At 46.8% G+C, this 57,671-nt stretch carries 42 protein-coding genes and 1 pseudogene (1 of these 43 running past the window's edge); 20 read left to right on the top strand and 23 right to left on the bottom strand.

Going from position 1 to position 57,671, the window contains the following annotated elements:
- The 3 genes from JNN12_13465 to nadC form a co-directional block, all read left to right on the top strand.
- Window positions 1-1,013: the 3' portion of an amidohydrolase family protein gene (locus JNN12_13465; GenBank protein ID MBL7979342.1), read on the top strand. It extends 286 nt beyond the left edge of the window; the window shows 1,013 of its 1,299 coding nt (coding positions 287-1,299); its start codon lies off the left edge, out of view; it ends in the stop codon at window positions 1,011-1,013.
- Window positions 1,014-1,054: 41 nt separating this feature from the next.
- The gene (locus JNN12_13460) at window positions 1,055-2,269 is read left to right on the top strand and encodes an amidohydrolase family protein (GenBank protein ID MBL7979341.1); all 1,215 of its coding nucleotides are present in this window, start codon (window positions 1,055-1,057) and stop codon (window positions 2,267-2,269) included.
- A gap of 200 nt (window positions 2,270-2,469) precedes the next feature.
- Window positions 2,470-3,360 carry a carboxylating nicotinate-nucleotide diphosphorylase gene (gene nadC / locus JNN12_13455; protein ID MBL7979340.1) on the top strand — a complete coding sequence of 297 codons (891 nt, stop codon included), beginning with the start codon at window positions 2,470-2,472 and terminating at the stop codon, window positions 3,358-3,360.
- A 212-nt stretch (window positions 3,361-3,572) separates the two neighbouring features.
- Here the strand turns inward: nadC and JNN12_13450 are convergent, their stop codons facing one another.
- From JNN12_13450 to JNN12_13425, 6 genes are all read right to left on the bottom strand, one after another.
- Entirely contained in the window at window positions 3,573-4,169 is a 597-nt protein-coding gene (locus JNN12_13450; GenBank protein ID MBL7979339.1) for a hypothetical protein, read from the bottom strand.
- 105 nt (window positions 4,170-4,274) lie between these two features.
- Complete coding sequence (locus JNN12_13445; protein MBL7979338.1) at window positions 4,275-4,751, bottom strand: DUF420 domain-containing protein; 477 nt, start codon at window positions 4,749-4,751, stop codon at window positions 4,275-4,277.
- Window positions 4,752-4,783: 32 nt separating this feature from the next.
- On the bottom strand, window positions 4,784-5,554 hold the full coding sequence (locus JNN12_13440) for an ABC transporter permease (GenBank protein MBL7979337.1): 771 nt from the start codon (window positions 5,552-5,554) through the stop codon (window positions 4,784-4,786).
- The gene (locus tag JNN12_13435) at window positions 5,551-6,489 is read right to left on the bottom strand and encodes an ABC transporter ATP-binding protein (GenBank protein MBL7979336.1); all 939 of its coding nucleotides are present in this window, start codon (window positions 6,487-6,489) and stop codon (window positions 5,551-5,553) included. Before JNN12_13435 ends, JNN12_13440 begins: the two co-directional genes overlap by 4 nt.
- Before the next feature lie 9 nt (window positions 6,490-6,498).
- On the bottom strand, window positions 6,499-7,383 hold the full coding sequence (gene cyoE, locus JNN12_13430; GenBank protein ID MBL7979335.1) for a protoheme IX farnesyltransferase: 885 nt from the start codon (window positions 7,381-7,383) through the stop codon (window positions 6,499-6,501).
- A 79-nt stretch (window positions 7,384-7,462) separates the two neighbouring features.
- Window positions 7,463-8,461: a COX15/CtaA family protein gene (locus JNN12_13425; protein MBL7979334.1), complete on the bottom strand. Its 999-nt coding sequence runs from the start codon at window positions 8,459-8,461 to the stop codon at window positions 7,463-7,465.
- A gap of 233 nt (window positions 8,462-8,694) precedes the next feature.
- Between JNN12_13425 and glmM the strand changes: the two genes are divergently transcribed.
- The 10 genes and pseudogenes from glmM (at window position 8,695) to JNN12_13375 (ending at window position 23,757) form a co-directional block, all read left to right on the top strand.
- Entirely contained in the window at window positions 8,695-10,083 is a 1,389-nt protein-coding gene (gene glmM / locus JNN12_13420) for a phosphoglucosamine mutase (protein ID MBL7979333.1), read from the top strand.
- Between the two features lie 246 nt (window positions 10,084-10,329).
- A complete protein-coding gene (locus JNN12_13415) occupies window positions 10,330-11,217 on the top strand; it encodes a hypothetical protein (GenBank protein MBL7979332.1) in 888 nt (295 codons plus the stop codon).
- A 15-nt stretch (window positions 11,218-11,232) separates the two neighbouring features.
- Window positions 11,233-12,027 carry an alpha/beta fold hydrolase gene (locus tag JNN12_13410; protein MBL7979331.1) on the top strand — a complete coding sequence of 265 codons (795 nt, stop codon included), beginning with the start codon at window positions 11,233-11,235 and terminating at the stop codon, window positions 12,025-12,027.
- A gap of 288 nt (window positions 12,028-12,315) precedes the next feature.
- The gene (locus tag JNN12_13405) at window positions 12,316-12,765 is read left to right on the top strand and encodes a hypothetical protein (GenBank protein ID MBL7979330.1); all 450 of its coding nucleotides are present in this window, start codon (window positions 12,316-12,318) and stop codon (window positions 12,763-12,765) included.
- A 199-nt stretch (window positions 12,766-12,964) separates the two neighbouring features.
- Window positions 12,965-14,596 (top strand): ATP-binding cassette domain-containing protein, encoded by a 1,632-nt coding sequence (locus tag JNN12_13400; GenBank protein ID MBL7979329.1) that lies wholly within the window; start codon window positions 12,965-12,967, stop codon window positions 14,594-14,596.
- Window positions 14,597-14,792: 196 nt separating this feature from the next.
- Window positions 14,793-17,126, top strand: a pseudogene (locus tag JNN12_13395) (UvrD-helicase domain-containing protein).
- Window positions 17,127-17,145: 19 nt separating this feature from the next.
- Window positions 17,146-19,170 carry a GWxTD domain-containing protein gene (locus JNN12_13390; protein ID MBL7979328.1) on the top strand — a complete coding sequence of 675 codons (2,025 nt, stop codon included), beginning with the start codon at window positions 17,146-17,148 and terminating at the stop codon, window positions 19,168-19,170.
- On the top strand, window positions 19,167-22,040 hold the full coding sequence (locus JNN12_13385; GenBank protein MBL7979327.1) for an FAD-binding oxidoreductase: 2,874 nt from the start codon (window positions 19,167-19,169) through the stop codon (window positions 22,038-22,040). The genes JNN12_13390 and JNN12_13385 overlap by 4 nt, the downstream gene beginning before the upstream one ends.
- A gap of 47 nt (window positions 22,041-22,087) precedes the next feature.
- On the top strand, window positions 22,088-22,489 hold the full coding sequence (locus JNN12_13380) for a hypothetical protein (protein ID MBL7979326.1): 402 nt from the start codon (window positions 22,088-22,090) through the stop codon (window positions 22,487-22,489).
- Window positions 22,486-23,757 carry a T9SS type A sorting domain-containing protein gene (locus tag JNN12_13375; protein ID MBL7979325.1) on the top strand — a complete coding sequence of 424 codons (1,272 nt, stop codon included), beginning with the start codon at window positions 22,486-22,488 and terminating at the stop codon, window positions 23,755-23,757. Before JNN12_13380 ends, JNN12_13375 begins: the two co-directional genes overlap by 4 nt.
- 46 nt (window positions 23,758-23,803) lie before the next feature.
- On the opposite strand, the gene JNN12_13370 is transcribed toward JNN12_13375, so the two are convergent.
- The 15 genes from JNN12_13370 to JNN12_13300 all read right to left on the bottom strand — a co-directional run bounded on the left by JNN12_13370 (window position 23,804) and on the right by JNN12_13300 (window position 46,244).
- A complete protein-coding gene (locus JNN12_13370; protein ID MBL7979324.1) occupies window positions 23,804-24,850 on the bottom strand; it encodes a response regulator in 1,047 nt (348 codons plus the stop codon).
- Window positions 24,847-25,221 (bottom strand): response regulator, encoded by a 375-nt coding sequence (locus tag JNN12_13365; GenBank protein ID MBL7979323.1) that lies wholly within the window; start codon window positions 25,219-25,221, stop codon window positions 24,847-24,849. The genes JNN12_13370 and JNN12_13365 overlap by 4 nt, the downstream gene beginning before the upstream one ends.
- 165 nt (window positions 25,222-25,386) lie before the next feature.
- Window positions 25,387-27,582: a GHKL domain-containing protein gene (locus JNN12_13360; protein MBL7979322.1), complete on the bottom strand. Its 2,196-nt coding sequence runs from the start codon at window positions 27,580-27,582 to the stop codon at window positions 25,387-25,389.
- Between the two features lie 127 nt (window positions 27,583-27,709).
- Complete coding sequence (locus JNN12_13355) at window positions 27,710-29,917, bottom strand: hypothetical protein (GenBank protein MBL7979321.1); 2,208 nt, start codon at window positions 29,915-29,917, stop codon at window positions 27,710-27,712.
- Window positions 29,914-31,731, bottom strand: a complete 1,818-nt coding sequence (locus JNN12_13350; GenBank protein MBL7979320.1) for a patatin-like phospholipase family protein — start codon at window positions 31,729-31,731, stop codon at window positions 29,914-29,916. The genes JNN12_13355 and JNN12_13350 overlap by 4 nt, the downstream gene beginning before the upstream one ends.
- Window positions 31,732-32,565: 834 nt before the next feature.
- A complete protein-coding gene (locus JNN12_13345) occupies window positions 32,566-32,967 on the bottom strand; it encodes a GNAT family N-acetyltransferase (GenBank protein ID MBL7979319.1) in 402 nt (133 codons plus the stop codon).
- A 50-nt stretch (window positions 32,968-33,017) separates the two neighbouring features.
- Window positions 33,018-35,051, bottom strand: coding sequence for an ATP-dependent helicase (locus JNN12_13340; protein ID MBL7979318.1), 2,034 nt, complete (start codon window positions 35,049-35,051; stop codon window positions 33,018-33,020).
- Between the two features lie 65 nt (window positions 35,052-35,116).
- Window positions 35,117-37,045 (bottom strand): type IIA DNA topoisomerase subunit B, encoded by a 1,929-nt coding sequence (locus JNN12_13335; protein MBL7979317.1) that lies wholly within the window; start codon window positions 37,043-37,045, stop codon window positions 35,117-35,119.
- Between the two features lie 38 nt (window positions 37,046-37,083).
- The gene (locus JNN12_13330) at window positions 37,084-37,845 is read right to left on the bottom strand and encodes a hypothetical protein (GenBank protein MBL7979316.1); all 762 of its coding nucleotides are present in this window, start codon (window positions 37,843-37,845) and stop codon (window positions 37,084-37,086) included.
- Window positions 37,846-37,872: 27 nt separating this feature from the next.
- Window positions 37,873-40,212 carry a DNA topoisomerase IV subunit A gene (locus JNN12_13325; protein MBL7979315.1) on the bottom strand — a complete coding sequence of 780 codons (2,340 nt, stop codon included), beginning with the start codon at window positions 40,210-40,212 and terminating at the stop codon, window positions 37,873-37,875.
- A gap of 194 nt (window positions 40,213-40,406) precedes the next feature.
- Entirely contained in the window at window positions 40,407-41,528 is a 1,122-nt protein-coding gene (locus JNN12_13320) for a DUF5009 domain-containing protein (GenBank protein ID MBL7979314.1), read from the bottom strand.
- A 146-nt stretch (window positions 41,529-41,674) separates the two neighbouring features.
- Entirely contained in the window at window positions 41,675-42,541 is an 867-nt protein-coding gene (locus tag JNN12_13315; GenBank protein ID MBL7979313.1) for a hypothetical protein, read from the bottom strand.
- A gap of 7 nt (window positions 42,542-42,548) precedes the next feature.
- Window positions 42,549-43,439, bottom strand: coding sequence for an ABC transporter permease (locus tag JNN12_13310; protein ID MBL7979312.1), 891 nt, complete (start codon window positions 43,437-43,439; stop codon window positions 42,549-42,551).
- A gap of 91 nt (window positions 43,440-43,530) precedes the next feature.
- Complete coding sequence (gene pheA / locus JNN12_13305; protein ID MBL7979311.1) at window positions 43,531-44,385, bottom strand: prephenate dehydratase; 855 nt, start codon at window positions 44,383-44,385, stop codon at window positions 43,531-43,533.
- Between the two features lie 146 nt (window positions 44,386-44,531).
- Window positions 44,532-46,244 (bottom strand): arginine--tRNA ligase, encoded by a 1,713-nt coding sequence (locus JNN12_13300; GenBank protein ID MBL7979310.1) that lies wholly within the window; start codon window positions 46,242-46,244, stop codon window positions 44,532-44,534.
- Window positions 46,245-46,377: 133 nt separating this feature from the next.
- On the opposite strand from JNN12_13300, the gene JNN12_13295 reads away from it, so the two are divergent.
- Entirely contained in the window at window positions 46,378-46,968 is a 591-nt protein-coding gene (locus JNN12_13295) for a class I SAM-dependent methyltransferase (protein ID MBL7979309.1), read from the top strand.
- A gap of 5 nt (window positions 46,969-46,973) precedes the next feature.
- On the opposite strand, the gene JNN12_13290 is transcribed toward JNN12_13295, so the two are convergent.
- Both JNN12_13290 and JNN12_13285 read right to left on the bottom strand, forming a co-directional pair.
- Entirely contained in the window at window positions 46,974-47,372 is a 399-nt protein-coding gene (locus JNN12_13290; protein ID MBL7979308.1) for a DUF3224 domain-containing protein, read from the bottom strand.
- 158 nt (window positions 47,373-47,530) lie between these two features.
- Window positions 47,531-49,039, bottom strand: a complete 1,509-nt coding sequence (locus JNN12_13285; protein MBL7979307.1) for a DUF4384 domain-containing protein — start codon at window positions 49,037-49,039, stop codon at window positions 47,531-47,533.
- Window positions 49,040-49,342: 303 nt separating this feature from the next.
- Here JNN12_13285 and JNN12_13280 point away from each other — a divergent pair, with 303 nt between their 5' ends.
- The 6 genes from JNN12_13280 (at window position 49,343) to JNN12_13255 (ending at window position 57,143) form a co-directional block, all read left to right on the top strand.
- Window positions 49,343-52,735: a hypothetical protein gene (locus JNN12_13280; protein MBL7979306.1), complete on the top strand. Its 3,393-nt coding sequence runs from the start codon at window positions 49,343-49,345 to the stop codon at window positions 52,733-52,735.
- Window positions 52,736-52,741: 6 nt separating this feature from the next.
- Window positions 52,742-54,046: an FHA domain-containing protein gene (locus JNN12_13275; GenBank protein MBL7979305.1), complete on the top strand. Its 1,305-nt coding sequence runs from the start codon at window positions 52,742-52,744 to the stop codon at window positions 54,044-54,046.
- A gap of 94 nt (window positions 54,047-54,140) precedes the next feature.
- Window positions 54,141-54,671 (top strand): hypothetical protein, encoded by a 531-nt coding sequence (locus JNN12_13270; protein ID MBL7979304.1) that lies wholly within the window; start codon window positions 54,141-54,143, stop codon window positions 54,669-54,671.
- A gap of 56 nt (window positions 54,672-54,727) precedes the next feature.
- Entirely contained in the window at window positions 54,728-55,474 is a 747-nt protein-coding gene (locus JNN12_13265) for a methyltransferase domain-containing protein (GenBank protein ID MBL7979303.1), read from the top strand.
- A 46-nt stretch (window positions 55,475-55,520) separates the two neighbouring features.
- Window positions 55,521-55,703, top strand: coding sequence for a hypothetical protein (locus JNN12_13260; protein ID MBL7979302.1), 183 nt, complete (start codon window positions 55,521-55,523; stop codon window positions 55,701-55,703).
- Window positions 55,704-55,961: 258 nt separating this feature from the next.
- Window positions 55,962-57,143 (top strand): hypothetical protein, encoded by a 1,182-nt coding sequence (locus JNN12_13255; GenBank protein MBL7979301.1) that lies wholly within the window; start codon window positions 55,962-55,964, stop codon window positions 57,141-57,143.
- Window positions 57,144-57,671 lie beyond the last annotated feature (528 nt).

The following is a 57,671-nucleotide window of genomic DNA, read 5'->3' as shown; positions in this document are numbered from 1 at the left end:
CAGATGTACGAGTACTGGATGCGTTAAACGTCCTCAGCCCATCTTTAGGACGTGCCAGAGCGGGCGGTATCACCACCGTAAACGTGATGCCAGGATCGGGGCATTTGCTCTCTGGCCAAACGGCTTATCTAAAATTGCGAAAAGGAAAGGCCATTCAGGATCTCTTATTATGCAAAGACTTGCTCAGTGAAGTTTGCGGTGGCATGAAAATGGCCAATGGGACCAATCCGATGCGCGATAATGGCACCTTCCCCGGAACCAGGTCTCGGTCTGCTGCAATGGCACGTCAGTGGTTCCTGAAAGCACAACACTATCAACGGAAGGTGCAAGAAGCGGCTGGCGACCCCAGTAAAATGCCCGAACGCGACTTGCAGATGGAGGCGCTTGTACAAGTCCTTGAGGGCAAACGTACAGTCCACTTCCATACCCATCGGGCAGACGACATCCTCACCGCCATCCGAATTGGGCAGGAATTCGGCTTTAAACCTGTTCTACAACACGTGAGTGAAGGCTGGAAGGTGGCCAAAGAAATTGCGGCATCGGGATTTCCGGCATCGGTCATTGTAATAGATTCGCCCGGTGGAAAATTAGAGGCCCTGGAATTGCGCTTCGACACTGGTGCGGCTTTGGTTAAAGAAGGTGTGCTTATGGGCTATCATACGGATGATTACATCACCGATTCACGCCTCTTTTTGCGCTCGGCGGCCTTAGGAATACGGGCTGGACTGAATCGGGAGAAAGCCCTTGAGAGCCTGACCCTCGCTGGCGCCAAAATGTTGGGGCTTGATCATCGGGTTGGAACACTCGAAGTGGGTAAAGATGCAGATTTTATTGTCCTTAGTGGCGACCCGATGAGTGTTTACACCCGAATTGAACAAACTTGGATTGAAGGTCAAATAGTGTTTGACCTAAGCAATCCGGAAGACCGAAAATTTGCTAACGGAGCCTATGGCGTATTGGTCGGAGATGTGGTTCACACCCATCATGATGGGGAAGACGATGGCCACCGATAAGACCGTCTATTATTTCTATCTTCTTTATAAAACAATCCCTTATGAACAAATTTTTTACGTTGTGTCTGGCCTTGTTGTCTTTTCCAGCAAGCCTTATGGCACAAACCTATGCCCTTAAAGCCGAGATGCTGCATACCGCTGCTGGACCCTCTATTTCCAATGGGCTGGTCTTGGTGAAAGAGGGTAAGATCGAGTGGGTGGGCCCGGCGAAAGAAAAAGCCATCCCCAAAGGGTATCAAATATATAGTGCCAAGGTCATTACCCCCGGTTTAATAGACGGGCATTCGGTGGTGGGTTTGGCTGGTGCGCTCAATCAACCACATGACCAAGACCAATTAGAAACTTCGGGATCTCCTCTGGCACCAGAACTCAGTGCTTTAGATGCCTACAACCCAAGAGAAGTTCTGGTGGAATACCTTCGGACGATGGGGGTTACGACGATCCATACAGGCCATGGTCCGGGCGCCCTCATTTCTGGTCAAACCTTGGTGGCCAAAACGGTTGGCAACAACGTCCAAGAAGCGGTAATAGACGCTTCTGCCATGCTTGCCATCACATTGGGTGCAGGGATCAACAGTGGCTTCAAGACCCCAGGTACGCGGTCCAAAGCGTTGGCTTTATTGCGTCAAGAATTGCTTAAGGCACAAACATACCTTCGTAAAATGGAGCAGGCCGAGCTATCAAAACGTCCAGAGCGTGATCTAAAAATGGAGACCCTGGTTCAATTGCTCCGTGGGGAAATAAAAGCACTTATCACCGTAGATCGCGCCCACGACATTCAGGCAGCCATACGTATAGCGAAGGAATTTAACCTTAAGTTAGTCTTAGACAGTGTTTCCGAAGCATATCTGGTCATAGACGAGATCAAGGCCAGTGGAGCCGAGGTAATCCTTCATCCAACCATGAAACGTGCCGCCGGAGAAAGCGAAAACCTAACGTTCGAGACTGCTAAAATCCTGAATGAAGCGGGGATTCCCTTTTCACTCCAAAGTGGTTTCGAGGGCTATGTCCCCAAAACCCGTGTGGTACTCTTTGAGGCTGGCGTGGCTGCTGCATATGGCTTACCTTTCGAGAAAGCCTTGGCCGCCATCACGATATATCCAGCCAAAATCTTGGGATTAGACCAACGCATCGGATCGCTTGAAGTTGGAAAAGACGCAGATGTGGTCTTGTTTGATGGAGACCCATTTGAATACACCACCCATGTTTGCACCGTTTTTGTGAATGGAAAAGTGGTTAGCGAAACTTGTCGCTAAGTAGCACAAAATGAAACATCTAAGGTGAAGACGGTTTGCGTGGTTCTTGGCTTTTTGCGTCAACATAACTATAAGAACCGTCTTCTCATTCATTCCACAAAGATGAGCGATAAATGGATTTCCCCTTTCCGAAGACGATCTCAATTTAGGTTGCCTATATTCTCCTAACAGATTCACACCAAGAAATAAGTATCTACCCTATGTTACCTTCCTATCTCTCGGTTGCCCGTATAGACCAAGCCATCCAACTTGCCCTCTCGGAAGATGTGGGCACGGGCGATATCGCTACCCTAGCAACCATTGATCCCCATAAGCAGGCAACTGCGCAATTTTTAGCAAAGGCAGATGGTGTTCTCGCTGGCATTTGGGTTGCCGAACGGGTGTTTGAGCAGGTGGATTCTGCAATAAATGTATCGTGGGCAGCACGCGAGGGCGACTGGATAGAAAAAGGGGTCTGGTTTGGAACAGTGGAAGGCCCGGCACGCTCAGTTCTGGTAGCAGAACGCTTGGTACTCAATTTCATGCAACGAATGTCTGGTATTGCAACCGCCACCCGGCGTATGGTTGACGCCGCCAAGCCTCATCCTGCGCAGATTTTAGATACGCGCAAAACCGTCCCCGGTCTTCGGGAATTAGACAAATGGGCGGTATTGATTGGAGGCGGGAAAAATCATCGAATCGGACTTTATGATATGATGATGATTAAGGACAATCATATTACTGCTGCCGGAGGGATCCGAAAGGCATTAGATGCCGCACGGGCGTATCTTAGAAGTAAAGCGCTTGCTGTGGAGATCGAAATTGAAACCAGAACACTGGATGAAGTCCGCGAGGTGCTGGCAGCAGGTGGTGCAGACCGCATTATGCTGGATAACATGACCCAGAAAAGACCAGATGGTTCATTAGAGGTGACTTTATTGAGCGAGGCGGTTAAACTTATTGCGGGGAAGTTCAAAACGGAAGCTTCTGGTAATGTGACCCTCGAAACCATTCCGCAAATTGCCGCAACAGGGGTAGATTTTATTTCTTCTGGATCCCTAACCCATTCGGTTACGGCAATGGATATTTCACTCAAGATCCGCTTGGATTAAGTCGTTCACGGAACGTCCAAACCATTGAACAAAAAACGAGTACCTTTCAACATTAGACAAGTTTTCCAAATTCTTGTGCATGAGGGGATCTCTCCCCGATACACCCAAGTCCGTTTTGTACACTGGTGGGCAAAACACATGGTGAGAGCGACCCTCTTTTTTATGGCATAAAGCTTCGCAAGAAAGCAGTTCCTATACGGTTCGCAAAACGTCTATAACAACGGCTTCATCCAGAATTCCAACACTTTTGGAGATTCGGTTTCTTCATCCAAGTCTTGCCAATTGATGGTACAAGTCATACCAATGGCTTTTTGGAAACCACGATTCTGCCAAAAAGGGTCTAATGGTAAATAGTCCGCAGGCCGTCGGGGATGGTCGCCAGGGCGCACGACCCCACAAAAAGCCAGCCAAGAGAAACCACCCAGCGCCAAGGCCCACTTTTCCCGTTCGGCCATAAAATGTACACCCGCACCTAAACCACGGTAAGAAGCATGTAAGACCGATTCACTCAAATAATACACCGTTTCCAAAGGAATGTCGCGGTCCACAAAAGGTTTCTGAATGTTCTCGGTTTCTTTGGCTAATGGCATTCCAGTAGAAGCCCCAACAACATTCACCCCATCGAAGGCCAATACCAACACAGCCTTGTCCGCCTCGGCAAACGTGGTCAGATAACGCTTTTCATATGCCAAGTCGCCATCATACAAATAAGGAAATTCCCTAAAAACGGCGATGCGCAAGGCGGCCAAATCGTCTAAATAGGGTAGTATCTCGCTTCCTGTACAGGTTTTAAAAGTCAGAGACGTCATAAGGCATCGGGGGTTAAATCACATAAAGGCTTCCGTCATTTATTTTTCTAACGCTGAGACAGGAGTTGCCCATCAGTATGCTTTTTCCGCGTGTCCAGAAAGAAGTTAGCCCTTAAAAAGAGGCGCAACTTGATAGAGCAATAGATACACCACCACACCGGTCACCGAAACAAAGAGCCATACCGGAAAGGTAAAACGTGCTATTCGTCGGTGACGGGCAACATAGGGGCTTCCACCTTTTTGTTGGGTTTTTAGTCCCCGATAAAAGGTCATCAACACCAAAGGTAGCACCAAGGCCGCCAAAACCACATGGGGAACCAAAATCCCATAGTAGATATACCGCAGTACGTCCGGCGCATATTCTGGAAAAACTGTATGCCCGATCCCACTATCCATTTGCCGCAACGTGTGGTAGGTTAGATAAGACGTTAAAAAAACCGCAGAAGAGGCCATCGCCGCAATCATTGTCTGACGGTGACGGGCAATATCTTTTTGGCGGATCAATAGGAACCCCCTCAATAATAGCAACGTCGAAAGCAAGTTTAGAATGGCGTTGAGTGCTGGTAGGTCTTGGTAGGTCATCGGTCTTTCCTTTGGTATCCTATTGGTTAAATTTAATCTGTAAAGGGTTTATGGATGGCGTATTGTGCCCAAAATAGGGCGAGCAGCGTGAAACTTAAAAAAATACCCACCGAGGGCAAAAACCCCAAGGTTGTGTGTACAGGAAGATTTTCAAAGCCATAGAGCGCGATACGCAAGGCATCCAAACCATACGTGACCGGATTGAGCCATGCCATCCATTGTACGCTTTTGGGAATGCCAGAAATCGGGAAAAATGCCCCAGAAAGCATCCAAAGTGGCATTAGAAAAAAATTCATAAGGGCCAGAAAACCACGGGTGGATTTTACTTTCCATGCCATAATAAAGCCCAGACTACCAAACGTCATGCCCATCAAACCACAAATAAGCCATGCAGATACCATGCCCAAAAGGGTTGTTGGAATGCCCATGACAGGCGTTAGGAGTAAAAAAAGTGCCGCTTGTAGCATTCCAAGCGTCGTACCTCCAGCCACATTCCCAAAAACCAACCACCAACGCGAAACAGGGGCAATCAGGGCCGCCTGAAAAAAACCACTACGTTTTTCCTCCACAATCGAAACGGTCGAAAAGATGGCCGTAAATACCACCACCAATAACACCATTCCAGGAAAAAGGAATGTCAGAAACGAAACACCTGCGTCTTCTCTCAGCCTGAAACTTCCTTGAAAACCCAACCCCAAGAGTAGCCAAAAAAGAAGAGGTTGCGCCAAAGCACCACCCATCCGACCACGATCGAAAAGAAACTTCACCACTTCTCGTTTCCAAAGTGCCCAAAAAGCAGTCATACGCCCACAGAAGGATTAGGGTCAAAAGGATGCCCGGTATGCGTCAAAAAGACATCTTCCAAGGTTGGTTTACGGATAGATACCGCAGTAATACTTCCGCCAAAATCACGATACAAAGGGGTTAACAATGTGTCGGGGGCATGATGCCAGACACACAACGCCTTTCCGAATTGCTTCACCGTCCACCCCATTTTTTCGTGTAATAACGTACCGAGTATTTCCGGGTTGGGAGTCGAAATCCAAAGCGTATCACTCCCAAGAGTGGATTTAAGTTCTTCAGGCGTACCCCGACACACCACTTTTCCTTGGTTGAGGATCACCAATTCATCACATTTCTCGGCTTCTTCCATTAAATGGGTGGCCACCAAAACGGTCATTGGGTATTGTTGCCGCATTTCGTGAATAAACCCCCAGAAGGCGTGGCGTGCAACGGGGTCTAATCCATTCGTTGGCTCATCCAATAGCAATAACTTGGGTCGGTGCAAGATGCTTCTTGCTAAATCTACACGCCGTAGCAAGCCACCACTCAGGCTTTTGCACCGATCAGCTGCACGTTCCCGAATACCAAATTGCTGAAGGCTCTGAGCGATCCGGTCGTCTATGAGATGGCCTTTTAGCCCATAGAGGGCACCATGAAGCCGTAAGTTCTCGCGTACCGAAAGGGCCAGATCTAAAGCCGGTTGTTGAAAAACCACGCCCAATTGTTGCCGTACCCGCGCCGGATTTTCCGAAACCTCTGTACCTGCAACGCGACACATCCCTGAACTTGGCCGTAGGAGCGTAGATATTATGTTAAAAAATGTGGTCTTTCCAGAACCATTGGGGCCCAAGAGGCCAAACAAAGAGCGATCGGGGACTTTAACCTCTAACCCATCCAATGCCATTTGGCTTCCATAACGAAAATTAAGGCCTTTCGCAACCAGAATATCCAACATAGGCACAAATCAAAGAAGGCGATCCAACACGAGACAAAGCAACAAGGCCGGAATATATAAGACCGACGCCAAGAGTACCTTTCGGGCATGTTGATGGGTCATTTCCATATAGAACCGGATAGATGTTACCAGAAAATAACTCCCCAACAAAACCGCACCAGAGATGTACAGCCCGCCAACGAGTCCGGTTTGAAGTAATGAGAGGCTTAATCCAACCGTAAGTGCGGTAAACAAGACAGTTTGAACGATTGTCGCGCGGCCAGTAGGCTCTGTTACGCTCAACATTTTAAATCCACCCCGTTCGTAGTCTTTACGGTACATCCATGAAACCGCTAAAAAATGTGGCATTTGCCATGTTAGCAGTATTCCAAACATCAACCATCCCCCTAAATCAAAACTCCCCGTAGCCGCCGTCCAACCACCCAATGCAGGTAAAGCTCCTGGAATGGTTCCAACGAGGGTATTGTAATGGGTAATGCGTTTAAGTGGGGTATAAACCGCCACATACAAAACAACGGTAATGGCGGCCAATAGCGTTGTGACCAGATTCACCCATACAAAGGTATAACCTATCCCCACAAGGGCCAAAGTACATCCTAATACCAAAATAGGCAGGGGGGATAGCCTTCCGGCAGGCAATGGCCGACGGGCAGTCCGGTGCATAAGTGCGTCATAATCCCGTTCTATATAATGGTTCAGGATTGCCCCACCCGCCGATGTGAGGCAAACACCCAAAACCGTATGAAGAAGTTTGAGCCAGTCTAACCCATTTGTGCTCCCCAATAAGAAACCGGCCACCGCCGAGATGGCAACCAAAAATGAAATCTCTGGCTTGGTTAATTCCCAGAGGTCGGTCCAAAGCGTTGGTTCTTTTTGCTTATCCCGCCGGATCATGACACGACTTTCTTCCTCATCGGGGCGGCCTGCTAGATGGGGTTGGGATCGTTTAGGGTTTTCAGGATACGGCATGGTCTTAACGCGCACCGTCTTTTCGAGGGGTAAGTTTGAACGCATAAAGTAAAAGGGTAAACTGTCCTCCAAACATGATACAAGCCAATAATAAATGTATTGGTTGTGCAAATGCAGGCAGGTCATTGCCAGCCAATACCAAGCCAGAAGCCACCGAAGCAAGAATACTCCCCATCACCACCAACATCCATCGTTTCATGAGGCTCGGAGAAGCTTTCTCCGTGAAAATCAGGTGCATCAACCAGCCATTTACAAAGAATGTAACCAAAGCCAAGACACGATGAATCCCAAAAGAAATGCCCAGCCCTGCTATAATTTCAGTACGCGCCACCTGATCCAACAACACATCTACTTCTTCACGTACCTGTGTACCTATCAAAACTTGGATTATGGTGAGCAATAATGCGATCCCTACGGTTGTTCGGACGGCCGTTGGGTAGCCTGGAAAGACGCTTAAATGTCGGTTTTGTATCCGGAAAAGCAAGGCCGCCCCAATCGCTAAGATCACCAAAGCCATCACCATATGGATGGTAATTTTGACGGGCGAAAGCGCCGAACTCACGACCACAGCCCCCAGCCATGCCTGGAATCCAATCCCAATCAGGTTCAAAAACGAAAGTACAAGAAACCATTTATCGGTTTTGTATAGCGGCAAGGCAAACAATAACTGTAATAAAATGGACAGGCCCAACGCAGCGCCAATCAGACGATTAATGTACTCGGTCCAAGTTTTGGTGGCATTAAATTCTTCAACGGCGTTGTGTTCTTCGGCATAGACCTCTCGGTAATTCGCTGGTAACTCCGAGACATCGGTAGGCGGAATGAGTTTTCCAAAACACTTTGGCCAATCGGGACATCCCATCCCGGCTCCACTGGCACGCACCACAGATCCCGCCAGAATCACCAAATAAACGAGCGCCAAGGTAATGGTTCCGATGAACGCCAAACGTTGATAAACTTTTTGGGGGACTTCCAGCGTGCTCATCCGGCGTACCAACTCCAAGAGGGTTTAAAAGGTAATTAAAATGGAGAACTTGAAGATACGCCACGAAGCAGGTTTGAAGATTTGAGCGCAAGGTTAATTCTTGTAGAATGGTCTAAGAATCCAACTAAACACCTATAACTTTCGTCTTTGTTCGTCCTATTTTCAAACAAAACAGGTAAACGCCCGTGGCCGATCGGCATCTCTCGGCACATAAATTTCTTTTTGCTAATCACCTTAAATTAACATTTATCATGCCTTTAATGGTCTCAATCTCCGGAATTCGAGGCGTCTTTGGGGACGGCTTGGATGCAATGGTTTTGGTTAAATACGCTGCTGCATTTGGTGTTTGGGTGCGCAACCGCGCAAGCGAAACCGGTGGCAAGCCTTTGGTGGCCGTAGGACGCGATGCCCGTGTTACCGGAGAACTCTGTCAAACCTTGGTCATGGAAACCCTGCGCTCGGTGGGCTGCAATGTATTGGATGTAGGTTTAGCCACCACGCCCACGGTAGAAATGGCCGTGCTTGGCGCACAAGCAACGGGTGGCATTATTTTATCTGCCTCACACAATCCTGCCGAATGGAATGCGCTTAAACTGCTGAACGAAAACGGAGAATTCCTTACCCCCGAACAAGGAAAAGCAGTCATAGACCTTGCAGCGTCGGGTACGGTTACGGCTGTGCCTTATACCCAAATCGGTGGTTATTCGGCACAAGACTACTTACCCTATCACATACAAAAAATTTTGGAACTCCCTTATATCTATCCTAAGCAAATTGCCGCTCAAGATTTTAAGGTGGTGGTGGATGGGGTGAATTCGGTGGGCGGCGTGGCCATTCCTGCTTTGTTGAAGGCATTGGGCATTCGTGAAGAAAACATCATCCGTCTTCACTGCAACCCTACGGGCCTCTTTGCGCACAACCCAGAACCCTTGCCAGAGCATCTTTCCGAAATCATGGATATGGTCACCGCTACCAACGCGGATTTAGGCATTGTGGTGGATCCAGACGCCGATCGGCTTGCATTTGTGGCAGAAGATGGCCATTTTTATGGAGAAGAACTTACACAAGTAACCGCAGCAGATTTTATGCTTGGCCATAAACCAGGTCCCTTTGCAACCAATTTATCTTCGAGCCGAGCCGCAGATGACGTAGTGGCGGCCTATGGCCAAACGTCTTACCGTGCTGCCGTTGGTGAAATCAATGTAGTGATGTTGATGAAGGAAGTGGGGGCTGTAGTGGGTGGTGAAGGGAATGGCGGGGTAATCCTACCCGACCTTCACCACGGACGGGATGCACTGGTGGGCACGGCCATCGTATTACAACATATGGTGAATACCGGAAAGTCCCTCTCCCAGCTTAAAGCCGGATACCCTGCGTATAGCATCTCCAAAAACAAAATTACCTTAGACAAAGTGGATGCCGATACGGTCTTGCGCCAAATAGCACAACGCTATCAAAAGGAGCGTATCTCAACCATTGATGGTGTAAAAATTGACTTTCCGAACGAATGGGTCCACCTACGCAAGTCCAATACCGAACCAATTATCCGGATTTATGCCGAGGCCCGCACCCCCGATCAGGCCCAAGCCCTTGCACAGCGTTTTATGGATGAACTGGCTGCCGTTGAAAGTACTCCCTAAGGAAGAAGGACAGAAAACAGTCTTTTTCCTCTTTCCATTGCTGGACAGGCTATATTTTTTACGGCTGAAAACCATTTGGCGGAGAAGCCCATTCGACGATGAAGTGGGGTTTATCCCACCTGCTCGTTGTATCAGTGAAGGACTTTCAATAAGATTTTTTTCAACCAACTTATTTGAATGCCATAACAAACGCCTACGCATTATTTTAACCGACCAACATTTTCCAAAACACAAAGAACCTTAACCATGCCCCGATGTGCTTTTCTCTCCATTGAAGACCTCTCGAAGTATGTATGTGACGACGAGTTGGTAATCAAGTACCTACAAGAAAATGGGTGGGACATCGAGACCATTCCTTGGAGAAAAAAGGAGGTGGATTGGCTGGCGTTCGATTTGGTTGTCGTGCGCTCAACATGGGATTATCAGTCTGCCCCCAAGGCATTTTTTGAGGCCCTGCAACAGATCAAAAAAACAGGTGTCCCTTTGCTAAACAGCCTTGCCCTCGTGGCGTGGAATCTTGAAAAAACCTATTTGCGGGATATCGAAAAGGCTGGTTTTGACATCGTTCCCACCCTTTGGAGCAAATCTCCCTTGCAAAAAGCACAACTATTACAAGCCTTTAGCACGTTTAGCACGGCAGAATTAATCCTAAAACCCATTGTCTCGGCCAATGCCGATCATACCTACCGATTGGTTCCGGAAGACGTAAACTCTTTGTGGCCGGTATTGGCAGAAGCCTACCGAAGCCGTCCGTTTATGATCCAGCCATTTATCTCACAAATCATAACGGAAGGGGAATTCTCCCTCTTTTTCTTTGGGGGTGAATACAGCCATTCCATGTTAAAAAGACCACGATCGGGAGACTTTAGGGTGCAGGAAGAACACGGCGGTCATATTTCGGCGTGCGACCCACCTCCGGAATTGCTACAAGAAAGCATCTGCCTTGTGTCTCAATTGCCCGATATTCCGTTTCAAGCACGGGTGGATTGGGTGCGGCAAAGCCCTGAGAAAAATCAATTTATGGTCATGGAATTGGAACTGATAGAGCCTTCCTTATATTTTCGGTTTGCCCCACACGCCGTTGTCAACTTTAAGACAGCACTAGAACGGCATCTTACCCAAACCCGATTGTAACAAACCAACCTTATTATGTCCACCTATTCTTTCCCTTTTAAGCAAAAAGACACCTTTACCTACTGGGACGAAGGAGCAGCCAATGGCCCTGCCCTGTTGTATTTGCATGGCATCTTGGGCGATGTGGAAAACTGGAAAAACAATATTACGCCGTTTACCGAAGTAGGTTATCGGGTAATTGTGCCGCTTTTGCCATGCTACAAAATGCCCTTGCGCGAGACCCACGTACCCGGTTTGGCAAAATATGTGGCACAATTCGTAGCTGCGATCGGCAAACCCGAAAAAATGATTGTCATTGGCAATTCTCTCGGTGGCCAAGTGGGGCTTCATTACATCCGTGATCACCAAGAGGACGTTTTTGCGCAAGTATTGGCAGGTTCTTCCGGTATCCGCGAACTGGCCATGCGGGGCGAGTTTTTCCGCCGGAAAGACTTGGAATTTATCCGCTCCCGCGCCAGACTCACCTTCCACGATGCCGACAAGCACTTCAACAACCACTTTTTAGAAGAAGTGAGCAAGATTGTGAACAACCGCGAATACGCCCTAAAACTCATCGCTATGGCCCGATCCTCGGCGCATGATGTGGTCGGGGATTTTCTGCACGAGTTGGATATGCCCAACCTCATTATTTGGGGCGCAAACGACCAACTTACACCGCCCGATGTGGCCCAAGAATTCAAAAATGGGTTACCAAACGCCGAGTTACACTTCTTGCAAGAATGTGGCCATGCCCCGATGATGGAACACCCAGAAGCATTTAATGCCTTGCTGATGGATTGGCTAAAGCGCGTTTGCCCTATTACCGCCTGAACGTGTGCCTTTTCGTACACCAACGTCTAATAAAACAGACAACCCGTGCCGTCTAAACCCAAAAAAACACGTCAAAATAGCGGTTTGAGTGTTTGGCATGATTTTGACACTTCTTTTATTCGAGCGGATGACTAAACCTCCTGTCAAACGCTCAAAAGAGGGTGCAATGCAGGCGCAAAGACAACCGAGCGCCGAACGGGTGGTTCCAATGGGTGAGTGGACCACCCGTTTTTTTTTTGTAACGGACCACCCGTATCTTGCGGCTTTTACCAAAAAGCGATACATAAAATGAAACCACTCGCCCAACTTCTTGTCTTCCTTTTACCCATTTTGTTGTTCAGCGCTTGTACGCCAAGCCTCACTCCCGCCTACCGCGATTATCGTGCTACGCCCAGAGAATCGGTGTTGGAGAAGACCAAAACAGCCTTTAGGCAAGCCGGCTGGGAGGTGAAAAACGGTGCCACAACGGGTGTCATTGCAACGCAGGAGCGGCAAATCCGAGATTTTAAAGCCTACAAAATTCTGGTACAACTCGAAGCCACAACGTTCCAATCCCGTTTTGTGCGGGTGTATGTACATGCCTATCGTAAGTATTTGATTTCCGGTCACAAAGGAAAAATCCCATATATGGAACGGCACGTCATCCGCGAAGTCCTTCGCCCATTAGAGGCCGCGCTGAAAAATCAAGGGATGGAACTAGAAAAACGCCTCTCTGGGGACGACAAAACCCGATATTAGGCTTAATTAGCCAGAGGGGTGACGAATAAGCTACCAAAGCGTAGGGATCCAGATACTATAAGGCCCCCCATGATTTAACCGGAACTTGGCGGGAAGAGGGGTGGGAAAACCTTATTTTTCCTCGTTACGGTTCCAATTAATCTCCAGTTTTAACAATCGGAGGGATTCTTAGATGAATGCTCCGATGTTTTTTATCGTTATGATCAGCACCAATAATCTTTCATTGCGTTTTGGCAAGCGCATTTTGTTCGAGGATGTCAACCTCAAATTTGTCGAAGGCAATTGCTACGGCATCATCGGCGCAAACGGCTCTGGTAAATCCACTTTCTTAAAGATTTTGTCTGGCGAGATTACCCCCACGACAGGATCGGTGGACATTACGAAAGGGCAGAGGATGGCCGTTTTGAAGCAAAATCACTTCGAATTTAATGAGTTCCAAGTATTGGAAACGGTGATTATGGGGCATAAGCCGCTCTACGACATCATGAAGGAAAAGGACGCGCTTTATGCCAAGCCAGACTTCAACGACGAGGATGGGATGCGGGCGGGGGAATTGGAAGCCCTCTTTGCCGAAATGGATGGTTGGAATGCCGAAAGCGATGCGGCCACTCTCCTCTCGAACTTGGGTGTGCCCGTAGAAAATCATGACCGCCGCATGGAAGAACTGGATGGCAACCAAAAAGTACGGGTTCTTCTGGCACAAGCGATTTTTGGGAATCCGGATATTCTGCTTTTAGACGAGCCAACCAACGAAATTGACCTTGAGGCCACCATGTGGTTAGAAGATTTCCTTGCCGATTACCCAAATGTGGTGCTGGTGGTGAGCCACGACCGACACTTCTTAGACTCGGTTTGTACCCACGTGGTGGACATTGATTATGGCAAAATGACGCCATATACCGGAAACTATACCTTTTGGTATGAGTCTTCGCAATTGGCTTCAAAACTCCGGACGGAACAGAACAAACGTGCAGAAGAAAAAGTCAAGGAATTACAAGAGTTTATCCGACGTTTTTCGGCCAATGCCTCCAAATCCAAACAGGCTACCAGCCGCAAGAAATTGCTGGACAAGATCAAGGTGGAAGACATTCGTCCGTCTTCACGCAAATACCCCGCCATTCTGCTCAACAACATGGTTCGCGAACTGGGAGACCGTGTGCTCAAAACCGAGCACTTGGGCGCGATTCAAAATGGCGAAGTATTGTTTAATGAGGTGACAATCGAGGTACAAAAGGGTGATAAAATTGCCCTCTTGTCACGTAACAGTTTGGCCACAACCGCCTTCTACGAAATTCTAACGGGCCGCAATACCGACTTTACCGGAGAATTTCAGTTTGGTGTCACAGTTACCACGTCTTATGTACCAATAGACAATGCCCCCTACTTTGAAGGCGTAAACCTGAGTTTGGTGGATTGGCTTCGGCAGTACTCCGAGGACAAAGACGAAACATTTGTACGTGGTTTTTTGGGGCGGATGTTGTTTTCTGGTGACGAAGCCCTAAAACAAGCCAAAGTCCTCTCCGGAGGTGAAAAAATGCGGTGTATGTTCTCGCGTATGCAGCTACAGCGTGGCAATGTCTTGCTGTTCGATGAACCAACAAACCACTTGGATTTGGAGTCCATTACCTCCTTAAACAATGCCCTCCAAGAATTTCCCAGTACCATCCTCCTGACCTCGAAAGACCACACGCTGGTACAAACGGTGGCCAATAGAATTATTGAACTTACGCCAAGCGGCGTGATTGATAAATGGATGCCATTCGATGAATATATCGCTGATCCGGCCATAAAAGCCCTCCGCGACGAAATGTATGCAACGGCAACGGTCTAATCCGCCTATACTTTGTGAAAGAAAAGGCCGGTGTAGGTTTCCGGCTTTTTTTATTGATCCTCTTTTTCGAACGAAATACAAGCACACATATCCCACTAGACAGGGTTAATGCCTATCTTGTAGGTTTATCTATGACCTTTAGCAGCCGATTTCTGTGAAGCCCTATACCCTTTTCTCCGATACACCCTCTGTTCAGGAACCAAGCCATGAGGCGGCCCAAGTTATTCTGGACAGCTTAAATGCCAGTCAAAGACAAGCGGTCGAAGCCTCCGATGGCCCCGTGATGATTATTGCCGGAGCGGGATCTGGCAAAACCAGAACCCTGATGCACCGCATTGCCTATCTGTTGGCCCTTCGAAAAGCATGGCCGAGCCAGATTTTGGCGCTTACGTTTACCAACAAAGCAGCCCGTGAAATGTGCGAACGGATTGGCAAATTGGTGGGTGAGGACCAAGCGAAGGAACTGTGGATGGGTACTTTTCACTCGGTTTTCTCCAGAATTTTGCGCCGCGAAGCCGATAAAATTGGACATAGCCAAGACTTCTCGATTTATGACACCGACGACGCCCAAGGTGTGATCAAAGGGTTAATGACGACAATGGCCATTGATGCCAAAACCGTTTCGCCACGGGCAGTTTTGCACAAAATATCGTCCGCAAAAAACCAACTTATCCGTCCAGCAGATTATGGCCGATACGTAAATGGTGTGGTGGATGAAGCCGCTGCCCGTCTGTATCAGCCCTATCAAGATCAGTTGCGCCGTAACAATGCGATGGACTTCGACGATTTACTGATTAAGCCAATTGAGTTGTTTCAGAAGCATCCAGACATTTTGGCACGCTATCAGGAACGGTGGAAATATTTACACATTGATGAATACCAAGACACCAACCATGCGCAATATGTGATTACCCGCATGTTAGCCGCAACCCATAAAAATATCTGTGTGGTAGGAGACGATGCGCAATCCATCTATGCCTTTAGGGGGGCCGACATTACCAATATCCTCGACTTTCAAAAAGATTACCCACAAGCCGTCATTGTCCGTTTGGAACAAAATTACCGTTCCACCAAAAAAATTCTACAATTGGCGGATTCCATCATCAAGAAAAACAAAGACCAAATAGACAAAACCCTTTGGACAGACAACAATTCGGGCGATGACATTACGCTATTAGAAGCCCTTTCGGAGAAAGATGAAGCGACGAAAGTAGAACAAAACATTCGTCATATCCACCTCAACTACGGCCTACCATATCGTTCATTTGCGATTTTATATCGAACCAATGCACAGTCTCGGTCACTGGAAGATGCCTTGCGGCGGGGTGGGCTTCCTTACAAAATTTATGGCGGAATCAATTTCTACCAGCGCAAGGAAATCAAGGATGCGGTTGCCTACCTACGTCTGGTGATCAATCCGACGGATAACGAGAGTTTAAAGCGGGTGATTAATTACCCCACTCGTGGTATTGGCGCCAAGTCCATCGAACGGGTCGCGGAGGTGGCACATAAAGAGGGGTTGGCGTATTGGCAAGTGCTTGAGAAACTAAGTCTGTTAGGGTTCCCGCCAGCAGCCCACCAGGCATTAGATAAATTCCGGTTTATGATTGGTAAATATGCGGCCAAGCTTAACAGCACTCCCGCTGCCGAACTTGCAAGGGAGTTATTGGCTGAAGCCGGATTGATGCAAGAATTACGGCAGGAAAACACCGTAGAAGCCTTGGCACGGTGGGAGAACGTGCAAGAACTCTTGAATGCGATTGCAGAATATGAGCAGGAATTCACCGATGACGGCAATGGAACCATTGTGCTGAGCCGTTTCTTGCAAGAAGTTTCCCTCTTGACCGATGCAGACAATGACGAGGGCAACGACAACAAAGTGACGCTCATGACGCTCCATGCCTCCAAAGGATTGGAGTTCCCAATTGTTTTCTTAACCGGACTGGAAGAAAACCTCTTTCCTTTACCACAGGCCGCCGCCGATCCCAAACAGTTAGAAGAAGAACGGCGGTTATTTTATGTAGGCATTACACGGGCCCAAGAAAAATTATTTCTGGCTTTTGCCCGAACACGGTTTAAATATGGCAAATGGGAAGACAGTCTTCGGAGCCGCTTTTTGGACGAATTGGATGCGTCTGTCCTCAAGACGGAAGGCGGAGGCCGCTGGAGTACACAAAAAGCTACGGGCGTTCGTGCAACCGCAACCGAAGCCGGACGGTGGCGGAGTGGCCCCACACAAGGAAATAGCTACCGTGCTCCGGCCACACATCCACCGCCTTCAAAGACCGCTCCCCCCCCTAAAGCAACGCCCAAACCTCCCGAAGGGCGCCGTGTGGTTTACGATGAAGAATATACCGCCGCCTCACGCCCCATCGTACCTGGGCAAAAGGTTTATCACGAGTCGTTTGGAACGGGAAAAGTAATCGCCATAGAAGGCGTGGGCGACCAAGCAAAAGCAACCGTCTTTTTTCGGGAGGTCGGGCAGAAAAAATTGGTTCTTCGATTTGCTAAATTGCAAGTGGTAGAATAATCCCAAACCCAAATGATGTATGAATCCCGTCTTATTGGTCATATCGCAACTATTTGGCCGTAGGATGGGATTTTTTTATGGGCTTGTTTGGTTATGGATGGCAAGTGGTTGCCAAACAATACACATCGCTCAGCAAACAGAAGCCATTTACTCGGCCATAGAACAAGAAGATTGGCAGACGGCACATCAACTATTGAAACGGGTCGAGCGTGGAGAAAATACTTCGCCGGACATTTGGTTGGCACGGGCAATTTATGAACGCACCAAACCACCCAAGCCGGACTGGTTTCGGGCAAGTCGTGCGGTCTTGCAAGGCTTGGAAAAAGCGCCGCATCACTTGGGTTTACGAAGGGAACGGTTGCAGCAGCTACGATCCGGCGATCCATTTTTTGGAGCTGGTTTTTCCAATAATTTTGCGCTCACCGAGGCCGCCGATGTGGTTTTACGGCTGGCACCAGCGGAACTTTTTGCCCTCGAAAGCCGCGCCATTGGACTTTGGCGACAATTTCGCGATGTCGGACACACGCTGTTCCCGACACAACAGGTAGAAGAACAGGCCCATCTAACCCGTATGGCCCTCGAAAAGGCTTTTCAGGCTGGATCCCGACAGCAAGAACTAACGCTTGCTTTGGCCCATTTTTACGCCCAACGTGCGCAAAAAACCCCGTTCTTACACCAATTGTTTGCTGTATTAATGGACCAAAAACAAGCCCAAACCGCATATGCCGTCCGGCTGATTGTGGCCGTACGACAAGGCCAATTTGAGCAGGCCGATACATTGATGCAGCAGTTTGAAGCCATTGCCCCGCCAGTTGTTTACACCGCACTACATGAATTAGACCCCTTATTGAATGCGGAAGAAAAAGCCGCCTTTCAGGCAGATCGCACAGGCTTTACCCAACGGTTTTGGCAGGAAAGAGACCCACGAAACCTGACGGAATTCTCTGAGAGGAAGATCGAACACACGATGCGGGTGGCTTATGCCGACCTCTTTGGATGGCTCGGTACGGAAAAAGGCGATGTGCTAATTCGGTACGGCTTTCCGCTCACCACACGTCGGATGGAAGAGCCGGATAAAGAAGGTTGGGACATTGGCCGAACAGCTGGCTTTGAAAGGTGGCAATATGAGGCGTTTTCGTTTGGCTTTTTGGCACTCGTCCGGCAGATGCAAAACCTCACAACCCTTTCCGAAGACCATCGCCCATCAAAAGGAGAACAGGAAGTGCTACGCGAGCAAACGCAGGCTGGTGGTCAGTTTATGATGCCAAGCGACCTCCGGTATTTCCGAACTCCATCCGGAGAAACAGAAGCCATCTTCAGTTTGGGCCTGCCCATCATACAGGCAGGGAAACCTTCTCCCTCCTTAAAGTCGGGCCTTTTCTGGCGACAAAACAACCAAGTGGTCTTTTCCACTAGCTTGCCCATTCCAGCAGACACCACCTTCAACCCATTGATTCGTCTTAATCAGCAAACCATTTTTGTGGTTGCAGACACCTTTCAGCCACCTAAAGGCCGTTTTACGGTGCAAGCCGAGGTCCTACAACAGGGTGTATTTGGGCAGTCTTCCGACAAAACCGAAGTACCTCATTTTAAACCGAATAAATTTGGCCTGAGCGATATCCTTTTGGCTTATCAACTTCAGGAAGTTGAGGTGGGTCGTTTATTGGTACATCGGGGTGGGTATGCATTTCAACCCGCGCCCCTTCCTATTTTCCGAAAAGCCTTGCCCGTTTATTTCTATCTTGAAGCATATGATTTACCCCAAAACGAAACGGGTGAACGTCCTTACACCGTTGAAGCCCTATTGATTCCTAAAAAACGGATGGATACCAAGGAAGACCTTTTGGGCCTTCTCCAAACAGCTTTCTCCAAACAGCAATCGGGCAGTTCTGTACAGTTTTCTGGGGTGGCTTCTCATTCCAGCGAGGCCATTGGCTTGGGTATAGAGACCCAAAAACTACCAAACGGACCGTATCTTCTGACCGTTCGGGTGCGTGCCAACGGACAAGAACGCATCCAATCCTGCAACTTGACTTTAGAATGATGCGAAACAATGAGCAAGAGCGCTTGGCGGCCTTTATAATGGCTTGTGCCACATTGCCAAAGGGCATTTTGTTTGCGGATGCACTCACCTGCACACTCTATGCCTCGGATGCAAGCATGTACCAAATTCAGCCATTGGCGGTTTTGGTTCCACAAACATCAGAACAAGTTCAGTTAGCCGTTCGAGCCGCAATTCAGACAGGCATACCAATCATTGGTCGGGGGAGTGGAACTTCGCTGGCTGGCCAAGCCATAGGACGAGGGCTGGTCATAGATTTCACCAAACACCTAAACCGTATCCTGCATTTTAATGCCGAAAAACGCCAGATTACCGTGGAACCGGGCTTGATCTTGGACGACTTAAATCGTTTTTTGGCACCACATGGCCTGTTATTCGGGCCAGATCCGGCTTCTGCCAGTCGGGCTACATTGGGTGGGATGACGGCAACGAATGCCACAGGTACGCACTCTATTGCATATGGTTCGATGGTGGATCATATCGTAGCGGCAACGTTGATTTTACACGATGGTAGCCTTGCTTCCCTTCAAACCTGTTCATCTGAACAGCTTCAAGTAAAACAAAAACAAGAAGATGCAACGGGTAAACTATACCAGAAAATACACCAGATTTTGCAGGAGAAGGAGGCCATTATCCGACGCGATACCCCAAGACATTGGCGGCGACAAGGTGGTTATCGGATAGAACGCCTCTTGGAAGAGCCTTTCAATCTGGCGAAATTACTATGTGGTTCAGAAGGAACCTTGGGTATTCTCACCAACATCACCCTTTCCTTGGTAGAAAAGCCACACTTCACGGCTATGGCCATTGCCCACTTTGACGACCGGATGGCAGCCCTCCGAGCTACGCCCGCCTTGCTCACAACCGATCCTTATGCCATTGAACTGCTGGATCATCACGCCTTAGACCGCTGCCGCGAAGTGCCCGATTATGCCCCGCGCCTTACGTTTGTGGAAGGAAATCCCGTTGCTTTGCTCATGACGGAAGTGATCGGTGAAACACTTGAAATCTGTATTAAAAGATTAACCGAAGCAGTTAATATCTGTCAAAGACAAACAGGATGTATAGCGGTCACAGTTGCCCAAAGTGCGGCTGAATTATCGAATGTCCGCGAAGTACGCAAAGCAGGATTGGGCTTGGTAATGGGCACAAGAGGCGATTTAAAGCCGTTGCCTTTTATCGAAGATGCAGCGGTTCCTGTGGAATATTTGGCCGATTACGTAACGGAACTCGAAGCGGCTTTAGCAGAGACCCAAACCCAAGCCACCATTTACGGACATGCTTCAGCAGGATGTTTGCACATCCGGCCGTACGTGAATCCGCAGACCGAATTGGGCTTGGCGCGTATGAAACACCTTGCGATGGCCTCTGCGGAACTCGCCAAGAAATATGGCGGTGTAATTTCCTCCGAGCATGGTGACGGATTGGTGCGTGGCTGGCTTGCAGAGTCGTTTTTTGGCCCCGATTTATATGGGGTTTATCGGGAAATTAAACAGGCATTTGACCCCCAGAACTTGTTCAATCCGGGTAAAAAAACCGACTCCCCTCCTTTTACGGAAAATTTAAGAGCGATTCCCGTCAAAAAAAACACCTATGAATCCTTAGATTTTTCGGAAGTCCGGGGCTTGGAGGCCGCTACCGAACTGTGTAATGGTGCTGGCGTCTGTCGAAAATTACAAGCAGGAACCATGTGTCCGCCCTTTCGCGCCACCCACGACGAGATGCATAGCACACGAGGACGGGCCAATGTGTTACGGGCTGCCCTTGCGGGTTCGCTGGCCTTGGATGGACCCGAAATGAAGGCAGCTATGGCGTTGTGCATCTCTTGTAAGGCATGCAAAGCCGAGTGCCCTTCTTCGGTGGACATGGCCAAGCTCAAATTGGCGTGGCAAACGGTTTATTTTCGTGCCCATAAAGCCCCGCTTCGGGATCGGATGATGGCTGCATTGCCGCGTATTTTACCGCTTCTAAGTGGCAAAATGGCACCAATTGCCAATGGCGTAAGCCAGATAGCGTTTTTTCGGAAAGGATTACGGGCCTTAGCCAAGATTGATAACAGCCTGCCACTCCCCACGTTTTCTAAACAGCCTTTTGGTGCAAGAAACCTCCCACCATTACCCGACTCGCCGGATTTGGTGCTTTTTGTGGATACGTTTAACACATACTTGACTCCAGATGTGACGCGGGATGCACTTTGGCTACTTGAACAGATGGACGTTCGCCCTTTGGTTGTTACCCGTCAATGCTGTGGGCGGACGTATATATCAAAGGGATTAATACAGCCTGTGCTAAAATCTGGCAAACGACTATTAGACCAATTGGCCCCGTATGCGGAAAAAAACATTCCGCTCGTAGGCTTAGAACCCAGTTGCATACTCACCCTAAAGGACGAATATCCTGCATTTTTCCCGACGCACCCCGCAATAAAATCTATTGCCCGATACACCATGACCTTTGATTTTTTCTTGGCACAACCCCATATTTTGAATAAACTTAAAAGCCTTAAATGGCCAACTAAAATGCCTGCTATTTCCATTCATAGCCATTGCCACCAAAAAGCCATAGAAGGTACTTCGGCCATCAAACAGGTGCTGAATGCCATCCCCAATCTTACGGGCAACCTTCCCGAAACGGGCTGTTGTGGCATGGCCGGATCCTTCGGCTACGAGGCCGAACACACGGAATACTCCCTAAAAATGGCCGAGGACTCGCTCCTTCCTGCCATACGCAATAACCTCGAAGCACAGTGGGTGGCTTGTGGCAGCTCCTGCCAACACCAAATCCATCGAACGATGGGCAAAACAGCACGTCATACGGCACAAGTTCTAACCCATTTATTACGGAAGAGTTAGCCTAAAAACCAAATCATATTCTTACTCATCACACAACCTTCATTACAATGAAATACACTTTTTACTGCTTCTTGTTCGGCATGATGCTCTCGACAATGGCGTTGAATGCCCAACCGCAATCCGTCACGCTGACCGGTAAACTCCAGAAAAGAGCTTGGGCCAAGACCCTAGAAAGTTATTGTGCACAAGGTAGCGACTATTATGTTTTGACACGCCCAAGGAAAAAAAGTGTTGTTCTGTCTTTAGATACAGAAGCAGACGCTGACAAATTTGATGGCTGGATCAACCGAAAAGTGCAGGTTCAAGGCGAATGGATGAGTCGCACCATCTCCCCGAATCCGCAAAGCCAGTATCCCGTAACCCCAACTTTTCCAGATGACCGCAACAACAACGAAACGACCTGTAAGATTTTTCAGGTGACCACCATCCGCTTAATGGCCTCCAAATGAAAAACCTACTCCAATTCTTCTTCGCCGCATGGTCGTTGGTATCTATATCCTTTGCGCAAGTACGGACATTGGAAGGACAATTGGTGGAATTTATCACTGCTTATGCCGATGCCCAACCCCGGAAAGGAAGTGAGGGCTTTCTCCTCCCCACACCATCCGAAAAATCTGCATGGCAACGGATGATGAAGGCCTTTCTTGGTATGAATTGGGAAGAAGCGGACAACCAACGGATCACGCATTTTCCATTTTTAGAACGGATTTTATTCTTGGAAACAGGGAGGCCAGACCGGGTGTTTATGATTTTGTTGGAACAAAGCCCAATACGGCGTGGCTGGGGCGTGTATGTTCGGAATCTCTCTTACAGCGCTATGCCTTGGACGATTGAGATACCCCATCCCAAATTTGATACATTGACCGAAACACAAGGGGCCTCTTTGTTTATGCAGATAAACGGCTATTTTTTGATGATGGCTGGGGCTAATCGGTGCGCAAACGCAGCTTATTCGGGTTGTAGCGGAACCACAACGGCTTGCTTAGGTACGTCTGCTCCTTATCCCGTAAGTGATGTCGCGCATACAGTAGAGTCCCCCTTTCACTGGACACACGAGGCCTTGCATGATCCCCTTTTAGTGCCCCATAATATGGGATTTATCAACCTTCATGGTCACTCAAGTGAGGCATGTGAAGATGTTTTTTTGAGTAGTACGGTTTCAAATGTTGCCGACGGCTTGATCAGGGCCTTGCACACAGCGCTAATACACCCCGACTGGACAGTTGGGTTTGCTGGCGATGGAATAACAACCTGCTCCCTTACGGGCACCACCAATGTTCAAGGACGATTTACCAATGAAAGCCCGAACCCCTGCACAAAAGCCGCCACCAAAAGTAATGGCCGCTTCATCCATATCGAGCAAAGTTTACGTGTCCGGCAATCGGCACCATTGACCAACCGCATAGGAGAAGCCCTACAAAAACTGGTTGTACCCCTCGAAAAAGAAACGCTCCCCAAACCCAACACTGGCTTCAACCTTGCTCCAAACCCCGTACAAAACAAGGTCTTTCTCCATCTACAAACGAATCAGGTATCAGAAGGGCAAATACGGGTTTATGACCTCATGGGACACAATATCTACCAAGCGAATGTTTTAATGGGCGAAGGATCGCTGCTACCTGTACTGGATGTGCGACAATGGCCGAATGGTAGGTATATAGTGGAAGTTTCCGGGCAAAAATTCGTATTTCGAACGATGATGATGGTTGTACACTAAAGTAATGCCCGATGATCTCTAAAAGCAATGGCCAACCTACAATGCCTTAGTCAATAACTTCATAAATGGTAATCGGAATTGTTTTATTTTTAACGCTAATATCACCAATAATTTTGCAATTAAAAGAGTCTTTAACGGTTTCATAAATAGACTTACTGATCACAATTTGGCCCGCTTGTGCAGCCGTTTGTAAACGTTGAGCAGTATTGACCACGTCCCCAATTACGGTAAAATCCAATCTTTTAAGGGTAACTGAACCGATATTTCCTGAAATCATCTCCCCTGAATTGATGCCAATGGAGACTTTTGGGAAGTAAGTCGCTTGGTCGGGAAGAAACGCTTCTTGGTCTTCAATCGCATTCAGAACGGCTAAGGATGCCTCGATGGCTTTATCCAGATGATGGTCGCCTCTAAAAATGGCCATCACAGCATCGCCCAAAAACTTGTCTATCAGCCCGCCATGCGAGATGATTTCTTTGGTCATCAGATCAAAATAATGATTAATTAGATTAACAACAAAATTGGGAGATTCTTTTTCGGATATAGCTGTAAAGCCACAGATATCCATAAAAACAACAGTTGCTTCTATGGTCTCATTAGCCAAAAGGGTTGCTTCATATTCTGGCCGGGTCATAAATTGAAGCACGCTGTCGTCCACATACATTTTTAGGATGTTGTTCTCTTTAATGGCCTGAAGCGTTTCTTTGATTTGCTCAACGTGCTTCAGGGTTTTCGTCAGCGTCAACTCCAAATCTTCAAACTGGATTGGCTTGCAGATAAAGTCGAATGCACCTCTATTCATGGCACAGCGGATATTGTCCATATCGCCATAAGCAGAAACAATAACGGTTTTGAGTAAAGGGTTTTTATCGCTAAGTTTTAGAAGCAAGGTTAGCCCATCCATAATGGGCATATTGATGTCACTAAAAACGGCATCAATATCGGGGTTTGCTTCTAATTTTTCTAACGCATCTTTACCGTTTTGGGCAAAGACAAACTGATACAATTTCTCCCGAATCTGACGACGAAATTTTTGACGAATAAGCTGTTCAAAATCATTTTCGTCATCCACAACCATGATTTTGTAACTCATACCAGGGCTACCAGTTTTTGTTTAAGAGAATTAAAATCCAAAGGTTTGTTCAGGAAATCATTTGCTCCCAGACGCATCGCTTGCTCGTAGCTTTCCTTGTCGCCATAAGCGGTGATCATCATGACGATGGGGGGCGGCTCGCTATTTTTGGAGCGAATTTGGCGCAGGAGTTCTAACCCACTCATACCCGGCATATTAATGTCGGAAAGGATCAAGACAGCCTCTTGCGCATGTTGGGATAAGAATGTAAGGGCTTCTTCGCCAGAATATGCGAAAGACAAGGTAAATAATCCATTACGGATTTCACGTCGAAAACGCTGCAAGAAGAGTGTTTTGACATCAGCTTCATCATCTACAATTAGCAAGTTCATATTGTGAAGTTCTTAAACAAGTTGTATGAATACGTAGATACGGTTTGGGTGAATACAGTCGTTGCTGTACTGATCTCGGAAATGCCAGTTTGACAAATGCTTAATAAGAGAATTTAGATGCTTTTTTTCCCGGAAAGATTAAATTTTTTATTGTCAGTTTGTTTTTTATAAAGTTGGTATCTGAATAATAAATTCAGTGAATTCACCCTCTTTTGTATCTATTTCAAAAGTACCGCTATGTCCTTTGGTAATAATATCATAGCTAATAGACAAGCCTAGGCCCGTACCCATCCCTGTTGGTTTGGTGGTGAAGAATGGTTGAAAGACTTTGGCCCTTACACTTTCGGGCATTCCTATGCCATTGTCTCTTACCGTGATGACTGCCTGTTGATTAAGCAGGCGGGCCGACACCTCAACCATCGGTTGGTAATCCTTGTTAGGATTTTTTTGCCTTTTTTCGTTAACAGCATAAAAGGCGTTATTAAACAAGTTCAGAAATACACGCCCCATGTCTTGCGGCACAACCATAATTTGGGGGAGCTGCGTATCAAAGTCAGTTTTGAAGTTGGCATTAAACCCCTTGTCTTTTGCACGCAAACCATGATAGGAGAGCCGCAAGTACTCATCAGCCAATGCACTGAGATCGGTGGGAGTCTTTACATCTGAACGCTCACGCGAATGTTCAAGCATCCCTTTAACAATATTGCTGGCTCTTTTTCCGTGGTGGTGTATTTTTTCCTGATTTTCACTAAGGTCTGTTAAGAGTTCTTCTACATAAACCCTATCCATATCTGGTTTATGGATTTCTTCACTAATTTCTTTAGCCAAGTCCACACTAAGTTCCGAGAAGTTATTCACAAAGTTCAAAGGGTTTTGAATTTCGTGGGCGATACCTGCCGTAAGTTCGCCTAAACTTGCTAGCTTCTCGGAAAGCACAAGCTGGTCTTGGGTAGCCTTGAGTGTTTCGAGGGAATCGTTCAAGGCAGCAGTCCGTTCCGCCACTTGCTTTTCAAGTGTTTCGTTTTGGGTAGCCAAGATGTGTTGTTTTTCCTGCTCCTGTTCAATGGCTTTATTCTTAAGTTGCTCATTCTCCGCCAATTGTTGGCTGAGTGCTTTATTGACTTCATTGCCTTCAATGCCCATAAATAGGGATAAGCCTATGGGTATTGCAATGCCGCCAAAGGCAAACACAGCCTCGATAAAGTAGGGCGACATCCCGTTATTCATTTCTTTATAGCCAAGCGTTGAAAAGCCAAAGTCCCAAAACGCTAAGGCGGTTGAAGTACACCATAAACAGAGTAGCGCTACAAGAACCGCAATGCCCAACGTCGAAAAACCTTTAATTTTCTTTTTCAAACCAATGCGCGTAAGCCGGATAAAGAGTATAGAACTAAGAATGGAACTGATCAATACCAATAAAATATGCCACGGGATGTCACTATACGAAAGGCTCGTCACCAGCATATGTATAATGGAATAACCCAATAGGACATAAAAGTATATATCTATTCGTATTTTGGCAATACGGTAAAAAACCAAGAAGGTCGTAACCAGACCCACGATGTACATCCAAATTGAAAGATTAAGGGCATAATATCGCCATGCTATATCAGCTAGGTTTTGCCCCGTTAGTTTAAAAGCATAAGCAAGCACATTGGCCAATAAATAAATAGCCAAAATTAAATGCGTTTTATTTTGCCTTTGGAATAAATAGTAGGCAAGGTGAAGTATAAATAATATCAAAAAAAAGCCAACTTTAAAAACATCTGTACTGGTATAAAAGACTTTAAAGTATCTATGTTGCTCGATAGCAGCATTAAGATCAAAAAGCGTTGCACTAAACAGGCGGTTTTTGGTCAATGTATAGATTTCAGAATAACGGATTCCGGGTTGCAAGGCGTAGCGTACTGCTAAAGTATAGCGGCCGAGAGAATCGGCAGGAAAATGAATCGGGTACTCCAATGGGTCATACGCCCTCACCTTGGTGGAGTCTGTATCAAAATGACCAAATTGGTACAACAAACGCCCATTCAAATAAACTTCGGAAGCCCCAGCATGTGTAATGGTGATTCCAGTAGCTTTAGAACGCTTTGTTTTTATCTCAAAATCTAAGCGAAGCCACTTCGCACGACTATTAAAAACATGGGGCAACTCCCTCAATTCCTTGGTCGGGTCAATAGGAATCCACCCGGTTTCATCTAAGCCCGGCTTCGCCCAGTTGCGGTCATCCCCCTCTCGGTACTTCCATCCCTTATCCAAAGCAAGCCCCTCGGTAGGAAGGTCGCCTATGTAGATCATGTCACGCTCTTGAGCAATGGCAATATTTACGAAAGAAAATAAAAATAAAAGTAAATATTTCATGGTGCATATTTTCAAATTTATTTGCATTTATTCGAAATGTAAAATAAAAAATGATTGTTTGTTCATTTCTATTCTATATAACAACGAAGATTAAGATTTTTTATAAATTTTAAGGTCATTTTTCTTGTCATAGCCTAATAATAAATTCTGTAAACTCGCCCTCTTTAGTCTCTATCTCAAAACTACCTCCATGCCCTTTGGTGATGATGTCGTAGCTGATGGACAAGCCCAGCCCCGTGCCATGACCTGCGGGTTTGGTCGTGAAGAAAGGTTGAAAGACCTTGGCTCTTACAGCTTCGGGCATACCAATACCGTTGTCTCTAACCTTAATAATGACTTGCTGGTTAACTTTTTGGGTGGAAACGATAACCGTGGGCTGATAGGAGGTGTTTTCGGTATCTTTGGTTTTCTTATCGTTTACCGCATAAAAAGCATTATTATATAAATTAAGCAGGACGCGCCCGATTTCTTGTGGAGCCACCTCCACCAACGGCAGATTTTTGTCGAAGTCCGTTTGGAAATTGGCATTAAAGCTCTTGTCTTTGGCACGAAGACCATGATAGGATAACCGCAAATATTCATCAGCCAATTTGTTAATATCCGTCCATTCTCGTCCGCCTGTATTCGCCCGTGAGTGCGCCAACATTCCTTTAACGATATTACTGGCCCGTTTTCCGTGGTGCTGTATTTTTGATTGGTTGAGGGTCAGATCATTTAATAACTCTTCCACATATCCCCGATCCATGTCCGATTTTTGTATCTCCTCATTCAGGTCTTTGGCTAAGTCCACACTAAGTTCAGCAAAATTATTGACAAAGTTTAACGGGTTTTGTATTTCATGGGCGATGCCTGCGGTTAGTTCGCCTAAACTGGCTAATTTCTCAGATTGTACAAGCTGATTTTGGGTGTTTTGGAGCTTTTCTAACGAGTGATTCAGTTCAGCCGTTCGTTCCGTCACCAACTTCTCAAGGATTTCGTTTTGGGAAGCAAGCAGGTATTGTTTTTCATGCTCGTATTCAAGGGCTTTGTTTTTTAGTTCGTCGTTCTCATCCAATTGTTTTTTCAAGGCTTTATTCGTTTCACGACCTTGGATCCCCATAAAAAGGGAAAGACCGACTGGGATAGCAATAAAACCAGCATTAAACACCAAGGTGATGACATAAGGTGAAAAACCATATTTTAGATCTGTAAATCCAAAATAAGTGAGTTTATACCCTAAAAATTGAGTTGCAGATGAAATTAAAATCAATCCTAATAAGGATAATGATATCGCTATACCCAATACCAAGAAGCCTTTAATACGATTATAATATCCCACTTTTACAACCCTAATTAGAACAAAGAAACTATAAAATGATGCTATCAATAATAAAATCCTTTGCACAGGAGAGCCATAGACAGTGATTGAGATCATGATATAGACGATATGATAAATAATTATAATATAATAATATCTATCAAGACGCATATTTGCCATACGATAGATGATATAAGTCATACATAGTATAGAAATGCTTAATAATAAGTTTGATCCATTTAAAACCCAAAAACGATCCTCAACAAAATTTTGGTTTTGACCGATAACTTTTAAGACACGCGTAAGCCATGCAAGCAATAGATAAATGCATAAACCAAGTTGTAATTGATTATCTCTATGATAAAAATATAAAGCTGTATGAAGTACGAAAAGCAAAAAGACAACACCGACCGTAAAAATATCTACTCCTGAATAAAAAAGACTGTCCGATTTTTGTTTATAGAGCGTAGGTATTAAATCTACAATAGTGGCTTTAAAGAAGCTATTGTATGAGGCAGTAAATACATTTGTATATCGAATATTTGGTTGTAACACATAGCGAATAGCCAGCACATATCGTCCGGGTGTAGGTGCTGGAAAATGGATGGCCGCCTCATTTGGGTCATAAGCAACGACATTTTTTATATTGGTATCAAAATGCCCAATCCGATGAATGAGCCGTCCATTTAAATAGATTTCTGAAGCCCCTGCTTGGTTAATTGCAATCCCAAGTGGCAAGGGTAAATGATTTGTTATCTCAAAACTAAGCCGCAACCATTTTATCTCTTCGTTGAAGATTTGTGGTAAATGAGCAATTTCTTGCGTCGGGTCAATGTTTTTCCATCCCTTATCATCATACTCAGGCTTAGCCCATGCTAGGTCATCGCCAATGTTATATTTCCACCCTTTTTTAAGTAAAACACCTCTTTCTGTTACGCGATCAATACGGAGTATTTCATCTTTTTGAGCAATAACAAGAATGGGTAAAAGAAAAGAAATAAAGATTGGTACTAGTGTTTTTGAAAAGAAATAGCTCATTTCCAGAATTGTTGGCCTTCAGGGATATCCTTTAAATATTGATTCATTTTTATATAACCCTGTTCTAGTAATTCTTCCCATTTTGACCAGTCGAGGAGCCCAATTTTTTTGAAATCCATTTCAAGGTAGATTGAGACCATGGATTTGGTTCTCGCCTGTTTTTGTACGCTATTGAGCGTTAGCGAATTAATCAAGATGGAAGCCATCTGAGGTAATTTAAATCGCCGTCTCTTCGTTAGTTTATTCACTAAAAGTGTCCAAGCTGAAGGTACTGTTTCTATGTCAACAAGATGAGGTGATTGCAGAGAAAGAGAAATGGCAATTATATGTTTAACGGGTTTTTTATACATAGGCTCAATGGGTAAATTATCCATAACGCCACCGTCAACATGCAAATGCTGGTCAATAATTACAGGTGGGAATACACCAGGGATTGCTATACTTGCTTCTATTCGTTGCCTTATTAAACCCGTTTCATGGACTGTTAGGGTGGCTGTAGAATAGTTGGCCGAGACACAAAAACTGGGTATCCAAATATCTTCGAGGTGCATGTCCCCGAAGGTTTGATGCAATAATTTTCGCATTTTACGACCCGTCATGAGGGATAAAAATGGAAAATGATAATCGTTTGAGGTGGGTTTGCTTGCCGCTCCTGCTTTGGAAATAGCGATTGTTTTGGGTATGTCAAATTCATTAAAACTTAAGCCAATGCCAAATAATGCCCCAGCACTTGTCCCGCCTATAAAATCAATTTCAATTCCCGATTCAATTAAAGCCTTTGTCGCACCAATATGTGAAAACCCTTTTGCCCCACCGCCTCCAAGAACTAAGCCTATGGATTGATGTGTGAGCACACGACAAAGCCGACGGGTATCCCTGATATTTTTTGTACGAATATGTAAATGTAGATCAAATTTCCTCCCCGGAAACCAACGTCGTGTATTTGTAGGCGAAGTCGTATTTTCGGGATGTAAGAGTATTAAATAAACTTTTTTATTTAAGATGTTTGAAGTGTATAGTTTTAAATCTTCTTCAATTGGATAACTTTCAGAAGGTGCATTAAATTCCGTAACGACCAATACCAAATCACAATATGTTATGCACTGATTAGCCCATGATATGTTCTTTGAATCACAGACCAATAAATTAAGACCTTTATGGTTTTCTATGGTATTAAAAAGATCGTGTATATGGTCATTTGATCGAAGGTCATCATGGTAATAAATGTGAGTATCTACCGCCATCGTACCAAGGGTTTGCTTGATGCTGTCTGCCCAGTCACTTATGTTGTTGGTATCAGGTTGTAAGTTTACAATGGCAATATTCTTCGGTGGCGCACTTGTACCATGTTGTAACGCATTTTTTCGCAAGCGATTAATCACAAATTGGGTGATAGTGTGTGCCAATGAGGGATATTTTTCAACCAATTTCAGGTAGTCTTCCTCATTTAGTTGCATAACCACGGACTTTCTTAGTGCTACAACAGATGCACTACGCGGCTCTTTTGTAAACAGTCCGAGTTCACCTACTGGCTCACCTGCCGATACATCGCCCAGAATTTGGGTTGCTTGTTCACTTTCAAATAAAACACGAAAGCGCCCCGACAGAACGATGTAAAGCGCATGTTGGATTTGTCCTTGATTAAACAGAAACTCACCTGTTTCAAAATTTAAGATTTGTGTATTGGCAAAAATCTGAGCAATTTCTTCTTCGCCTAAATATCCAAAAACATTGGATAAATACTCGCCGTATTGGGTATTGAATGCAGGTTTCAATGGAAAATATTTTGAATTAGAAGAAATTTTTAATTTCACTACAGATTAGGCTTAGGATGACCAATAATATTAATTTTTAATTTTGGCCTCTCCGAAACATGCTGACACCTTCTAACTTGCCGAACTTCAGGTCAGTTTTTCTCCGATCAACTTCTGTTACCATCGCCGCACGAACGCCTGCATATGACTTTTGCTCAGGTGCAAGAATTGATTTTACCTAACTTATTCAGAACTTTTCAGTAGCGGTGGCCTATTCAATATAGGCAAAAGGTTTTATAAATTTCAAGGTTGGACCTTATTTTTTTACATTTAAGACCTTGATCTATATTTTGGCCAAAAATTAAGGAGAACTCAAAATAGTCAACTTTCCGGGCGGTCATTGAGCGCAGCCGAGCAAAGCGACACATGAAGTAAAGGCCGAGCGAACCGACACACAAAATAAATGCCCATTTTTACAATGTATTTGAGGAAGAAAGGTAAATTCTGGGCTTTATTCTAAAAAATGGCCAACATATTCACGTTCGCTTTATATTCTATCCTGTTTCTGTTCGCCTTTGTTGTGCGTTGGCAAAATGACTCACGGCACTTTTTGATTTTTCCGGTATTCGTGAATCGCTTCGCTTATTTCAAGCCCTTTTAGTTTGGGCTTTGCGGATCCGCTTTTTTACACTGACATTGGGATTTACGCAACGCGTTGGGCAATCCACTTTATTCATAGTATTTTACCAAATAATAAAATAATTTAGCCATTATCGAACCTATTATTACACAGTCTAACACATATAGGGATTGAATAAAATAAGGCCACAATATCTTCCCTACGTAGCCACAATAACGACTTTATCAAGAAAGACCTTACAATGATGTTTGCCTTCACAACACCTTTTGAAACCGCAGGTTATAATCATTAAAAGTTCGGTTATGCTGGGCATTGATTACGGAAAATCCTTCCGAGAGCGCAAGAATCGTCATTCCAGGGTGTTTATTGGGAAACGTATCAAAGACAAAAGCACGATAACCCCGTGCTTGGGCAATTTCCATCATATGATATAACATGGCACGTGCCAAGCCATTCCTGCGATAAGCTGGCAGAACCCCTCCTTTTGCACTATAAAAAACCTTTTCATTTCCCATATATCCGATTTTAAATCCAATAGGTAATCCTTCAAAATACGCCAACAAAATCGTTAGGTCTTCGCGATCCATACGAGCAATGATATGCCGATCACCAAAAATGGCTTCGTTGAGTCGCTCAATGACCGAGAGCGACTCCATGTCAGATAAATGAATCGAAAAGGGTGGGGCAATCATTGGCGTAACCATGATTAAGGAAGTGATAAATGAGGATCACTCGTGGGTAGCTCGTTGTTGGAAACAGCCGACTCTACCAGTTGCCAAGGCTCTGCGAGGTGTTCAGGGATATCCTGAATAAAGCGTGAAGGCTTGGTAAAATATTCACCACCAAAACTCCTTTGATATCCGAGCACCGGATGTGAAACAAACAGATAATCCTTTGCACGGGTGAGGGCCACATACAACAAACGTCTTTCCTCGTCTATTGCCGATTGATTATTAAGTGCATAACCGGAAGGCAAAACGCCCTCCAGTGCTTGGGTAATAAAAACAGCCTGGTATTCCAGTCCCTTCGCTGAGTGAATAGTGGACAAAACCAACGGAGCTTCATCCTTTTGGGTGGCTTCCACCTCCACCGTGCTTCGTTCGATAGGATCAAGTGCCAGCGCACTGAGCAAGTCTCTTCGCGTTGCGAAATTGGCAGCAATCCCTATAAAATGCTCCAGATCCTGACGACGTTTTTCGGTATCATCAGGATGAACCCGTTCCAAAATTGAGCCATAATAATGAATGACATCAGACACCTGAGACGAAGCAAGGTGTTCCCCTTTTCGTAACTCCTGCAATAGCAAAGCGAGTGGCCTTAGTTGTTGGGCATATTTTTCAAATGATTGTAGGCTGTCAAAATCATAGGGCCTATCCGTGTTTAAAACCCATGCAATAAGTTCTTGTGCGGTTTTCGGCCCAATTCCTTTAAGCAACAACAACACCCTTTGCCATGCCACCACATCTAATGGATTCTCGGCGATTTTAAGATGGGCCAAAACATCCTTGATGTGGGCGGCATCGTTCAATTTTAACCCACCAAACTTCACAAAAGGGATGTTGCGTTGTGCCAGTTCCAGTTCGAGGTCGTAGGAGTCGCGTCCGTTGCGAAAGAGGACTGCCATCTCGTGTAAAGGAACGCCTTCTTCGCGCAATTGCAAGACCATTTGGCATACAAATCGGCTCTGGAAGCGGTCGTCTGGGGCTTGAACAATTGCCGGAAGTTCACCACCTTCTCTTCGAGAGAATAGTTCCTTTTCGTAGCGTTCATGGGCTTGGGACAAGATGTAATTGGCCAAGTGCAAAATGGGCGGGGTAGATCGGTAGTTTTCTTCTAGTTTATACAGGGTTGTTCCAGAAAAACGTGTGGGAAACCCCATGATATTTTGAAAATTGGCCCCTCGGAAGGCATAAATACTTTGGGCGTCATCGCCTACAGCCATTACATTCCTATGAACCGACGCAAAAGCCGCCACCAGATCGCCTTGGAGTTTGTTGGTGTCTTGAAATTCGTCCACCAAGACGTGCCGAATTCGGGCACACACTTCGTATCGAATGGTGGGATGTGCTTCGAAGAGTTGTAACGTGCGTACCAACAAATCGTCGTAGTCCATTAGCCCATGCTGCTGTTTATACTGGTCATAGGCTTTGTATAATGCCAAAATTTCGGCCTCGTGTCTGACGTGTTGTGGGAATTCTTGGGCGAGGAGTTGGGGGAGTTCTTTTTGACGGTTTACGCTTGCAGAAAAGAGATGGTATAGGGTGTCCTTTTTGGGGAAACGGGTTTTTGATCGATGGAGTCCTCGCTGGGTACGAAGCAAGTCCACGACATCGGCGGCATCAGCAGCATCTAAAACGCTAAACCGAGCTGGAAAACCTATTTGTGGAGCAAATCGTTGTAATATACTCAGACAAAAACCATGAAAAGTACCCCCTTTGATGCCTTCGCATCGTCCATCCAATAAAGTTGTGGCACGGTTTAGCATTTCTCGCGCCGCACGCCGGGTAAAGGTAAGTAATACAATTTCTTCGGGAGGAATGCCGCTTTCCACCAATCGGGCCAAGCGGTATATCAAGGTGCGCGTTTTTCCTGTCCCAGCTCCTGCAATCACTAAAGCGGGGCCATTTAGCGCCTCGACCACCGCCAATTGTTGTGGATTGAGGTGTTCGGCATATGGAATTTGATAATGCACCGATGGGATAGGTGCAGATTCCGGTTTTAGGACAAAAGAGCGTGTCATGCGTTTGGACGGAGTTTCCTATAATATACGCCAGCCAGTCGCCCATCAAAACGCCCTAAATTGCTTTAAACGTCAAGTTCCTCCGCTTCTTCGGCGTTTTCCATGATAAACCGATATCGCGCAGAGGCATCCTTGCCCATTAAGTCGGTAATCATCTGTTCGGTTCTGAGGCGTTCGGTATCCGGTATGGCGACCCGTAGTAAACGGCGCTTATCCGGATCGAGGGTGGTTTCTTTCAAGGTTTGCGGCATCATCTCGCCCAAGCCTTTGAAGCGTTGGATTTCGGCTATGGCGCGGGGTTTGGATTTTTTTTGTTCACGGATAATGCGTTCTCGGTCGGTATCATCCAAAGCCCAGAAGGTTTCTTTGCCTACATCCACCCGATAAAGAGGCGGCTGGGCAATATAAACATAGCCACCGTCAATCAACGGACGCATATGACGATAAAAAAAGGTGAGCAAGAGCGTTGCAATGTGGTGGCCATCGGAGTCGGCATCCATAAGCAAGATTATTTTATGGTATCGAAGATTGCCTAAGTCCATTTTATCGCCAATGCCACAGCCCAATGCCAAAAGGATGTTGCTTAACTCCTTGTTATCGGTTAGTTTTTTGGCATTTGCCTGCTCTGTATTCAACACTTTTCCGCGTAGTGGTAAGATCGCCTGGAACTTTCGGTCGCGCCCTTGCTTGGCCGAGCCACCCGCCGAGTCTCCTTCCACGATAAACAACTCACATTCGTCTGGCTTCTTGGAGGAACAATCCGCCAATTTACCCGGCAAGGCCAATCGAGAACTACCCACCGATTTGGCACGCACGGCTTGAACGGCTGTCCGGCTGGCCAATCGGGCCTTGGCGGCCTGAACCACCCGTGCCGCGATCGCATCCCCAAACGAGGGGTGGGCATTGAGCCATTGTTCCAAATCCAATCGAAACGCATTATTTACCAAAGATCGGGCTTCTGGATTATTGAGTTTGTCTTTGGTTTGTCCCTGAAATTGTGGCTCGGTCATATAGACATTCAGAATGGCAAAAAGCCCCTCCCGAATATCATCCGCCGAGATTTCCAACTTTTTATCGGTCAGGTTGTGCGTTTCCATATATGCCCGAACAGCTTTTACCACCCCATCTTTTAAGCCCGCCTCGTGTGTACCGCCATCGGAGGTTGGAATACCATTTACATACGATTTTATAGACTCACGCGGCGATTCCGTCCATTGTAGTACCAATTCTGCACGTAAACCCGCCACCAAGTCCGGTTGCGACAACGCAAATTGCTCGGAGTGGACGGGGCGTGCTTTGTCCTTCCCAACCATGTGGGTCAGGTATTCCCGAATGCCACCTTCGTGATGAAACTCGTAGCGTTTTCCGTTTACTTCATCCTTAAAAACAATCTTTAAAGTTTTGTTTAGATAGGTTTTGGTCTCTAAATTCTCGGCAATGAGGGCCGCATCAAACAGAGTGGTCTCGAAGATGTCTTCATCGGGCCGAAATTGGATGGTTGTCCCAGAACCACGCGAATTGGGATTGAGTACCTTGAGTTTGGTAATTGGAACGCCTTTCGTAAAGATTTGCTGATACGTTTTCCCTTCTCGTTTGATGGTGGCAACGAGTTCTTCCGAGAGGGCATTCACCACCGAAGAACCTACGCCATGCAAACCGCCGGAAGTGATATAACTGGAACCATCAAATTTCCCTCCGGCGTGGAGCGTGGTGAGGATAAGCTCTAAAGTCGGGACTTTTTTGACGGGGTGGATGTCCACTGGAATGCCGCGCCCATTGTCACTCACCGAGCAAGTTTTCCCATCTTTATGAAGGGTCACTTCAATGAGCGTGGCATAGCCGTTCGTAGCCTCGTCCACCGCATTGTCCACAATTTCCCAAAGCAAATGATGAAGCCCTGCCTTACCCGTTCCTCCGATGTACATCCCCGGACGTTTACGCACCGGTTCAAGTCCTTCAAGGACTTGTATATTCTCGCCTGTATAATTACCCATGTATTTGTTTTTCTAACTTTATTTTACTATTTCATATTTTATCGGTGTATAGATGGAATGACTATTGGAAGATTATTGTCGTCTTCGTTTTCGTCTAAGTGCAAGTCTCGGATCAAGTCAGCATGTGGTTGCAAGGTGGCTTCTGGAATCTCGTATCCTTCTATAAACAACCTTCTAAATTGCTGCTCAAGGTCTTCACTTGAAAGGCTTTGCGGATATGAAGGCGCTCCTTCCAAAAACTGCTTGGTCATCACCGAAACCATATCGCTCACCAAAATTTTACTATAGGCCGCTTTTTTCTGCTGTTCCATTTTCCGAAAGCCATACACCCAAATTGCCACTAAAGCTAATGCGGCCATCCCCATAATCTGTAGAGAACGATTATCCGTAAACAATATCCCCAAAACAGTTCCAAGCAAAACCAAAAAGGCCATTCCACCTTGCTCCAACCGGACGGAGGTATGGATAAAGCGATCCGAGACAGGATGAAAATCCACATTTGCTTGAATAGACAACAACGCCATGTCGTTTTCAGACGGTATTTTGTCTAAGACATGTGTCAATGAATCCGATAAACGAACTTTCTCCGAAGGAATCTCGAATACAGTAGCAATTGCCCACTTTGCCCGTTCCTCAAAAACTCTTTGGAGAGTAGCCTCCGATGGAATACGGCCCATTTTGGAACCAATCAAGTGTAACAAGTCCCCATAGGTTCGGGTACGCTGTTGCTCTTCTGGCGTCATCAGAATACCGAATTCATCTTCGAGGTCGTACCAAAAAAAACGGCTAACTTTTTTCATAAAGCCTTTTTGTACAATAATTCACCTTTATTCACTCGTACCATTTAACCGTATTTCTACGGGTTCATAAAGGGCCTTTACCAAGGTTCCGCGTTCAATGATGCTCTTGCCTTTATTCGCTCTTTTGGACACCTCGAACTTGGTGGGACGTACAATTTCTTGCCGCCCCCGATTGGTCTCCACGGTCAGTCCTTGTCGTTGCGCGCCAGAGAGCGCAAAGCCCATTAAGCGGTCTTTTGGCTCCAACCGCATCGCAATTACGCCGCGTGCTGCCCCCTTCACCACCGAAATCTGATTAAGTGGAAAGATCAGACCACGCCCTTGTTGCGAAGCTATACACACATTTTCATCACCACGCGCCACATATACCGCCAAGGCTTCATCGCCGGGCGGGACTTTCATGAACGTGCGTCCTGCTTTTGTAGAAGGTTCTACAAAGGCTTCACTCGTCAGTCGGACAGCCATGGCCGCAGCAGTGAGTCCTACCAAAAAAGGCCCTGTGATTTCCTCTTCTACTTCGCCAAACAGCTCGGTAGAGGATTTTTTCTCGTGAAGGGCCTCTGGCATGACCCGTGGATCAAAGGACACCACGCCAATCACCCGTTCTCTATCAGAAAAAGTGAAGTATTTTTGAATCGGATCGCCATATCCTGTGGTTTGATTCAGTTCGTCTATGCGGATGGTGTAGGCTTTGCCCAAACTCGTGAAAAAGCAAACCGAGTCGCGGGTGGAGCCGGGTAATGCCCAGCCCACTTGATCGCCCTCGCGGGTGCGGATGGATTCCAAATTCGCATATGAGCGTTGCCGTTTTACCCAACCGTCGCGGGTCACGATCACATACACATCTTCCTTTATGATATACGCTTCTTCGGTATAGGCCAATTTTGCGTCGGGGCCTGCTATTACCGATCGGCGCTCATCGGCAAATTTTTTTCGGATGGTGCGCAATTCGCCCCGCACCATTTTCCAGAGGGCTTGTTCATCACCCAAAATAGCCCGGATCTCGGCAGCACGGGCTTCTTTCTCGGCCAACTCCTGTAGGATGTCCTCAATTTCCAACTGGGCAAGCCGATATAGCTTGGTTTCCAACACGGCATCGGCCTGGATGTCATCAATGCCGAAGCGATTGATCAGTCCTTTGGCGGCATCTGCTTTATCGCGGGAGGAACGGATGATGCGTATGGCCTCGTCTAAGGCATCAAAAATAATGGCAAAGCCTTTCAGGATGTGGATACGCTTCTCCAACATTTCTAACTCGTGCCGGAGTCTTTTCACCACCACATCGTACCGAAAATCGAGGAAATACCGAAGGGCTTCTTTCAGGTTTACCTTTTTGGGGGTTGAAATTTCAGGGTTTTCTGTCGGAATCAAGCACGTCATATTGACATGGAAGCGCGTTTGGAGGGGGGTGTGTTTAAAGAGATACGCCATCGCGGCATCCGCATCGGCCCCTTTTTTGAGTTCCAGCACCACCCGAATTTCAGTCGTGGATTCATCCCAAACATCTACAACTTGAGGTAGTTTTCCGCCACGCACAATATCCGCAATTTTCTCCACAAGATCGGCCTTAGAGTGGCCAAACGGAACAGAGGTTAGGATAATCGCCTGCTTGTTCCCTTCCATTTTTTCGGTCGTGTATTCACCACGAAGTTCGATGGCCCCTTCGCCAGACTCATAGACCTTGATCAGTTCATCTCGCGTATTAAGAATCCGCCCAAAAGTCGGAAAATCCGGTCCCCAAAACACTTCCATAAGATCTTTAACCGTTAATTCCGGTTTTTTGGCCAATAAGATCGCAGCGTCTAAGGTTTCAGCAAGGTTGTGCGGCGGAATATTGGTGGCCATTCCAACCGCAATGCCGGTGGTTCCATTCACCAATAAATTGGGAACTTGCGCGGGCAACACAATCGGTTCAGACAGTGTTCCGTCGTAATTGGGGCGAAAAGGAACGGTTTGCTGCCGAATTTCTTCGATCAAGGCAACAGCCATCGGACGTAACTTGGCTTCGGTATAGCGCATCGCCGCCGGGCTATCGCCATCAATCGAACCAAAGTTCCCTTGTCCATCCACCAGCATATAGCGCATCGAGAAGTCTTGGGCCATCCGCACCATTGCATCATATACTGCCGTATCGCCATGTGGATGGAACTTACCAATAACCTCCCCCACCACCTGTGCGCTTTTCCGGTGGCGCCCTTCTGGCAACAACCGCAAATTGTTGTACATCGCATACAAAATCCGACGATGGACGGGCTTTAGGCCATCCCGAACATCGGGCAAGGCACGACTTGTAATGACAGAAAGGGCATAATTCAGGTACTTTTGTCGGGCAGTATCCTGCAATGAAATTACATCTACTATGGGCATTTTATATTCGTTCGGGTCTGTTCTACGATTTTTGGGCTTGCGCAGTATTCGCCATGCTTTGTTCAAAAGAATGTGTGTAATATATGTAAAAATTTTTCATTACGCAATGATGTGCAACGCGGACGCATAAAATAATGGGCCTATAATCCCGCAACAAACGAATCATGTGTTTACTACGGCTTTTCACGCGCCAATCACAACTTTACAAAGAGCTTCTTGCGATACATCCAGAGCAAGACCAACCAAAACCCTAACACATGTGCCAATGCAAACAACAATGAGCCATTGTAGTCACCTGCTAAAGGTCGGAAAATGGTCTCGAATAGGTATTCATAGCCACTAACACTTTTGCCGTACAAATCAAACTTCACTTTTAGAATGGTTACCACCCAAATACCGGAGATAAAAAACGCAAAAATGGCATTGGTTCCATACACCACGAAGGGAAAAGCCATTTTCTTCCACCCTTTTACCTCGGTAATCCAGAGCAAAAGCGCCAAAAACCAAATCCCCAGTCCCCCCGTCACAAGCACATACGAACTGGTCCAGATTTTTTTATTGATCGGAAAGCCCCAATGCCAGATCAACCCTACCCCCGCCAAGACCGCACCATATGCCCAAAAACGAGACAGTAAGACCCCCCACGATTCCCGTTTACCGATCATACGCCCCACTTCGTAGCCAATCAGCAACGTCACCAAAGCGGGAAATGTGCTTAAGAGGCCCTCCGGATCGAAAGGCAAACCCTCCCCTTTGTACATATGGTTCTCACCCAAGACCCACAGATCCACTTGCCGCTGAAAGTTGGTTTGTAGGCCAAAGACATCGTTTCCGGTTCCTCCCAAAGCCATAACCAGCCAGTAACCAATCAAGATCGCCCCCGAAAGCCCCCATATTTTTTTCTGATCCAGATACAACACAGCAAGCGACCCGAAGAAATAGCACAAGGCAATCCTCGGTAAAACGCCCAATATGCGAAAATGTGAATAATCCCAATTTTGCTTAATCAGTGGCCATGTGTGCATGATCACATACAATACATAAATACTGACGGTACGCCAGAAAATTTTTCGGATCAACTCCCAAGAAGGTTTTTGCCCATACCGACCAAACGAAAACCACATGGAAACCCCACCAATGAACAGAAAAAACGGAAATACCAAGTCCGTAGGAGTCAGGCCATGCCAAACAGCATGTTCTAAAGGTGGATAGACAAATTCCCAACTTCCGGGATTGTTGACCAAGATCATTCCGGCAATGGTAAGGCCACGCAAGGCATCCAATGCCACCAGACGTTCTTTAAATGCTACCGACATAGTTTTACGATTTATGATGTAACCTAAACAGAATCGTGTATTTCGCGGAAAGAGAAAAGTACAACATTTGACCCGTTATCGTGTGGTCCCCCATAAAAAAAGGGGCTTCATGTAAAGAGCCCCTCTCAAAAAGAAGTCATGCCCACCTACTTGCCGCCATTTTTGATGTATTCATCCCAGCTTTGCACAACGACATTCCCTTTCTTCATCGTCATTCGCATCACCCCACCCATTCGGTCAATCGTGCCTACAAATACTTCCCCACTGCCCCGTTTTACAATTTGTCCGGAAAGAATATCAAGCCCTTGAATTTTGATGCTCCCGTCTTCTACGGTTAGTTCCAACCGACCGTTGAGGTTTTTGGTGGGATCGGTAGTCCGAGCCGGGACCAAAAGGGCAGCACCTTTGTCTAAGATAAACTCGGCATTGTTATCGTTTGTACAAGAAGTTTGAAAATAGTTCAGATCACCTTCATCCACTTTGGCATATACACTGTGGGCAGCCGAACGGATGGTCACCCAACCACGCCAAGTTTTAACCGAAACAGGTGCGTCCACGTCGTAAATCCCGAACTTTCCTGCCATTTGATCAATATTAATACCATTGTAACGGGGCATTTTAATGGCAGCATTTACGTATTTACCAATAGGATTCACGGGATCCACCCGAAACAGACGGGTCAATGCAGAATCTTCGTCGCGAATAAGGAGGTCTGCAAGGCGGGCTTTTGCTTGGGCATCATCTTTACCCGTTGCCACTTTCTCGAAGGCAACCTCGGCGGCATCCAACTCCGCATACCCGCGAATGTCCACATTAGATTGGTCTGCGGCCAAGGTATTGGCCAAAACCAGCGCCTTGTCTCCCAAAGTCACAATCTTGGTTTCGGTACTTTTGGCCACTGCGGCATCCTCCACCGGGATTTCAGTGGGCGTGGTATCACATCCGGCCAAGGTCCATATCAAAATGAAACAAGCCGTTAGTGTGATTTTGCCGGAAAGAAAGAAGTTTTTCATGGCGTTATTAATTCAGGGTTACACTTTTTACAAATTTTCTAATCGCAAACAAGGAGCCAAGCCAGCCGAGTACCAGCCCGAAGCCCACTAAAGCCAGCACCATCACCAAAGGATGGCCTCCGGGCCAAGGTTGGTTTTGTAACTGAGGAACAAACCAGACCAAAAGGGCATTCATCCCGCCCATAAAAGCAGCGCCCACTATACCCCCCAGCAATCCTTGTACCAAACCTTCCACCAAAAAGGGCTTTCGGATAAAAGAATCCGTAGCACCTACCAATTTCATGGTTTTAATGAGCAGCCGACGCGCATAAATGGTTAGCCGTATTGTATTGGCTACCAAAAAAACGGCTGCCAGCAAGATTACCAAGCCCAACGAAACCCCAACCCACGTAAGGGTACTCAGGTTTTGCTGCACCGCCGTAAGCGCACGGCTATTATAGACCACATCATCCACATGCGGTTGACCGCGCAAGGTTTTAATCATTCGGCTCAGACTTTCCGGATTGGTTCGCTCTGGCTGTATCTGTACCTTGACCGAAGCCGGCAGAAAGTCTCCACCCTCGCTTAAAAAAGTTTCCGCCCCTTCTCCGAACTCACGTCGAAACACCCGAATGGCCTCTCTTTTTGAGACATAGGCTGCACTTTCTATGCCAGGTAAATTCACAATACGGTCTCGGACGGTTCTTCCGGTTGGCTCATCTACATGTTGAAGAAAGACATCTATTTGCCCAACCCGCTTGGTGAGCCATTCCGATAGCTGCCTTGCTTGGAATCCAATTAAAATCAACATGCCAATTAGGGCCAATGCAACGGTCATGGCACTGATAGAAGCAAAAAAAGCAAGTTTAGCGCGAGCAAAGCCCGAAAGCCCTTCCCGCACGACGTAGGCGAATGACATCGTTTATATTGGATTAAACTGATGATCAAAGGTTGAATGGCATTGTATAACACATGTTTCGCACAATGCCTGTACATCCTGGTGGTGGGCGTTATTCAATGGTCGCACCTACCGGATACGACCCCAAAACGTTAAGGTAGGCTGTCAACTCCGATAGATGGTCTAATGCTTTTTGCACCGCTTCATCGGATTCTTGGCCTTGGATATCCAAATAAAATACGTAAACCCAAGGACTTCCTACAAGCGGGCGGCTTTCAATTTTCAAAAGGTCTATGTCTCGGAGGGCAAAAACAGCAAGGCTTTTGAACAATGCCCCAGCCAAGTCTTCCTTGTGCGCAAATACCACTGAGGTCTTCATCGGTGCTGCCATATCCCAGTGCGGGATTGGTGCGGACTCTGGCTGAAGTACCAAGAAGCGGGTATAGTTCTGGTGGTCACTTTCGATGCGTGTTGCAAGGATTTCGAGTCCATAGTATTGGGCAGCCCGGACCGAAGCAATGGCCGCGCTACGGTGAGCATGTGGATATCCGTGTTCGGCCAATACTTTTGCAGCGCCTGCGGTATCATAGGCATCAATGCACTGCGCCTGAGGAAGCATGAACCGTAGGAAGTCCTGACACTGCCCCAATGCCTGCCAATGCGAATACACATACCGAATCTGGTCTGGTTTTACGCCTGGTAAGACCATTAAATTATGTACCACGCGCAGTTTAAGTTCGCCTACAATCCGGAAAGGGTGTTTTCGCAACAAGTCGTAATTGACATGCACACTACCGAACAATGAGTTCTCGATAGGCACTACCGCTTTATCCACTTCGCCGCTTTCTAATGCGTCATACACCTGCTCGAAAGAAGGCTTGGGGACAGCGATGAGGTTATCGCCCAATAGTTTTAGTGCGGCATATTCACTAAATGCTCCTGGCTCTCCCTGATAGGCTACCCGCATATGTCCGTTTCCTATATAAATACTATTACAAATAAAACTAACTTAATACTAGTTAATTTAACTACACTTATTCAATTAAAACACTTGTCTCTGTCTATATCAACCAAAGCCATATTGCAGACATGTCTCTGCATCTTGCCACAAGCCTACATTTTTTCGGGGGTAGAAAGGCCCAAAATACCGAGGCCATTCCGAACCACATACTGAGCAGCACAAGCAAGATTGTATCGGGCTTGAGCCACGTTTTCGGCCTCGCCAATGATCCGACAATCGTGGTAAAAAGCATGAAAGGCCTCTGCCACCTCCCGTAAATAATTGATCAAGCGCTGGGGTTGTAGGCTCTTAGCCGCTCCTATGATTTCGTCCGGAAATTGCAACAAAACCTTAATGAGCGTTACTTCTCGATCGTGTGTGAGTGCAGAAAGATCCCCTTCCACTTTAAGCGATAACCCTACTTCTGCGGCCTTTGTGACAATCTGATGGATCCTTGCATGGGCATATTGCAAATAAAACGCGGGGTTTTTTTCGGCTTCGGCCTTCGCCAAATCCAGATCAAAATTGATGTGGGTATTGGGTGAAACCGCCAAGAAGAAATAGCGCGTTACATCCTCGCCCACCTCATCCATCAGGTCGTCTAAGGTTACAAAATTCGCTTTTCGGGTGGACATTTTCACGGCCTCGCCCCCTTGCATCAGAGTCACAAACTGATAAATCACCACCTGTATTTTCTGTGCATCGTAGCCCAAGACCCTGAGTGCGTTCAGCACATCGGGGTAGGTGTCTATGTGATCGGCGCCAAACAGGTCTATACACACATCGTAGCCCCGATTCAGCTTTTCTACATGATACGCAATATCTGGCAAGCGATAGGTTGGCTCGCCAGAGGACTTCACGAGAACGGTCTCTTTGTCTTTTCCAAACGTACTTGTTTTGAACCAAACCGCCCCATCGGCATCGAACACCAAGCCCGTTTCACGCAAGGCAGCCAAAGTGGCCTCCACTTTTCCATCGGTATAAAGGGTATGTTCATTAAAGAACGTGTCCATCTTGACGCCCATACGGCGCATGGTCTGGTCTATGTCTTTAAAAATTAGGGCTACGGCTTTTTCCTTAAACGGTGCAAGTTCAGCTTCCGCAACCTCCTCGGCGTGCCAGTCCCGATTTTCAATCAGGAGATCCCCTTTTTCGGTTAGAAGTGCGGACGCAATATCTGTGATATAAGCACCTTGATAGCCACCCTCTGGAAAAACTTCGGGAACCCAAATTGCTGCTTCACCCTCTCCGATTTTTTTCATCGGACAATCCGGCCAGATTAGTTCCAAATATCGTGCCCGAACGGATTGTGCCAAGACGCGCATTTGGCGTCCGGCATCATTAAAATAATATTCTCGCGTTACGTCATACCCCACCCAATCGAGCACATTGGCCATCGTATCACCCAAGACTGCATTCCGACCATGCCCCACCGTAAGCGGCCCCGTAGGATTTGCACTTACATACTCTACCATTGCTTTTTTTCCGGCTCCTTGTGTGGAACGGCCATAAGCAGCCCCTTGCATCAATATCTCGACAACACCTTTCCAAAGATAGCGCTTTGAAAATCGAAAATTGATGAACCCCGGCCCGGCAACCTCTACAGCCGCAATGCGGTCCGGATCAAATTCAATCGCCGACAAAACCCGCTCCGCAAAAGTACGTGGGTTACTTCCTACCTTTTTGGCCAGTTGCATGGCAAAATTGGAGGCCAAATCGCCCTGATCAGCCCGAGCAGGGATCTGAAACTGCACCTCAAAATAGGATGGAACCCCTTCTATGGTGGCGAGTACCGCTTGAATTTGGTTGGCTAAATATGCTTTCATGTTCACTTAAAGATCAAATCCGCTTAAAAAGGGATGAAAGAATGGTCTGGGTTGTTGAATGTAGTAAATTAGCAATGGCCGTACACGTGGCTACCGATTATCTTGTGAAAACTGAAACCAAACCCAAAGAATCATGTGGGATGCCGCATACCAAGAGGAAGCATACATTTTTGGAACTGCGCCAAACGATTTTTTAGCCGCAGCGTATGACTACTTTCCAAAAGGCGACTTGCTCTCGCTTGGAGAGGGAGAGGGCCGGAATGCCGTTTTTCTGGCGACCCACGGCCACCGCGTAATGGCCATTGATGCCGCCGCCTCCGGATTCTTAAAAGGGCAGAGACTCGCCGAGGAAAATCAGGTTTCGGTGAATTGGCAACACGCCGACCTCAGGGACTACTTTCTGGGAAAGGAACGTTGGGATGGCATCCTCTCCATTTTTTGCCACTTACCTCCGGAACTTAGGAAAAAAGTTCACGCAGGCGTCGTCCAGGCCCTACGTCCCAATGGCGTCTTTTTATTGGAAGCTTATGCCCCAGAGCAACTTCGGTACGGAACAGGTGGCCCAAAATCCATCGAGATGTTGCCCACCCTTTCCGAGCTATTACACGACTTCTCTGGTCTGAACGTCCTACACGCCCAAACCCTTGAACGCGACGTAACTGAAGGGATTCGACATACCGGACTTGCCATGGTGAACCAACTCGTGCTGAGAAAAAACGCCTAACTCTTTTACAACCATTCGTATTCAAATCGGTAGTGGTGTACTTTTTCGATGATTTCGAGGAAGAAATCACCACGAATACCCGTCCAATCCCCTGTGCCGGAGTCGGGGACAACTGAAATGAACAGGCTTTGCGCGCCTCGCTCCATAATGCCCCGATGGTGAAAAACCAAGGTGCCCTTTTTTCCGTGAAGCGTGCCTTCTACCTTCTCGATAGCCGTATAAACCGCAGAGCCTTTAACAGCGGAAATCGCGGTTAGCATTTTCCCAATTCCTGTCGCTTCCAAATCTCCATAAAACGTTTTTTCGAGGCGCAATAAGCCCAAGGTCCTGCCGTCTTCTTCTTTCTCTTGCTCAATGGGGGTCATGTTGACCTCAAAGGTTCCAATGGCGGTTTGTTTCATCATACAGAGGGTTAGATGGATTTATATTTTCGTTTAAGACCGCCCCCCCTTTACCTGATTGGCAAGTGGGGTATAGACAAGGTTGCAGAACGGTATCACTACAACGTTTCTCAGCACATTTCGTATCATCCACCACACCAAACACCAAAAGTCGAGAGCATTTATTGGGCCAGCGTCGTAACTGGAATAAGCACTTCCGCAGTGGGTACGAGACGTCGGTTTGCGGGCTGCAAGTACGAGGACACGGGGGCTTTGATAAAGGTTAGCCCATCTACGATGGCGGTTTCGGCGGGTAAAAAGGGTTCTGTTGCAGCCATTACCTGAAGATACTCTGCCCCAAACGGTGCGCGTGCAATCAGGTCTTTAGGCACTTCATAGGGTACATTCACTTGGTTCATTCGGACGTAGTGGTTGTCCAACAACAGGAGTTTTTGTCCGTCCGCCAAGTGATACACCAAGCGCAGAAAGGCGGGTCGGTTCACATTCGCCACAACGCGAATGGCTTCACCCGCCCGCAACGCAATTGCTTGTTTGCCCTTTGTCGTCCATGCGTCTAAGAAAATCCCCTGATGGGTGTTCTTATCATCAGGTTCGATCAGATTCGTTTGTGGGCTTTCTACCGAAAATCCAGCTTGCAAAATTACGGAAAGCGGCATAAGTACTTCGGCAGCGGCCACCCATTTCCGATCGGGTTGTTGCAAATAGGCCATTAACCGCACTTCTTTACCTTCAATGACCAAGTTTCCGGACAAGAAAAAGCGTGCAGAGACTTCCAGCGTGTCGTTCATCTCCTCCGATTCTATGGGGCGCCATTGCACCAAAGAAACCGCTTTGTGTCGTAAAACATCAGCAAAATGGGCGGCGAAGGAAGAAATTTGTTGCGTTTTTCCGGTTCGGAGCGGCAAAAACTGCACACGTAATACAGAGGGCTGGTTCAATCTATTGGTTTGTTCTTTGAGAAGGCTCAGTAGTTGCGCTGCAGCGGCATCAATCCCTGCTACCCGGAGACCTTTGGGGGCTAATTCGGGCCATAATCGGCGAAACTGATCGCTTGGCAGAGGGTCTAATCGGGTTTGTTTGCCAGCAGGTGCCGCTAAGGCCGTAATGAGTGCCGCTTCCTGATACCGTCGCAACAAGGTTTGCCCAACAAAATACGCAGAGAGTGCCTGCTCCGTTTTACCACTTCGCAAAAAAGTACGCGAACGGTTATACTGGGTGCGGAGTTCCGCTTTGAGCGACTCGGTTTTAAGTCGGTAGCGGCTGTGCAGGTCTGTTTTCGAGAGGCAGCCCAGTACATACCATGTATTTTGGGTGGCATCGAACCACGTTTTTTCTGACATGCCGGGTAACTCAATTTCGGTGGTACGTTCTGTAACCGATTGAAAAGAGGTATAAAAACCAGCATCGCGTTCCACTACTTGCTCAATTTCGCGATTGGTCACCTGTGTCCGAACAGACTGGGCCAAATGGGCTTGGGCTTGTGTCCGGGCTTGTTGTAACGCACGGTCGTGGGGCATCCGGATAGACACTTGCCCCACGCCAAACCCCCGGTATTGCTCGGTGGGATGACAGGCCCCTTCGCCATAAGCCTGAACCCAGTCTGGCTTTTCTTGCGCAAACCCTATCCATGGCAAACCGAGTAAGCAACTTATAATGAATATTTTGTACATGACGTTCTGTTTCTAAAGCAGGGAAGACGGCTACACATTCTTTAGCCTGTTCCAAAAATGCATCATTAACTTCTGGCCGAAACCGCCAAAAGTATTTTTCTCTTGTGATGATTGATTAAAATATACCACATCCGGGTACTAAAAACGAATGGATTGGGTTTCAGGATAGACCTGACATTCGGGTTATAAACCAATGGGATTCAAAAGAGTTCATCAAAGACGTGTTATCCCCTATGAATTCTGCTTATTTTGCAGAACTATCCGGCATGAAATATCCTATGGGCATCTTCTAACCGTTGTTATTTGTATCCTTTCTTTAACCATAGCCTCCACCGACCACAGCCGCTTATGCGCTTTCGGAAATTGATTTATTATGTATTCCTATTGTGGGGGATTGGCCTTTCGGGACAATCCCTAGGCCAGACGTTTCCTGCACCCCAGTTAATTTTCCCGTCACCAAACGCACAAAACCAGTCCACTTTGCCCGTCTTGGATTGGTCGGATGTACCTGATGCGGTGCGTTATGAGGTTCAGATTAGCACCCGTGAAGACTTTTTCGCGGAAGTGATTCCCTTCACCACCCAAGACACCATCTCGTGGCTTGGCCCGATTCACTTGGCCCCTAAAGACCTCTTCCTAAAAATCAACACCCCTTACTATTGGCGGGTGCGGAGCATAGCTACCAACAACGTCCCCAGTATTTGGTCTGAAGTTCGCACGTTTACGACCACCTTTGCCCAATTGATTGCCCTTCAACAAATGAAACCACTGAACAATGCCGCCCATATTCGTCCCACAGATGATGCATTGGTGTGGAACAAGGCCGTTGGAGCAACCCATTATCTCATCCAATATGGCGAAACCAATGTTGCCACGCTCAGATGGGTTTTTGATGCAGGGGATCGCGATCAAATACGCCTCGGAGATTTGCCCAATATTAAAGGCAACCGAACCTATAAGTGGCGCATCATGGCTTTTAGTGATCAATTTGCCGGCCCGTGGTCGGAAGTATGGACCTTCACAACAGGTCCTGATAAACCAGATACACCGCTGATGCTTTCTCCGGAGAACGATGAACAGGATGTCATCCTTACACCCACTTTCCGCTGGTTTGTCTCGACGGGTGCAGAACAATACCATCTTCAGGTTTCGAAGTACCCTTCCTTCCCCGATACCAGTATAGCCATCCGCATTAACACAACAGGCACTGTTTATACCCATCTTTCCGGTTTAGAAAAAAACACCCTCTACCATTGGCGGATTTGGGCGAGTAACCAGAGCGGAGACAGCCATACCTCCCAGACCCGCACATTTACCACCGGAAGCGTATTGCCACCACCTACACAACAAGCCCAATTACTGCTCCCCGCCGCAAACGCGACAGATCAACCAGCAAACGTGGTCTTTTCGTGGATGCCTGTACCCTATGCCGAGGGCTATGTTCTTGAGATTGAAGGACCTTCTTTAGGACAAGGCATTAAAGATACGTTCACAGAGGTTTCTGGCTCGCCACGCGGACAGACGCTGCCTTTAGACCAAACCTTTACTTGGCGCATTAAGGCATTTAACCGGGCTGGCTTCACCTATTCAGAAAGTCGAACGTTTAGCACAGGCTCGGCACCCACGCTTCCAGAACTTCTTACCCCTGAACCCAACGCACTCACGGGCCTTAACGTGGTATTGGCATGGCAAACCCAGGGAAGTGGGGTCAGTTTTGAATTCCAGTTGGGTGTAGATACTGATTTTGCCAACCCGCTTCTGCCCATTACACCCTTAACCAATACCTCCTTCCCCCTTTCGTCATTGCCATATAGCACCACTTTTTTCTGGCGGGTTCGGGCCCTCAATGCCTTTGGCCAAAGCCCTTGGGTGATCCGGAGTTTTACCACCATACCCGAACGTCCCCCAAAACCGGAATTGCTGGCGCCCGTATCTGGGCATACGCAGGAATCCTCGACCCCAACCCTTCGCTGGAAAGCCGCGCTCCGCGCCACACAATACAAGGTCGTCTTTGCCCTTTCCCCCGACTTTTCGGATGCGGTTCAGTTGCCAGCAACTACACTGCTTATGCTGACCCTTACGGGACTTGAGGCAGGACGAACCTATTTTTGGCGGGTAAAAGCTGAAAATACTGGGGGTGAAAGCGAATGGTCGGATACGTGGATCTTCTCTACCAGACTTGCTGGACCTACTCTACTCACCCCTACACCCTTAGAAGTGATTCGCGGATCAGAAGCCGACCTAAGTTGGAATGTCATACCCAATGCGACTACCTATATGTATCAGGTCTCCGAGGACGTCGCTTTTTCCACCTTTTCAGCAGAGGGAACAACGTCACTCCCTAAAATCAAGATTACAGACCTGAAACCACATACCGTTTATTATGGACGCATTAAGGCAAAAAATGAACAAACAGACAGCCCTTGGAGCCCCATTGTGCGGTTTTTTGCTTATCCAAAAAACATCACCCTTTCGGTAAGCAAAGATTTTCCTGAAATACGGCGGGCAAAAGGATATCGCTTGATAGGCTTACCCGGAGTAGGGGCCGTTTCTGCTCAAAGTGGATTTGGGGTGCTAAAACCGACCCGTGATTGGAAGTTATTTCGGGATCTAGGAAGTAATTTTGCCTATCAACCCCTAAAACCAACCGATCTTTTAGAGACAGGAAAAGGATATTGGGCCATTGGGCGGGAAAATTGGCAACTCGCGGAAGGCCAGACGGCAAGTGTATTGTTATCCCCAGACCGCACTTATCTTTTATCCCTTACGCCAGGATGGAACCTGATTACCAACCCATTCGACATTCCAGTTGCATGGGGAAGCGTCAAAATGGCCAATAATATTACCAAAGAACTGTTGCGGTTTGAAAATGGCAGCTTTTTACCTGAGGATACGCTACACCCATACGAAGGGTATTATTTCCTGAATGACCGTAACCTGAATTCGCTCCGTATCCCCTATCCCCCTGCCACAGAAACCGTCGTTGCACCCTCATCAAATCAAACCGTCTTTACTTTCTCGTCCGAAACCGGAGCGCGTGCAATCGTGCGTTTAGAAACCCATGAAAGTGCAACATCTGGCACCGATGCATGGGACCAACCCCTCCCCGAAAGCCCATTTACCGAACTTGAGGTGGCTGTTGTCCATCCTCATCAACCCAAACTATGGGCGGAAGCACGGCCAGCATCCGACATCGGGCCATATCCGATAGAACTTCGCACGGAAACCGGAACAATCATTACCCTTCAGATGCAATCACGTAATCCAATGGCCATCTTGCGAGATCCAGAAACCGATGAACGCTGGCACCTGAACACCGAAAGTCCAATACGGTTCAGAATGCCCGACAAGATACGCCGCTTCGAGCTTTGGCATGGAGAAAGGGCCGTCTTGTCCAATTCAATTCCCACCGGGCAGCCCAATCAGTACAGGATTTTCCCCAATTTCCCCAACCCGTTTGGGCCAGAGACCCGAATCCGGTTCACGCTCCCCATCTCCTCCCAAACCCAATTGGCCATCACCAATGTATTGGGCCAGACCATACAGATTTTGGCCGACGGCACTTTTCCTGCTGGCTGGCACGAGGTCGTATGGGATGGCCGAGACCGTGTAGGAAAAAAGGTTTCCGGTGGATTGTATTTTGCGACCATTAAAGCTGGGGCATTTCGCCAAACCATCCAACTGACCAAATTCTGAGCCGAAATGTTATCGCCCGAAAAACGTGCCATCCTCTCCGAAGCCATGCACCACTTCATCGCTTCACTACGGCCATACCTCGTCGAAAAATTATCCTCCATCCCCAACTCCACTTGGCTCCGCCAGTACCGCTCCGCCCTTCCGGAGCCACAACGCTCACTTTTTGACGCAGAAGTCGAAAAGTCGGAAACCCCAGAAGAATTGATAGACTTCGGGCACTTAAAAAGCATTAGCCAACAACACCGTCCTCTATTACGAGAAGATGCGGGTCCTAAAGCGGCCAATTTTCCGGTTTGGTTCGAGGAGATTAATGACGTCCGCACTCTTTGGGCACATCACCGCCCCATTACGCCCGACGACGCGGATCATGCCTTCCGGTGTATGATCCGAATTGCGCACCTACTACACCTCTCTTGCTACGATACCTTAATACAACTAAGACGCGATTTGGCGGTTTCTGCACCAATTCCGGTGGAAACGTCCAACCGCCCCAATGTTGAAACCATTTTGGATACACTCCTAACAGCCTTAGAACAACATGCGGAAAAAATATCGCCCCAAGTCATTGTTGTTCCAGATCATTTTGTCATTGAACTCCATCCAGAAGCCTTTCGCGCACTGACACCCCTCTTTACGCGTATCCGTAACGAAGCCTGTATTCGGTTAGACGAAGCCGTTACGCGATTAACCAAACCTACTCGAATTACCGCTCGGATTCTGGAGTTCATTTGGCGGTCCGAAACCCCTATTGTAGAGAAAAGCACCACTTGGCAAATTGAGTTTGAGGACGCCGAAGATGCGGTCTCGCAAGATTATCTATCCATCGAAGCACGTTTTAGCACCCTCAAGCCTACCCAGCGCGGTACCACGACCCACCTTACCCGTCGTTTTACGGTACGGTTACCGGATGGCGTAACTTCCGCCAAGGTTTTCAGCCGTCCCGATGCGCTTCCAACAACGATTCGAAAAAAATCATCCGACTTGCCGCTCGCCCGTCTCTTCCATAATGGGACCGCCTATGACATGCGAAAGACGGAAATCACAATCGGGCGACTTGACGAAGAAGCGCCTGCGGCATCTAATGTGGACATTCGTTTAAAAACGGGATCTTCGGTCTCACGATCCCATTGTCAAATCCGTTATCAGGATGGATATTTTTACATCCGAAACATGGGGAAGTATGGTACAACCCTCCAAGGCCGCCCATTGCCCAATGCCAGCCCCGACGATGAAAATTGGGATTTGCTCCCCCGAAATGCACGAATAGCGCTTGGCGGTGAAGCGGTTGTGGTCTTTGAAGCCCTCTTATAAGCCCACTTATTCGATAAACACCCCGCTTTCAGGCTTGTTTTTATTTGCCAAAACCCGTAATATGGATTCTCCATTCATCACAATCCTAAAACCCATGAAAAAAACAATCCTCCCTTTTGTGCTTTTGTTGCTCCCTATGGTGACACTGGCCCAACCCATTACTTCTACCTATACGCTCACCTCTGGCAAAACCTGTAAAGCAATACCACAAGAAGATGAACAAAGCGCGGTCTGGGTGTGTCCAGGTGCAGGTGGCATTAAAGTCGAATTTGCAGAAGGTGATATTCGGCAAAACGCTACCCTGATTTTCCCCAATAAACAGCAAGCGGATCTCAGCCTTTGGAGCATCAGAAGTGGCTTTTCTTCCATCGGTGACAAGATGGAATGGCGCATGAAAAAAGTAAATGGCAAAAGCACCCCGATAGCCTTTATTATCCGCTACAAGGTGAGCGACGACCCAGAAGATTCTTCTAAAATAACGTCTTATCTAATGGTCGGTAAAATTGCCGGAAGTAATTCCTGTGTTACCGACATCGTAAAACCACAGGCCAACCAAAACGTTAAGGCCAGAACATTTGCCGATAATGCCGCCAACCAGCCGTGCCTGACCGAACAAGAGCAATAAGCAATATTATGAAAGGCGGACTTTGGTTCGCCTTTTTTCTTGCGACACGACCATAGATGAAACTCTTTGACCTACTCATTGACTTCCACAAAGGGGCTTATCGCCAAGGCCCTGGAAGCCCAGAAGAAACCCGAAAGGCGATTTATCTCCTGGGCATAGACAACCAAACAGACCTGTCTATTGCCGATATTGGTTGTGGTACAGGCGCACAAACCATGATCTTGGCCACACAGTTGCAAGGCCAGATTACAGCGGTAGATCTTTCTCCGATATTCTTAGACGAACTCAACCAAAGAGCACACAAAAACGGGGTGGCACACAAAATTCAAACCCTCGTTTGTGCCATGGATGATTTGCCGTTTCAAGAAGAGCAATTTGACCTCATTTGGTCGGAAGGCGCTGCATACAACATGGGATTCCAACAGGCCATTCGCTATTGGAAGCATTTCCTAAAAAAAGGTGGATTTATGGCCCTCTCCGAAATCTCGTGGCTCACCCATAACCGACCTGAAGCATTAACCCAATATTGGACCAATGCTTATCCGCAAATAGATACCGTGTCTAACAAAATCAGGGTTTTAGAAGAAAATGGATACACGCCCATAGGCCATTTTATTTTACCGGAACACTGTTGGATAGAACACTATTATCAACCTATGATCTCACGGTTCAATATGTTTTTAGAGCAATACGACCATGCACCATTTGTAGTGGATTTTATCCAATCAGAAAAAGAAGAAATAATCCAATACGAACGGTATAAAGAATATTTTGGATATGGGTTTTATTTGGTGAAAAAATGAATTTATTCCACTTATTTTATTTTCTTTAACCTCAAACAAAACAAATATGAAAAACAGAAATTTATTCAACTTCCTTATTGTCATTTGTATTATTACACCGGGTATATATTATTTTATTTCAGGCGATCAGCTTGGAAACACCACCCTGAGAAACCTCTTGGTCGTAGTACAGATTGTCGCAGGCTTATTGCTCTTGTTTTTATATGGGAGAAAACCCGATAAAACCTAATGCTCCTGAATTGAACCATTTGCACTCGCTTCCATAACGGTTTTGTAGCGAAGAACTTTTCATCCTTTGCGCTTGTTGTTGTGCAGATATCGCCTTCTACCCCTTCCAGCGCATACCAAGGCTCCCATCTTTCAGATAGAAACTCCTCCGGTTACACCATTGACACATCCGGTTGCTCTATTGGGGCTTGGCAAAGCGATCCTTAAGCGGGTAATTTGCCGACATGATACGGTTTCCTGTCACAAAGCCATTACCATCATGAATACTCCTCGTTTATCCAGTTTTCTATTTGTGGTTTGTCTTACGGGTCTAAGCATCTTGGGCTGTAAAGGTCAGTCGGCAAATTCCATGATCAATAATCTTCCGGATGGCCCATCCTCCGGAGAACCACCCACCGATATTTCATGGACAGACAAAAGCCCAGGATGGAAGCTAAGTGGTCCCAAATTGCTGATTACGGGTATCGTTTATCAATCCGATGGGCGAACACCCGCACCTCATGTAGTGATTTATTATTATCATACCAATACCGAAGGCCGATACACTCACCTGTCCGAAGAGCCGCGAAGTATGCCCCCCAATGCACAAGGACAGACCCACGGCCATATTCGGGGCTGGGTAAAGACAGGTGCAAATGGTATCTACGAAATTTACACCGTGCGTCCGGGCAAATATCCCCACTTTGAAGACCCTGCCCATATCCACCTCACCGTACAAGAACCGAACCGTAATGAGTATTATATAGACGATGTGGTCTTTGATGACGATCCGTTACTTACCACCTCGAAGCGGCTAAAAATGGAAAACAGGGGCGGAACAGGTGTGGTACGGCTCGTTAAAAAAGGGGATCTATTCATCGGTGAACGCAATATTATACTCGGTTTGCATATACCTGGATATATGGCCCCATCGGAGCAGGGCATCACCTCTGGCCGAAATATTGGCGAAGACGTTTTTTCTTTTACACCTACTCATGCTTGGGGTCCCGACAAAGGCAGTAAAGCTTGCCCGGTGTGTAAATATGGCCAGTTTCACGGCATTCTGTACTTTGTTGGCAACCATCCTAATTGGCCTGAAATCAGAAAATGGCTCACGTTTTTTGAGGCCGAAAGCATCCGACGAGGAAAATATCTGAAGGTCTATTTTATATATGGCAAAGCAGATCCCCAAGAACCAACCAAACCAAACGCCACTTTGGCAGCATTGGGCGCAGAATTAAATATCCGACATGTCGCCCTAACCTATGTCCCTTCGTTTCAGGATGAAGAATCGGACGTTGTTCACAATAAAATCAATCCGGAAGTTGAAAGTACGTTCATCTTGTTCAAACGACGGAATATCTTTGACAAATACATAAACCTAAAACCTACCGAAGCGCATTTTGAACAAATTTCTAATCGCTTAGATGCATCAAAAAACGCTTATTTTGAATTAGAATGATTTAATTATTACCCTATTTTCATAAATTAATTTTATAATTATTTTACAAATTTAGGGTAATAAAACACCAATATTATGATACTTGGCCACGTAGCCAGATTTGTTTATGGTCTTAGCCTTAGATGATCAATCATGCTTTTCATGGTGTCGAATAATGCTTGGTAAAAAGATTCATCTTTTGCGTAAAGCTTATACAATTCCAATTATTTTTTCTTTGTTGCGCCATGACCTCATCTAAGATTCTCTTAAATGCCAAGTTTCGGTTTTGTGCATCTTGGTTGTCGGCGACTTTGGTTTGGAAGTCGGGGTGGGCTTGAATGTGTTTGCTTATAGAGATGAATTTCACCCGCTGGTCTTCGGGTGTGGCATCCCAACCGTGAAACCATCTGAGGTGGTCTAATTTAGGCGGACACAAATCTAACTTAATATTGTGTCATGAAGAAACAAGAACAAGCAGTAAGTCCTGCAAGTGCGAACCGGTTGCGGCGCAAGTATGACAGGGCGTTCAAACAAGAAGCAGTGCGGATG

The organism is Bacteroidetes Order II. bacterium (assembly GCA_016788705.1).
Lineage (GTDB): Bacteria > Bacteroidota > Rhodothermia > Rhodothermales > UBA2364 > UBA2364.
This window is presented reverse-complemented; position numbering and strand designations above follow the sequence as displayed.

What these genes read in the sequence shown, in the direction of transcription:
- JNN12_13440 (MBL7979337.1), bottom strand. Translation starts at nt 5,554, where the DNA reads ATGACTGCTTTTTGGGCACTTTGGAAACGAGAAGTGGTGAAGTTTCTT.
- JNN12_13355 (MBL7979321.1), bottom strand. Translation starts at nt 29,917, where the DNA reads ATGAGCTATTTCTTTTCAAAAACACTAGTACCAATCTTTATTTCTTTT.
- JNN12_13460 (MBL7979341.1), top strand. Translation starts at nt 1,055, where the DNA reads ATGAACAAATTTTTTACGTTGTGTCTGGCCTTGTTGTCTTTTCCAGCA.
- JNN12_13375 (MBL7979325.1), top strand. Translation starts at nt 22,486, where the DNA reads ATGAAAAACCTACTCCAATTCTTCTTCGCCGCATGGTCGTTGGTATCT.
- JNN12_13365 (MBL7979323.1), bottom strand. Translation starts at nt 25,221, where the DNA reads ATGAACTTGCTAATTGTAGATGATGAAGCTGATGTCAAAACACTCTTC.
- JNN12_13400 (MBL7979329.1), top strand. Translation starts at nt 12,965, where the DNA reads ATGATCAGCACCAATAATCTTTCATTGCGTTTTGGCAAGCGCATTTTG.
- JNN12_13285 (MBL7979307.1), bottom strand. Translation starts at nt 49,039, where the DNA reads ATGTACAAAATATTCATTATAAGTTGCTTACTCGGTTTGCCATGGATA.
- JNN12_13450 (MBL7979339.1), bottom strand. Translation starts at nt 4,169, where the DNA reads ATGACGTCTCTGACTTTTAAAACCTGTACAGGAAGCGAGATACTACCC.
- JNN12_13260 (MBL7979302.1), top strand. Translation starts at nt 55,521, where the DNA reads ATGAAAAACAGAAATTTATTCAACTTCCTTATTGTCATTTGTATTATT.
- JNN12_13270 (MBL7979304.1), top strand. Translation starts at nt 54,141, where the DNA reads ATGAAAAAAACAATCCTCCCTTTTGTGCTTTTGTTGCTCCCTATGGTG.
- JNN12_13435 (MBL7979336.1), bottom strand. Translation starts at nt 6,489, where the DNA reads ATGTTGGATATTCTGGTTGCGAAAGGCCTTAATTTTCGTTATGGAAGC.
- JNN12_13310 (MBL7979312.1), bottom strand. Translation starts at nt 43,439, where the DNA reads ATGTCATTCGCCTACGTCGTGCGGGAAGGGCTTTCGGGCTTTGCTCGC.
- cyoE (MBL7979335.1), bottom strand. Translation starts at nt 7,383, where the DNA reads ATGATCCGGCGGGATAAGCAAAAAGAACCAACGCTTTGGACCGACCTC.
- JNN12_13340 (MBL7979318.1), bottom strand. Translation starts at nt 35,051, where the DNA reads ATGACACGCTCTTTTGTCCTAAAACCGGAATCTGCACCTATCCCATCG.
- JNN12_13390 (MBL7979328.1), top strand. Translation starts at nt 17,146, where the DNA reads ATGAATCCCGTCTTATTGGTCATATCGCAACTATTTGGCCGTAGGATG.
- JNN12_13385 (MBL7979327.1), top strand. Translation starts at nt 19,167, where the DNA reads ATGATGCGAAACAATGAGCAAGAGCGCTTGGCGGCCTTTATAATGGCT.
- JNN12_13290 (MBL7979308.1), bottom strand. Translation starts at nt 47,372, where the DNA reads ATGATGAAACAAACCGCCATTGGAACCTTTGAGGTCAACATGACCCCC.
- JNN12_13345 (MBL7979319.1), bottom strand. Translation starts at nt 32,967, where the DNA reads ATGGAGTCGCTCTCGGTCATTGAGCGACTCAACGAAGCCATTTTTGGT.
- JNN12_13330 (MBL7979316.1), bottom strand. Translation starts at nt 37,845, where the DNA reads ATGAAAAAAGTTAGCCGTTTTTTTTGGTACGACCTCGAAGATGAATTC.
- JNN12_13315 (MBL7979313.1), bottom strand. Translation starts at nt 42,541, where the DNA reads ATGAAAAACTTCTTTCTTTCCGGCAAAATCACACTAACGGCTTGTTTC.
- glmM (MBL7979333.1), top strand. Translation starts at nt 8,695, where the DNA reads ATGCCTTTAATGGTCTCAATCTCCGGAATTCGAGGCGTCTTTGGGGAC.
- JNN12_13320 (MBL7979314.1), bottom strand. Translation starts at nt 41,528, where the DNA reads ATGTCGGTAGCATTTAAAGAACGTCTGGTGGCATTGGATGCCTTGCGT.
- JNN12_13325 (MBL7979315.1), bottom strand. Translation starts at nt 40,212, where the DNA reads ATGCCCATAGTAGATGTAATTTCATTGCAGGATACTGCCCGACAAAAG.
- JNN12_13275 (MBL7979305.1), top strand. Translation starts at nt 52,742, where the DNA reads ATGTTATCGCCCGAAAAACGTGCCATCCTCTCCGAAGCCATGCACCAC.
- JNN12_13445 (MBL7979338.1), bottom strand. Translation starts at nt 4,751, where the DNA reads ATGACCTACCAAGACCTACCAGCACTCAACGCCATTCTAAACTTGCTT.
- JNN12_13360 (MBL7979322.1), bottom strand. Translation starts at nt 27,582, where the DNA reads ATGAAATATTTACTTTTATTTTTATTTTCTTTCGTAAATATTGCCATT.
- nadC (MBL7979340.1), top strand. Translation starts at nt 2,470, where the DNA reads ATGTTACCTTCCTATCTCTCGGTTGCCCGTATAGACCAAGCCATCCAA.
- JNN12_13335 (MBL7979317.1), bottom strand. Translation starts at nt 37,045, where the DNA reads ATGGGTAATTATACAGGCGAGAATATACAAGTCCTTGAAGGACTTGAA.
- JNN12_13415 (MBL7979332.1), top strand. Translation starts at nt 10,330, where the DNA reads ATGCCCCGATGTGCTTTTCTCTCCATTGAAGACCTCTCGAAGTATGTA.
- JNN12_13410 (MBL7979331.1), top strand. Translation starts at nt 11,233, where the DNA reads ATGTCCACCTATTCTTTCCCTTTTAAGCAAAAAGACACCTTTACCTAC.
- JNN12_13405 (MBL7979330.1), top strand. Translation starts at nt 12,316, where the DNA reads ATGAAACCACTCGCCCAACTTCTTGTCTTCCTTTTACCCATTTTGTTG.
- pheA (MBL7979311.1), bottom strand. Translation starts at nt 44,385, where the DNA reads ATGCGGGTAGCCTATCAGGGAGAGCCAGGAGCATTTAGTGAATATGCC.
- JNN12_13255 (MBL7979301.1), top strand. Translation starts at nt 55,962, where the DNA reads ATGAATACTCCTCGTTTATCCAGTTTTCTATTTGTGGTTTGTCTTACG.
- JNN12_13370 (MBL7979324.1), bottom strand. Translation starts at nt 24,850, where the DNA reads ATGAGTTACAAAATCATGGTTGTGGATGACGAAAATGATTTTGAACAG.
- JNN12_13300 (MBL7979310.1), bottom strand. Translation starts at nt 46,244, where the DNA reads ATGAAAGCATATTTAGCCAACCAAATTCAAGCGGTACTCGCCACCATA.
- JNN12_13295 (MBL7979309.1), top strand. Translation starts at nt 46,378, where the DNA reads ATGTGGGATGCCGCATACCAAGAGGAAGCATACATTTTTGGAACTGCG.
- JNN12_13265 (MBL7979303.1), top strand. Translation starts at nt 54,728, where the DNA reads ATGAAACTCTTTGACCTACTCATTGACTTCCACAAAGGGGCTTATCGC.
- JNN12_13380 (MBL7979326.1), top strand. Translation starts at nt 22,088, where the DNA reads ATGAAATACACTTTTTACTGCTTCTTGTTCGGCATGATGCTCTCGACA.